The organism is Pseudomonas laurylsulfativorans (assembly GCF_002906155.1).
In the GTDB taxonomy this organism is placed as follows: Bacteria; Pseudomonadota; Gammaproteobacteria; order Pseudomonadales; family Pseudomonadaceae; genus Aquipseudomonas; species Aquipseudomonas laurylsulfativorans.
Genome location: NZ_MUJK01000010.1, coordinates 113,284 through 170,954, shown reverse-complemented (window position 1 = coordinate 170,954; position 57,671 = coordinate 113,284). Strand labels below are relative to the sequence as shown.

General features: G+C 59.8%; 49 protein-coding genes (1 of these 49 running past the window's edge). 36 read left to right on the top strand and 13 right to left on the bottom strand.

Annotation, left to right across the window (positions count from 1 at the left end; all coding sequences use genetic code 11):
* Window positions 1-104: 104 nt before the first annotated feature.
* From B0D71_RS24805 to araH, 6 genes are all read left to right on the top strand, one after another.
* The gene (locus B0D71_RS24805) at window positions 105-821 is read left to right on the top strand and encodes a FadR/GntR family transcriptional regulator (protein ID WP_103397055.1); all 717 of its coding nucleotides are present in this window, start codon (window positions 105-107) and stop codon (window positions 819-821) included.
* Between the two features lie 127 nt (window positions 822-948).
* Complete coding sequence (locus tag B0D71_RS24800) at window positions 949-1,824, top strand: SMP-30/gluconolactonase/LRE family protein (protein ID WP_103397054.1); 876 nt, start codon at window positions 949-951, stop codon at window positions 1,822-1,824.
* Window positions 1,825-2,097: 273 nt separating this feature from the next.
* Window positions 2,098-2,916 (top strand): SDR family oxidoreductase, encoded by an 819-nt coding sequence (locus B0D71_RS24795; protein ID WP_103397053.1) that lies wholly within the window; start codon window positions 2,098-2,100, stop codon window positions 2,914-2,916.
* Window positions 2,917-3,058: 142 nt separating this feature from the next.
* On the top strand, window positions 3,059-4,063 hold the full coding sequence (locus tag B0D71_RS24790; RefSeq protein ID WP_103397052.1) for a substrate-binding domain-containing protein: 1,005 nt from the start codon (window positions 3,059-3,061) through the stop codon (window positions 4,061-4,063).
* A 65-nt stretch (window positions 4,064-4,128) separates the two neighbouring features.
* A complete protein-coding gene (gene araG / locus B0D71_RS24785; RefSeq protein ID WP_103397051.1) occupies window positions 4,129-5,667 on the top strand; it encodes an L-arabinose ABC transporter ATP-binding protein AraG in 1,539 nt (512 codons plus the stop codon).
* A gap of 12 nt (window positions 5,668-5,679) precedes the next feature.
* Window positions 5,680-6,648, top strand: a complete 969-nt coding sequence (gene araH / locus B0D71_RS24780; protein WP_103397096.1) for an L-arabinose ABC transporter permease AraH — start codon at window positions 5,680-5,682, stop codon at window positions 6,646-6,648.
* Between the two features lie 272 nt (window positions 6,649-6,920).
* Here araH and B0D71_RS24775 read toward each other — a convergent pair whose 3' ends face one another.
* Both B0D71_RS24775 and B0D71_RS24770 read right to left on the bottom strand, forming a co-directional pair.
* Window positions 6,921-7,250 (bottom strand): hypothetical protein, encoded by a 330-nt coding sequence (locus B0D71_RS24775; RefSeq protein ID WP_103397050.1) that lies wholly within the window; start codon window positions 7,248-7,250, stop codon window positions 6,921-6,923.
* 81 nt (window positions 7,251-7,331) lie between these two features.
* Window positions 7,332-8,537 (bottom strand): MFS transporter, encoded by a 1,206-nt coding sequence (locus B0D71_RS24770; protein WP_103397049.1) that lies wholly within the window; start codon window positions 8,535-8,537, stop codon window positions 7,332-7,334.
* 323 nt (window positions 8,538-8,860) lie between these two features.
* On the opposite strand from B0D71_RS24770, the gene B0D71_RS24760 reads away from it, so the two are divergent.
* The 6 genes from B0D71_RS24760 (at window position 8,861) to B0D71_RS24735 (ending at window position 14,662) form a co-directional block, all read left to right on the top strand.
* Entirely contained in the window at window positions 8,861-9,343 is a 483-nt protein-coding gene (locus tag B0D71_RS24760; RefSeq protein WP_008047047.1) for a GNAT family N-acetyltransferase, read from the top strand.
* A gap of 143 nt (window positions 9,344-9,486) precedes the next feature.
* Window positions 9,487-10,479 (top strand): 2-dehydro-3-deoxygalactonokinase, encoded by a 993-nt coding sequence (locus B0D71_RS24755; protein WP_103397047.1) that lies wholly within the window; start codon window positions 9,487-9,489, stop codon window positions 10,477-10,479.
* 19 nt (window positions 10,480-10,498) lie between these two features.
* Window positions 10,499-11,119, top strand: coding sequence for a 2-dehydro-3-deoxy-6-phosphogalactonate aldolase (locus B0D71_RS24750; protein ID WP_103397046.1), 621 nt, complete (start codon window positions 10,499-10,501; stop codon window positions 11,117-11,119).
* Between the two features lie 48 nt (window positions 11,120-11,167).
* Window positions 11,168-12,316, top strand: a complete 1,149-nt coding sequence (gene dgoD / locus B0D71_RS24745; RefSeq protein ID WP_008047041.1) for a galactonate dehydratase — start codon at window positions 11,168-11,170, stop codon at window positions 12,314-12,316.
* 171 nt (window positions 12,317-12,487) lie between these two features.
* On the top strand, window positions 12,488-13,798 hold the full coding sequence (locus B0D71_RS24740; RefSeq protein ID WP_103397045.1) for an MFS transporter: 1,311 nt from the start codon (window positions 12,488-12,490) through the stop codon (window positions 13,796-13,798).
* A 60-nt stretch (window positions 13,799-13,858) separates the two neighbouring features.
* Window positions 13,859-14,662, top strand: coding sequence for an IclR family transcriptional regulator (locus B0D71_RS24735; RefSeq protein ID WP_103397044.1), 804 nt, complete (start codon window positions 13,859-13,861; stop codon window positions 14,660-14,662).
* Here B0D71_RS24735 and B0D71_RS24730 read toward each other — a convergent pair.
* A complete protein-coding gene (locus B0D71_RS24730) occupies window positions 14,659-15,711 on the bottom strand; it encodes an NAD(P)-dependent alcohol dehydrogenase (RefSeq protein WP_103397043.1) in 1,053 nt (350 codons plus the stop codon). The genes B0D71_RS24735 and B0D71_RS24730 overlap by 4 nt on opposite strands.
* A gap of 191 nt (window positions 15,712-15,902) precedes the next feature.
* On the opposite strand from B0D71_RS24730, the gene B0D71_RS24725 reads away from it, so the two are divergent.
* Entirely contained in the window at window positions 15,903-16,793 is an 891-nt protein-coding gene (locus B0D71_RS24725) for an AraC family transcriptional regulator (RefSeq protein ID WP_103397042.1), read from the top strand.
* A gap of 177 nt (window positions 16,794-16,970) precedes the next feature.
* On the opposite strand, the gene B0D71_RS24720 is transcribed toward B0D71_RS24725, so the two are convergent.
* Window positions 16,971-18,635: an electron transfer flavoprotein-ubiquinone oxidoreductase gene (locus tag B0D71_RS24720; protein ID WP_103397041.1), complete on the bottom strand. Its 1,665-nt coding sequence runs from the start codon at window positions 18,633-18,635 to the stop codon at window positions 16,971-16,973.
* A 548-nt stretch (window positions 18,636-19,183) separates the two neighbouring features.
* Here B0D71_RS24720 and B0D71_RS24715 point away from each other — a divergent pair.
* The 10 genes from B0D71_RS24715 (at window position 19,184) to B0D71_RS24670 (ending at window position 28,850) form a co-directional block, all read left to right on the top strand.
* Window positions 19,184-19,933 carry an electron transfer flavoprotein subunit beta/FixA family protein gene (locus B0D71_RS24715; RefSeq protein ID WP_103397040.1) on the top strand — a complete coding sequence of 250 codons (750 nt, stop codon included), beginning with the start codon at window positions 19,184-19,186 and terminating at the stop codon, window positions 19,931-19,933.
* Complete coding sequence (locus B0D71_RS24710) at window positions 19,934-20,863, top strand: electron transfer flavoprotein subunit alpha/FixB family protein (RefSeq protein ID WP_103397039.1); 930 nt, start codon at window positions 19,934-19,936, stop codon at window positions 20,861-20,863. It abuts the gene before it with no gap.
* Between the two features lie 220 nt (window positions 20,864-21,083).
* Window positions 21,084-21,920, top strand: a complete 837-nt coding sequence (locus tag B0D71_RS24705; protein WP_103397038.1) for a substrate-binding periplasmic protein — start codon at window positions 21,084-21,086, stop codon at window positions 21,918-21,920.
* A 9-nt stretch (window positions 21,921-21,929) separates the two neighbouring features.
* Window positions 21,930-22,286 carry a DUF4398 domain-containing protein gene (locus B0D71_RS24700; RefSeq protein WP_103397037.1) on the top strand — a complete coding sequence of 119 codons (357 nt, stop codon included), beginning with the start codon at window positions 21,930-21,932 and terminating at the stop codon, window positions 22,284-22,286.
* Window positions 22,283-23,095 (top strand): OmpA family protein, encoded by an 813-nt coding sequence (locus B0D71_RS24695; RefSeq protein WP_103397036.1) that lies wholly within the window; start codon window positions 22,283-22,285, stop codon window positions 23,093-23,095. The genes B0D71_RS24700 and B0D71_RS24695 overlap by 4 nt, the downstream gene beginning before the upstream one ends.
* Before the next feature lie 201 nt (window positions 23,096-23,296).
* Window positions 23,297-24,736 (top strand): aminotransferase-like domain-containing protein, encoded by a 1,440-nt coding sequence (locus tag B0D71_RS24690; RefSeq protein ID WP_008050371.1) that lies wholly within the window; start codon window positions 23,297-23,299, stop codon window positions 24,734-24,736.
* An 80-nt stretch (window positions 24,737-24,816) separates the two neighbouring features.
* Entirely contained in the window at window positions 24,817-25,296 is a 480-nt protein-coding gene (locus B0D71_RS24685; protein WP_103397035.1) for a translation initiation factor 2, read from the top strand.
* A 166-nt stretch (window positions 25,297-25,462) separates the two neighbouring features.
* Window positions 25,463-25,717: a YkgJ family cysteine cluster protein gene (locus B0D71_RS24680; protein WP_103397034.1), complete on the top strand. Its 255-nt coding sequence runs from the start codon at window positions 25,463-25,465 to the stop codon at window positions 25,715-25,717.
* A 96-nt stretch (window positions 25,718-25,813) separates the two neighbouring features.
* Entirely contained in the window at window positions 25,814-26,419 is a 606-nt protein-coding gene (locus B0D71_RS24675) for an START domain-containing protein (RefSeq protein WP_103397033.1), read from the top strand.
* 337 nt (window positions 26,420-26,756) lie between these two features.
* Window positions 26,757-28,850 (top strand): LTA synthase family protein, encoded by a 2,094-nt coding sequence (locus B0D71_RS24670; RefSeq protein ID WP_103397032.1) that lies wholly within the window; start codon window positions 26,757-26,759, stop codon window positions 28,848-28,850.
* 626 nt (window positions 28,851-29,476) lie between these two features.
* On the opposite strand, the gene B0D71_RS24660 is transcribed toward B0D71_RS24670, so the two are convergent.
* Window positions 29,477-29,635 (bottom strand): DUF3309 family protein, encoded by a 159-nt coding sequence (locus B0D71_RS24660; protein ID WP_205886039.1) that lies wholly within the window; start codon window positions 29,633-29,635, stop codon window positions 29,477-29,479.
* Between the two features lie 279 nt (window positions 29,636-29,914).
* On the opposite strand from B0D71_RS24660, the gene B0D71_RS24655 reads away from it, so the two are divergent.
* From B0D71_RS24655 to csrA, 3 genes are all read left to right on the top strand, one after another.
* Complete coding sequence (locus B0D71_RS24655) at window positions 29,915-30,730, top strand: SDR family oxidoreductase (RefSeq protein WP_008048965.1); 816 nt, start codon at window positions 29,915-29,917, stop codon at window positions 30,728-30,730.
* Between the two features lie 64 nt (window positions 30,731-30,794).
* On the top strand, window positions 30,795-31,127 hold the full coding sequence (locus B0D71_RS24650) for a YnfA family protein (protein ID WP_103397030.1): 333 nt from the start codon (window positions 30,795-30,797) through the stop codon (window positions 31,125-31,127).
* A gap of 153 nt (window positions 31,128-31,280) precedes the next feature.
* Window positions 31,281-31,466, top strand: a complete 186-nt coding sequence (gene csrA, locus B0D71_RS24645; RefSeq protein ID WP_103397029.1) for a carbon storage regulator CsrA — start codon at window positions 31,281-31,283, stop codon at window positions 31,464-31,466.
* A 4-nt stretch (window positions 31,467-31,470) separates the two neighbouring features.
* Here the strand turns inward: csrA and B0D71_RS24640 are convergent, their stop codons facing one another.
* The 5 genes from B0D71_RS24640 to mnmC form a co-directional block, all read right to left on the bottom strand.
* Entirely contained in the window at window positions 31,471-31,698 is a 228-nt protein-coding gene (locus B0D71_RS24640; protein WP_103397028.1) for a YheU family protein, read from the bottom strand.
* A 181-nt stretch (window positions 31,699-31,879) separates the two neighbouring features.
* Window positions 31,880-33,070, bottom strand: a complete 1,191-nt coding sequence (locus tag B0D71_RS24635) for an osmoprotectant NAGGN system M42 family peptidase (RefSeq protein WP_103397027.1) — start codon at window positions 33,068-33,070, stop codon at window positions 31,880-31,882.
* Between the two features lie 157 nt (window positions 33,071-33,227).
* Window positions 33,228-34,976, bottom strand: a complete 1,749-nt coding sequence (gene ngg, locus B0D71_RS24630) for an N-acetylglutaminylglutamine synthetase (RefSeq protein ID WP_103397026.1) — start codon at window positions 34,974-34,976, stop codon at window positions 33,228-33,230.
* A gap of 3 nt (window positions 34,977-34,979) precedes the next feature.
* Complete coding sequence (locus tag B0D71_RS24625; protein WP_103397025.1) at window positions 34,980-36,752, bottom strand: N-acetylglutaminylglutamine amidotransferase; 1,773 nt, start codon at window positions 36,750-36,752, stop codon at window positions 34,980-34,982.
* A gap of 170 nt (window positions 36,753-36,922) precedes the next feature.
* Window positions 36,923-38,902: a bifunctional tRNA (5-methylaminomethyl-2-thiouridine)(34)-methyltransferase MnmC2/FAD-dependent 5-carboxymethylaminomethyl-2-thiouridine(34) oxidoreductase MnmC1 gene (gene mnmC, locus B0D71_RS24620; RefSeq protein ID WP_103397024.1), complete on the bottom strand. Its 1,980-nt coding sequence runs from the start codon at window positions 38,900-38,902 to the stop codon at window positions 36,923-36,925.
* Between the two features lie 336 nt (window positions 38,903-39,238).
* Here mnmC and pap point away from each other — a divergent pair, with 336 nt between their 5' ends.
* From pap to B0D71_RS24600, 3 genes are all read left to right on the top strand, one after another.
* Window positions 39,239-40,762 (top strand): polyphosphate:AMP phosphotransferase, encoded by a 1,524-nt coding sequence (pap, locus tag B0D71_RS24610; RefSeq protein ID WP_103397023.1) that lies wholly within the window; start codon window positions 39,239-39,241, stop codon window positions 40,760-40,762.
* Between the two features lie 102 nt (window positions 40,763-40,864).
* The gene (locus B0D71_RS24605) at window positions 40,865-42,049 is read left to right on the top strand and encodes a thiolase family protein (RefSeq protein WP_103397022.1); all 1,185 of its coding nucleotides are present in this window, start codon (window positions 40,865-40,867) and stop codon (window positions 42,047-42,049) included.
* Between the two features lie 256 nt (window positions 42,050-42,305).
* Window positions 42,306-43,265, top strand: a complete 960-nt coding sequence (locus B0D71_RS24600; RefSeq protein WP_103397021.1) for a DMT family transporter — start codon at window positions 42,306-42,308, stop codon at window positions 43,263-43,265.
* A 115-nt stretch (window positions 43,266-43,380) separates the two neighbouring features.
* Here B0D71_RS24600 and B0D71_RS24595 read toward each other — a convergent pair whose 3' ends face one another.
* Window positions 43,381-44,775, bottom strand: coding sequence for a class II fumarate hydratase (locus B0D71_RS24595; RefSeq protein ID WP_103397020.1), 1,395 nt, complete (start codon window positions 44,773-44,775; stop codon window positions 43,381-43,383).
* A gap of 192 nt (window positions 44,776-44,967) precedes the next feature.
* Here B0D71_RS24595 and B0D71_RS24590 point away from each other — a divergent pair, with 192 nt between their 5' ends.
* The 5 genes from B0D71_RS24590 (at window position 44,968) to B0D71_RS24570 (ending at window position 49,373) form a co-directional block, all read left to right on the top strand.
* The gene (locus tag B0D71_RS24590) at window positions 44,968-45,492 is read left to right on the top strand and encodes a DUF2059 domain-containing protein (RefSeq protein ID WP_103397019.1); all 525 of its coding nucleotides are present in this window, start codon (window positions 44,968-44,970) and stop codon (window positions 45,490-45,492) included.
* A gap of 12 nt (window positions 45,493-45,504) precedes the next feature.
* On the top strand, window positions 45,505-45,804 hold the full coding sequence (locus B0D71_RS24585) for a BolA family protein (RefSeq protein ID WP_007973667.1): 300 nt from the start codon (window positions 45,505-45,507) through the stop codon (window positions 45,802-45,804).
* A 178-nt stretch (window positions 45,805-45,982) separates the two neighbouring features.
* Entirely contained in the window at window positions 45,983-46,924 is a 942-nt protein-coding gene (gene trhO, locus B0D71_RS24580) for an oxygen-dependent tRNA uridine(34) hydroxylase TrhO (RefSeq protein WP_103397018.1), read from the top strand.
* A gap of 3 nt (window positions 46,925-46,927) precedes the next feature.
* Window positions 46,928-47,563 (top strand): DsbA family protein, encoded by a 636-nt coding sequence (locus B0D71_RS24575; protein ID WP_103397017.1) that lies wholly within the window; start codon window positions 46,928-46,930, stop codon window positions 47,561-47,563.
* A complete protein-coding gene (locus tag B0D71_RS24570) occupies window positions 47,556-49,373 on the top strand; it encodes an ABC transporter ATP-binding protein (protein WP_103397016.1) in 1,818 nt (605 codons plus the stop codon). The genes B0D71_RS24575 and B0D71_RS24570 overlap by 8 nt, the downstream gene beginning before the upstream one ends.
* Window positions 49,374-49,375: 2 nt before the next feature.
* Here B0D71_RS24570 and B0D71_RS24565 read toward each other — a convergent pair whose 3' ends face one another.
* Window positions 49,376-54,019: a deaminase domain-containing protein gene (locus B0D71_RS24565; RefSeq protein WP_240635733.1), complete on the bottom strand. Its 4,644-nt coding sequence runs from the start codon at window positions 54,017-54,019 to the stop codon at window positions 49,376-49,378.
* Between the two features lie 181 nt (window positions 54,020-54,200).
* On the opposite strand from B0D71_RS24565, the gene B0D71_RS24560 reads away from it, so the two are divergent.
* Together B0D71_RS24560 and B0D71_RS24555 are read left to right on the top strand one after the other, a co-directional pair.
* Window positions 54,201-56,660, top strand: coding sequence for an EAL domain-containing protein (locus B0D71_RS24560; RefSeq protein ID WP_103397015.1), 2,460 nt, complete (start codon window positions 54,201-54,203; stop codon window positions 56,658-56,660).
* Window positions 56,661-56,736: 76 nt separating this feature from the next.
* Window positions 56,737-57,498 carry an iron-containing redox enzyme family protein gene (locus B0D71_RS24555; protein ID WP_420825148.1) on the top strand — a complete coding sequence of 254 codons (762 nt, stop codon included), beginning with the start codon at window positions 56,737-56,739 and terminating at the stop codon, window positions 57,496-57,498.
* Window positions 57,499-57,633: 135 nt separating this feature from the next.
* Here the strand turns inward: B0D71_RS24555 and B0D71_RS24550 are convergent, their stop codons facing one another.
* Window positions 57,634-57,671, bottom strand: partial view of a GGDEF domain-containing protein gene (locus tag B0D71_RS24550; protein WP_103397013.1) — the end only. Its footprint extends 889 nt past the window's final position; 38 of the gene's 927 nt are visible here — the last part of the coding sequence; the start codon falls outside the window, past its right edge — the gene reads right to left on this strand; it ends in the stop codon at window positions 57,634-57,636.

Genomic DNA, 57,671 nt, shown 5'->3' with positions numbered 1-57,671 from the left:
GGCTCGCTCCCACAGTAGTTTCTGTGTATTCAATAAAATCAAATTGACACTCAATCGTATGATGATTAGCGTGAGCTTCCATCGCGAACGGCTTTGAGGTGTCCATGTCCAGCAGCTTTCATGCTTCGACCGTCGACTGGCTGGGATGCTGGCTCGCCACGGGGCAGGTCAAACCGGGTGAGTCACTCAAGGTCGAAGCCGAGCTCGGTGAACAGCTCGGCGTGAGCCGCACGGTCATTCGTGAAGCGATCAAGACCCTCGTTGCCAAAGGCATGCTCGAGGTCGGGCCGAAAGTCGGCACGCGGGTGTTGCCGGTGCGACGCTGGAACCTCTTCGATCCACAAGTCGTCGGCTGGTTGTCACGCAGCGGCTTGCCGGAAAACTTCGTCGACGATCTGCTCGACCTGCGCCGCACCATCGAACCGATGGCCGTGCGCTGGGCCTGCGAGCGTGCAACCGGCGAACAGGTGGACGCGATCCTGCTGGCCTGCAACGCGCTGGAGCGGGCGGTGGACAGTGGCATCGATTACAACCGTGCTGACCAGTTCTTCCACGAGTGCATTCTCGCTGCCAGCCACAATCAATTCATCGAGCAAATGGTTCCCGCCCTCGGCGCGTTGCTGGCGGTGGCCTTTGAAGTGTCCGCCGCCGACCCGGATGAACTGCGTCGCACCTTGCCGATTCACCGGGACCTGGCCCAGGCAATCGCGGCCCGTGATACCGCCCGGGGTGTCTGGGCCTGCATGACCCTGATCGATAACGCCGACCTGGCGATCAAACGTTACTACCCGCAAGTCATGGCCGATAGAAAAGCCAGCTGACAACTCGAATCACTGTAGGAGCGAGCCTGCTCGCGATGGCGTATCAGCTGCCACGAGGTCCACTGGCACACCATCGCTAGCAAGCTAGCTCCTACACAATAAAAACAAGAACAATGCAGGAGGTTTCATGGCGTTGACGGCGGTTACCGGGCATCGGGCGGAACTGGGCGAAGGTCCGTTCTGGGATGCGCCGACCCAGGCATTGTATTGGGTGGATATCGCGGGTAAACAGGCGTTGCGCTTGATCGGCGCCAACGTACAGATCTGGCAGATGCCGGAGCATGTGTCGGCCTTCATCCCTTGTGAAAGCGGCGACGCGCTGGTGACATTGAGCAGCGGCGTGTATCGCCTAGATCTCGACTCTCCAGGCCTGGAACCGCGCCTGACTTTGCTCTGCGTGGCCGATCCGCAACCGGGCAACCGCCCCAACGAAGCCCGCTGCGATGCCCAGGGCCGGCTCTGGCTCGGCACCATGCAAAACAATATCGGAGAACACGGCGAAGACCTGCCCATCGTCCGACGCTCGGGTGGACTGTTTCGCATCGATCGCGGCGGACGGGTCGTGCCATTGCTGCGCAACCTGGGCATTCCCAACACGCTGTTGTGGAGCGATGACGCCACCAGCGTTTACTTCGGCGACAGCCTCGACGGTACCCTGTATCGACATTTCATCCGTACCGACGGAGCCCTCGATGCGCCGCAAGTCTGGTTGGGGCCGCACGGGCGTGGCGGCCCGGACGGTTCGGCAATGGATGCCGAAGGTTTTATTTGGAATGCCCGTTGGGATGGCAGCTGCCTGCTCAGGTTGAACCCGGATGGCAAAGTCGATCGGATCATTGAACTGCCGATCAGTCGTCCCACCAGTTGCGTGTTCGGCGGTGCAGACCTGAAAACCCTGTACATCACCAGTGCGGCAAGTCCACTGGGGCATCCGTTGGACGGGGCCGTGTTGTCGATTCCGGTGGATGTACCTGGAAAGCATTGCACGCGCTTCGTTGGATAAATCCCTAAATATGGGATGTAAATATATATATTGAGATTTGCCTCGGGCCGGGTTTATAGTCGGCCTCACCAGGTACATGCACTCACACTTAAAAAAACAAAACAGGTGAAGTGATGCAGCGAAGTTCCCCCATGCTCCCTTGCGGAGACAGTGCCTCAGACCGTTTCCGAGCTGAAACGTTTGCGCCTTCATCTGTTTCTTCCTCAACGCCTTTTGACCGGACATCGACAGATGCCCGGTTTTCGTCGTGTTTTCGAACAGGAGTCTTGATCCATGGCTGAACCACTGTCATTGCCACCCGTACCTGAGCCCCCGAAGGGCGAGCGTCTGAAAAACAAGGTCGTGTTGCTGACCGGTGCCGCCCAGGGCATTGGCGAAGCGATTGTGGCGGCCTTCGCGTCCCAGCAAGCCAAGTTGATCATCAGCGACATTCAGGTCGAGAAAGTCGAGAAAGTCGCAGCGCACTGGCGAGACAAAGGTGCCGATGTAGTGGCGATCAAGGCCGACGTGTCGCGTCAGCAGGATCTGCACGCCATGGCCAGGCTGGCAATCGACCTGCATGGCCGGATCGATGTGCTGGTCAACTGCGCCGGGGTCAACGTGTTCCGTGATCCCTTGGAAATGACCGAGGAAGACTGGCGTCGCTGTTTTGCCATTGACCTGGACGGTGCGTGGTACGGCTGCAAGGCAGTGCTGCCGCAGATGGTCGAGCAGGGCATCGGCAGCATCATCAATATCGCGTCCACCCATTCCAGCCACATCATTCCGGGTTGCTTCCCGTACCCGGTGGCCAAGCATGGCCTGCTCGGCCTGACCCGCGCGCTGGGCATCGAATATGCGGCCAAGGGTGTTCGGGTCAATGCCATCGCGCCGGGCTACATCGAAACCCAGATCAACATCGATTATTGGAACGGTTTCGCCGACCCTCACGCCGAACGCCAGCGCGCGTTTGACCTGCACCCGCCGCGCCGCATCGGCCAGCCGATCGAAGTGGCAATGACCGCCGTGTTCCTGGCCAGCGATGAAGCGCCGTTCATCAATGCCTCGTGCATCACTATCGATGGCGGGCGCTCGGTGATGTACCACGACTGAGTGATCGGGCTTTCAAGCGAATTACTACGTCTGAAATCCAATCATCATACGATATGACTATTGGTAGTAAGGCTTTACCGCCCGTTGGTTTACGAAGAACGCTTTCAAAGAACGCTCAAGAACAATAACAAGGAGTCAGCTTATGAATCGTCGTCATGCTATCCGTTCCCTGTGCTGTGCCGCGTTGGCGGTCTCGGCGGTCAGCCTGAGCAGCACGCTGCTGGCGGCCGAGGAAGTGAAAATCGGTTTCCTGGTCAAGCAAGCGGAAGAACCCTGGTTCCAGACCGAATGGGCCTTTGCCGAAAAGGCTGGGAAAGAGAAGGGCTTCACCCTGATCAAGATCGCCGTGCCGGACGGTGAGAAAACCCTTTCGGCCATCGACAGCCTCGCGGCCAACGGTGCCAAGGGTTTCGTGATCTGCCCGCCGGACGTGTCCCTCGGCCCGGCGATCATGGCCAAGGCCAAACTCAACGGGTTGAAAGTGATTGCGGTCGATGACCGTTTCGTCGATGCCAGCGGCAAGTTCATGGAAGACGTGCCGTACCTTGGCATGGCTGCTTTCGAAGTCGGCCAGAAGCAGGGCAACGCCATGGCCACCGAAGCGAAGAAGCGTGGCTGGGACTGGAAAGACACCTACGCGGTAATCAACACCTACAACGAACTCGACACCGGCAAGAAGCGCACCGACGGTTCGGTAAAAGCGCTGGAAGACGCCGGCATGCCTAAGGACCACATCCTGTTCTCGGCTCTGAAGACTCTCGACGTACCCGGCAGCATGGATGCCACCAACTCGGCCCTGGTGAAACTGCCGGGGGCGGCGAAGAACCTGATCATCGGCGGCATGAACGACAACACTGTGCTCGGCGGAGTGCGCGCCACCGAGAGCGCGGGTTTCGCTGCGGCCAATGTGATCGGCATCGGTATCAACGGTACCGACGCCATCGGCGAGCTGAAGAAACCCGATAGCGGTTTCTATGGCTCGATGCTGCCGAGCCCGCACATCGAGGGCTACAACACCGCCAGCATGATGTACGAGTGGGTCACCACCGGCAAAGAACCTGCGAAATTCACGGCTATGGACGACGTGACGCTGATCACCCGCGACAACTTCAAGCAGGAGCTGGAAAAGATCGGCCTGTGGAACTGACGGCCGTTTGATTTCAGCGGCGGCCCCACCGACGGGGCTGCCTGATCGGTGTGAAGAGGTGGGTTATGCACGCACAAACAAATACACAACAACACAGCGGCAGCTTGCGCTTCAACGGGATTGGCAAGACCTTTCCCGGGGTTAAGGCGCTGGACAACATCAGCTTCGTCGCCCATCCCGGGCAGGTTCATGCCTTGATGGGCGAGAACGGTGCGGGCAAGTCGACGCTGCTGAAGATCCTCGGTGGGGCCTACATACCCAGCAGCGGTGCCTTGCAGATCGGTGAGCAGACGATGGACTTCAAGTCCACCGCCGACAGCATCGGCAGTGGCGTCGCGGTGATCCACCAGGAGCTGCATCTGGTTCCGGAAATGACCGTGGCGGAGAACCTGTTTCTCGGGCATCTGCCGGCCAGTTTCGGCCTGATCAATCGCGGCACCTTGCGTCAGCAGGCACTGGCCTGTCTCAAGGGCCTGGCCGATGAAATCGATCCGCAAGAGAAAGTCGGGCGCCTGTCCCTCGGTCAGCGGCAACTGGTGGAAATCGCCAAGGCGTTGTCCCGTGGCGCCCATGTGATTGCCTTCGACGAACCCACCAGCAGCCTTTCGGCGCGAGAGATCGAGCGCTTGATGGCGATCATCGGCCGGCTGCGCGACGAGGGCAAAGTGGTGCTCTATGTCTCTCATCGCATGGAAGAAGTGTTCCGCATCTGCGACGCGGTGACGGTGTTCAAGGATGGGCGCTATGTGCGCACGTTCGACGACATGAGCCAGCTGACCCACGATCAACTGGTCACCTGCATGGTCGGGCGCGATATCCAGGACATCTACGATTACCGCCCGCGCCAGCGCGGTGCGGTGGCGCTCAAGGTCGATGGCCTGCTCGGGCCGGGGTTGCGAGAGCCGGTGAGTTTCGAGGTGCACAAAGGCGAAATCCTCGGGCTGTTCGGGCTGGTTGGGGCCGGTCGCACCGAGTTGTTGCGCTTGCTCAGTGGCCTGGCGCGCAACAGCGCCGGACAGCTGAAACTTCGTGGCCATGAACTGAAGCTGCGTTCACCCCGGGACGCGATTGCCGCTGGCATCCTGTTGTGCCCCGAGGACCGCAAGAAGGAAGGCATCCTGCCGCTGGCCAGCGTCGCCGAGAACATCAATATCAGCGCACGCGGCGCCCATTCCACCTTCGGCTGCCTGTTGCGTGGTCTGTGGGAGAAGGACAACGCCGACCAGCAGATCAAGGCGCTCAAGGTGAAAACGCCACACGCCGGGCAGCCGATCAAGTTTCTTTCCGGCGGTAATCAGCAGAAGGCCATTCTCGGCCGCTGGCTGTCGATGCCGATGAAGGTGCTGCTGCTTGACGAACCCACTCGCGGCATCGACATCGGTGCCAAGGCCGAGATCTACCAGATCATCCATAACCTGGCCGCCGAGGGGATCGCGGTGATTGTGGTGTCCAGCGACTTGATGGAAGTCATGGGTATTTCCGACCGCATCCTGGTGTTGTGTGAAGGCGCGATGCGCGGCGAATTGAGCCGCGACCAGGCCAACGAATCCAACCTGCTGCAACTGGCTTTGCCGCGCCAACGCGCCGACGGCGTGGCGAACTGAGAGGTGACTATGATGACAACGCAAAACAACACCCTGCCGACCACACGCAAGCCCCTGGATATGCGGCGTTTTCTCGATGATTGGGTCATGCTGCTGGCGGCCGTCGGAATCTTCGTGCTCTGTACCCTGATGATCGACAACTTTCTTTCGCCCCTGAACATGCGCGGGCTGGGCCTGGCGATTTCTACCACCGGGATCGCGGCGTGCACCATGTTGTATTGCCTGGCGTCCGGGCATTTCGACTTGTCGGTGGGCTCGGTGATTGCCTGCGCCGGGGTGGTCGCGGCAGTGGTGATGCGCGACACCGACAGCGTGTTTCTCGGCGTCTGTGCGGCGCTGGTGATGGGGCTGATCGTCGGCCTGATCAACGGCATCGTCATCGCCAAGTTGCGGGTCAACGCTTTGATCACCACGCTGGCGACCATGCAGATCGTGCGTGGCCTGGCCTATATTTTCGCCAACGGCAAAGCGGTGGGGGTGTCCCAGGAATCGTTCTTCGTGTTCGGTAATGGCCAACTGTTTGGCGTGCCGGTACCGATCCTGATCACCATCGTCTGCTTCCTGTTCTTCGGTTGGCTGCTGAACTACACCACCTACGGTCGCAACACCATGGCGATTGGCGGCAACCAGGAAGCGGCGTTGCTGGCGGGTGTGAATGTCGATCGGACCAAGATCATCATCTTCGCCGTGCATGGCGTGATCGGTGCACTGGCCGGGGTGATCCTGGCCTCGCGCATGACCTCCGGCCAGCCAATGATCGGCCAGGGTTTCGAGCTGACCGTGATCTCGGCCTGCGTGCTGGGCGGGGTGTCGTTGAGTGGCGGGATCGGCATGATCCGGCACGTGATTGCCGGGGTGCTGATTCTGGCGATCATCGAGAACGCGATGAACCTGAAGAACATCGATACGTTTTATCAGTATGTGATCCGCGGTTCGATTCTGTTGTTGGCGGTGGTCATTGACCGTCTGAAACAGCGCTGACACCCATTACACCTGTGGGAGCCTGCTCGCGATGGCGGACTGTCAGCCAACATTGATGTTGGATGTGCCGGCCTCATCGCGAGCAAGCTCCCACAGTTGACCGGGTTGGTCTGGCGAACGCGGTCCCCTGTAGGAGCGAGCCTGCTCGCGATTGGGCCCTGAAATTCAGCACAGGATCTGGCTTTAATCCACTCTGTGCAGGATCTCAGTCAGTTCCAGCCTGTGCATCCCGACAATATTCTTCGCCCGAGCTTCTGTCCTCAAACTGGCAACTATTGGCTGCCACCGTCGTCATCACCCGGGCTACCGCTGGTGGTCGAACCGAGGCCACCACTGCTGGGCGTTTTTTTGTCCGGCAGGTTCGTCCCGCCCTGACGCCCCATGTCATTGCCCTGGGTGCGTGGATCGGTGCCGGTGGAGGGAGGGAGGTTTTGATCAATCGTGGTGCCATCGGTGTTCATGCCCGGGGCACTCTGGATGGCCGGCGCCCGGGGTTTTTCCACTGGATTGGTCGGGCCGGTGCTCGAGCCGATGGCCCCGGCGAAGGAGGCAGAGGACAGCAGGGCAGTGAGGGCGAGGGCGGTCAACCTGGACAGGATCATGGTGTTGTCTCCAACGGGTAGAGTCCTTACCTGATTAGTACGCCCTCGAACCGGATGGGTGCATTGTCAGCGACGAACGGCTCAGGCTTGCTGCAGTGCCTTGGCCGTGGTCACCCGACGCCAGATCAACCGGCTCACGGTGATCAGCCAGTTGAGCGAGGCAACTACCAGCACGGTGAGCAACAGCGTGGCCATGCCTTGCTCGACGATGATTTTCCCAGCCAGCAACGGGAAGCCGAACACGCCGATGAAATACGACAGGCTGAACAGCAGCAAGGATTGCGCGGTGGTGCCTTGTGGCGCTTCATTGGCGGCCAGGCCGTTGATCACCGAGTAGGTCAGGCCGTAACCGATCCCGAGCATCACCGCCGCGAGTACGTAGGTGAAACCGCTATCGACGACAAAACCGAACATCACGATCGATGCCAGCATCAAGCCCGAGAGCAGGCAGGAGGCGCGAAACGGGTCGCGTTTGACCACGTAACCGGCGATCAACATGCGCGCACTGATCGCCGCGCTCATGAAACCGAGGAAGAACAACGAATAGTCCAGAGAGCGCGCCGCCGCGTAGCTGGTTTGAAAGCTCGACAGACCGCCGAACACACAGCCGCCGAGACCGACCATGATGATCGGGAAAACGGCCCGGGAGGACAGTACCTGACCTGCCGCACGCCAGGAAATCCGCGATACGCTGGTTGATTGGGTGTTTGCCTGTTTCAACTGCCGATCCAGGCGCCAGAACAGCAGCACACCGATCAGGCTGGCCAGCGCCGCCAGATAAAACGCAGCGGTCACCGGATAACCGAGGGCGCTCGCCGCGCGACCGAGCAACGGACCGCTGCCGATCCCGGTCATCATGCTGCCCGACAGCAGGGCGAAGTATTTGGCGCGTTGTGCAGGCGTCACCAGGCTCGCCACGATGATCGGTCCCAGGGTGTAGAACACGCCCCAGCCCAGGCCCAGCAGCAGGCCGAAAAACAACAGCAGATGACCGAAGCCCGGCGTCAGGGCGAAACCCAGGCTGGCTGCTACCAGCAAAACACCGAACAGCGCCACCGATCGGGCGGCACCGAGCAAGTCGGACAAATGACCTGAAACAATCACTGCCGCAAAGGTGCTGAGCATCGCCGCCGAAATCACGCTGCCGGCGTCGTGCTCGTTGCCACCGCGCGAGCTGATCAACAGTGACAGCAAAAAAGTCGAGCCATAGGACAACGACAACAGGTAACTGGCGAGGCAAAACAGGCCGAACAATTTGCTTGAAACAGGAGGTGTTGCGGTAGACATGACGCGGTTCCTTGACCGGATAAATGAGCAGCGCCGCTATCTAACCACGCAGTGCGCGAATGTTAGGTCCGAGGTTAGTGATTCCAGGGTTAGTGTTAGCCGGAGTAAAGCCGCTGAACAGGGGGAAGCGATCCTGCTTCTGTGGCGAGGGGGCTTGCCCCCGTTGGCCTGCGAAGCGGGCCCTTTCTCAGCGATTGCGTTACACCTGAAAGACTGCAGTGTTTTTAATGGGGTTGCTGCGCAACCCAACGGGGGCAAGCCCCCTCGCCACAAGTACCGCGCCGACTTAGTATGGCGTTTTCCACTTTTGACAAGGCACGTCCATGACGATCGAAATCCGCCCGGCGACCCCCAGTGACGCACCGCAAATCCTCGCGTTCATCACTGAACTGGCCGACTACGAACGTGCCCGCCATGAAGTCATCGCCAGCGTTGCCGATATCGAGCGCAGCCTCTTCAGCGAAGGCGCCACCGCCCATGGCCTGATCTGCCTGCGCGACGGTGCACCCATCGGTTTCGCGGTGTTCTTCTTCAGCTATTCCACTTGGCTGGGCAGCAATTGCCTGTACCTCGAAGACCTGTACATCACCCCGGAACAACGCGGCGGTGGTGCGGGCAAGACCCTGCTGCGGCATCTGGCGAAAATCGCCTGCGCCAACGACTGCGGCCGTTTCGAGTGGAGCGTGCTGGAGTGGAATACCCCGGCCATCGACTTCTACAAATCCCTGGGGGCGCAACCGCAGGAGGAGTGGGTTCGCTATCGGATGGATGGCGCCGTGCTGCGGGATTTCGCAGCGGGTAACTGATCGCTCTAAAAAGATCGCAGCCTTCGGGCTGCTTTTTTTGCCTTCTCTCACAATATGGGATTGATATTTATATATTGAGATTTTACCCGCCTCAGGTTTATAGTCCCGCTCACTCACTGCCAAAAACCAAAACAGGTGAAGCGATGCAGGCGCAATTGATCGCGCTCGACTGGGGGACAACCTCATTACGTGCTTACAAACTGGCTGAAGGCGGGCAAGTGCTCGAACAGCGTTCGCTGTCGTCGGGGATCATGCAGCTGCCGAAAACGCCGCGAATCATTGACGGCCGGGAATGCGCCGATGGTTTCGAACTGGCCTTCGATGAGGCTTGCGGCGACTGGCTCGATGCCCAGCCGCATTTGCCAGTGATTGCCTGTGGCATGGTCGGCAGCGCCCAGGGCTGGCGCGAAGCGGCCTACCGCGACACGCCGGCAAACGTCGCCACCCTCGGAACTTCCTTGCAAACCGTGCGCAGCCTGCGCGGGGTCGATGTACACATCGTGCCGGGGGTCATCCAGCGTTCGCGTTTGCCGAACGTGATGCGCGGTGAAGAAACCCAGGTGCTCGGTGTGCTGCAAAACCTGGCGGGCGGGGCGGGCTCTGATCTGCTGATCGGCCTGCCGGGCAGCCATTCGAAATGGGTGGAAGTGGCCGACGGCTGCATCGTGCATTTCGATACCTTCATGACCGGCGAAGTGTTTGCCGTGCTCAGCGAGCACAGCATTCTCGGACGCACCCAACAGCGTGGTGGGTCTTTCGATGGCAACGCCTTTGATCGCGGTGTGCAGGTGGCGCTGTCGGCGGACGGTGAAACCGGTCCGCTGTCGACCATGTTCAGCGCCCGCAGCCTGGGGCTGACCGGCGAATTGAGCGACACCGCCCAGGCGGATTACCTGTCCGGCCTGTTGATCGGTCACGAGTTGGCGGCCCTGGCCAATGTCCAGCGGCGTCGGCGCAACAGCGTGCATCTGCCATCGATCATCCTCATCGGTAATACCCAACTTTGTGCCCGCTACAGCCGCGCGCTTGATGCCTGCGGTTTTGCCCGGGTAACCCTGGCCGAACAGGCCACCGAGCGCGGACTGTGGCAACTGGCGCTCGCCGCCGGCCTGGTCACGTCCACCGCACCCCGTTAAACCTGCCTGGAGACCTGACATGCTCAAACAAGCGCTGGCGCAAAACGGCCTGATCGCGATCCTGCGCGGCCTGCGTCCACAGGAAGCCGCCGCCATTGGCGAAGTCCTGTACGCCGCCGGATTTCGCGTCATTGAAGTGCCGCTCAATTCCCCTGAGCCGTACGAAAGTATCCGCATCCTGCGCAGTAGCTTGCCTGCCGATTGCCTGATCGGTGCCGGCACGGTGTTGACACCGGAACAGGTCGAGCAAGTGAAAGCCGCGGGCGGCCAGGTGATCGTCATGCCCCACAGCGATCCGAAGGTCTTGCGCGCAGCGAAGGCAGCCGGGCTGTACCTGTCACCGGGTGTCGCTACACCGACCGAAGCCTTCGCGGCACTGGCTGAAGGCGCGGATGTGCTGAAAATGTTCCCGGCCGAGCAGATGGGACCCGCAGTCGTCAAAGCCTGGCTCGCGGTGTTGCCGGCCGGAACCCTTCTCGTGCCGGTCGGCGGGATCACGCCGGACAACATGCAGGTGTTTATCGACGCAGGCGTCAAAGGTTTCGGCCTCGGCTCCGGTCTGTTCAAACCGGGCATGACGCCTGCGCAAGTGGCGGCCAATGCCAAGGCCTACGTCACGGCCTGGAAAACCCTTCGCTAAGACTTCTTTGGGCGCCGAGCGCGCTGCATCTAATAAGAGAGCCAAAAGATGAAAATCACCAAACTGACCACCTTCATCGTTCCGCCGCGCTGGTGCTTCCTCAAGGTCGAAACCGACGAGGGCGTGACCGGTTGGGGCGAGCCCGTGGTCGAAGGTCGCGCCCACACCGTTGCCGCTGCCGTTGAAGAGTTGTCCGACTACCTGATCGGCAAGGACCCACGCAACATCGAAGACATCTGGACCGTGCTGTACCGAGGCGGCTTCTACCGTGGCGGCGCGATCCACATGAGCGCCCTGGCCGGTATCGACCAGGCCTTGTGGGACATCAAGGGCAAGGCGTTGGGCGTGTCGGTCAGCGATCTGCTGGGTGGTCAGGTGCGGGACAAGATTCGCGTGTATTCGTGGATCGGCGGCGACCGTCCGGCGGACACGGCGCGTGCGGCGAAAGAAGCGGTCGAGCGTGGTTTCACCGCGGTGAAAATGAACGGCACCGAGGAGCTGCAATTCCTCGACACCTTCGACAAGGTCGACCAAGCCCTGGCCAACGTCGCTGCCGTGCGTGATGCGGTCGGCCCGAACGTCGGCATCGGTGTGGACTTCCATGGCCGGGTGCACAAGCCCATGGCCAAGGTGCTGATGAAGGAGCTTGATCCGTACAAGCTGATGTTCATCGAGGAACCGGTGCTCAGTGAAAACTATGAAGCGCTGAAGGAGCTGGCACCGCTGACCAGCACGCCGATTGCTTTGGGTGAGCGGCTGTTCTCGCGTTGGGATTTCAAGCGCGTGCTCAGCGAAGGCTACGTCGACATCATCCAGCCGGATGCTTCCCACGCCGGCGGCATCACCGAAACCCGCAAGATCGCCAACATGGCCGAAGCCTACGACGTGGCGCTGGCGCTGCATTGCCCGCTGGGTCCGATTGCCCTGGCGGCCTGCCTGCAACTGGACGCCGCCTGCTACAACGCGTTCATTCAGGAGCAGAGCCTGGGCATTCATTACAACGAGAGCAACGACCTGCTCGACTACGTCAAAGACCCGCGGGTGTTCGACTACGACAAAGGCTTCGTGAAGATCCCGAACGGCCCGGGCCTGGGCATCGAGATCAACGAGGAATACGTGATCGAACGCGCCGCCATCGGCCACCGCTGGCGCAACCCGATCTGGCGCCATGCCGACGGCAGTTTTGCCGAGTGGTGAGTGATCTCTAACCCACCACAAATTCCCTGTAGGAGCCGGCTTGCTGGCGATAGAGGCACATCATTCAATATTGATGGTGTCTGACACACCGCTATCGCCAGCAAGCCGGCTCCTACAGGGTTAGCGCCAGTCTTAAAACGACCTCAATAACCATAAGAAGAGGCACCCCCCATGCAACCGCAAACCCTCACCGGGCAGGCGTCGTTGGTGACGCCCAGTCGCAAGCGATTTTTCATCATGGTGCTGTTGTTCATCACCGTGGTGATCAACTACCTGGACCGCAGCAACCTGTCGATTGCCGCCCCGGCGCTGACCAGTGACCTGGGTATCGATCCGATCCACGTCGGCCTGATTTTCTCCGCCTTCGGCTGGACCTACGCCGCCATGCAGATCCCCGGCGGCTGGCTGGTGGACCGCGTGCCGCCACGGATTCTGTACAGCGTCGCTTTGCTGCTGTGGTCGGTGGCCACGGTGATGCTCGGCTTCGCGGCCAGCTTCATCGCGCTGTTCGTGCTGCGCATGGCGGTCGGAGCGCTGGAGGCCCCGGCATACCCGATCAACAGTCGCGTGGTCACCACCTGGTTCCCTGAGCGCGAGCGCGCCACGGCCATCGGTTTCTACACCTCCGGGCAATTCGTCGGCCTGGCTTTCCTGACACCGGTGCTGGCCTGGTTGCAGCACGAATTCGGCTGGCACATGGTGTTCGTTGCCACGGGTTCGGTGGGCATTGTGTGGGCGGTGATCTGGTACGCGGTGTATCGCGAGCCGCGGGATTTCAAAGGCGCCAATGATGCGGAAATCGACTTGATTCGCGAGGGCGGCGGGTTGGTGGATATCCAGGCCGAGCAGGCCAAGGTCAAAGCCAAATTCAGCTGGACCGACCTGGGCATTGTCCTGACCAAGCGCAAGCTCTGGGGTATCTACCTCGGGCAGTTCTGCCTCAACTCGACGCTGTGGTTTTTCCTGACGTGGTTTCCGACCTACCTGGTGAAGTACCGCGGCATGGACTTCATCAAGTCCGGCCTGTTGGCGTCGCTGCCGTTTCTCGCCGCGTTTGTCGGTGTGCTGTGCTCCGGTTTCTTCTCGGACTTTTTGATCCGTCGCGGCTACACGGTAGGTTTTGCCCGCAAGTTGCCGATCATCAGTGGCTTGCTGATTTCCACCTCGATCATCGGTGCCAACTTTGTCGAGTCGACGCCGCTGGTGATTGCCTTCCTCGCGCTGGCGTTTTTCGGCAACGGCCTGGCTTCGATTACCTGGTCGCTGGTGTCGACCCTGGCTCCGGCGCGCTTGCTCGGGCTGACCGGCGGGGTGTTCAACTTCATCGGCAACCTGTCGGCGATCGCCACGCCTATCGTGATCGGTTTCCTCGCGACGGGTGATTCCTTTGCCCCGGCGATTACCTACATCTCGGTGTTGGCGTTGATTGGCGCGCTGTCCTACATCCTGCTGGTGGGCAAGGTCGAGCGTATCAAGTTGTAGTCGTGGCACGCGGGCGACCATAATGCCGCCCGTTCACTCGCTCAACGGTAAAGGCTGGATATGCAGGAAGACGCCCCAAAAATCGCCAAGGACGCCGCACCGACCGGTACCCAGACCCTGCTTCGCGGGTTGGGTGTGGTTCATGCCGTGGCCAGCGGTGCCCGCGATCTCAAGGAAATCGCCCGGCTGATTGGCACCACGCGCAGCACCACCCATCGCCTGGCCAGTTGCCTGGTGGACGAGCGATATCTGCGGGTGGTGCCGCAAATCGGTTATCTGCTGGGGCCCAAGCTGATTGAGCTGGGCTTTCAGGCCCGTGAAGAATTGCCCTTGGTGACCCTGGCCGGGCCGTATCTGGATGAGTTGTCGGCGTTGACCGGCGACACCATTCACCTGGCGATTCGTGAAGGCGACGAAGTGCTGTACCTGCACAAGAACCCGGGGCGCAATGGTCCGGAAATGCGTTCGCGGGTCGGCCATCGCATGCCGCTGGCGCGCACCGGGATCGGCAAGGCGCTGATGCTCGATGATTCGCCGCAAGAGTGGCAGCGCCTGTACGAAGTCAGCCTGCCGGTGGGTGGGAAAAACCAGTTCTGGCCGCAGCACCCCGAGCAATCCTGGGAGCAGTTCGAGCAGCGCATGGTCGAGTACGTGGCCGGCGGTTATGCCTTCGATCTGGAAGATAACGAGCCGTCGATTCGTTGCGTGGCGGCGCCGGTGCGCGATGCCAGCAAGCGCATCGTCGCCGGCATCAGCATCGCGAGCACCGTGCCGTACATGCCGCTGGAAAAAATGGCCGAGCTGATTCCCCTGATCAAAGGGGTCACGGCCCGGCTGTCGGCGGAGCTTGGCCTCAAGGTTTAAACCTTGAGGGTCGCCATGTCGATGACGAAGCGGTACTTCACGTCACCGGCGATCATTCGAGCGTAAGCCTCGTTGATCTGGCGGATGTCGAGCATTTCGATGTCGCAGGTGATGTTGTGCTCGGCGCAGAAATCCAGCACCTCCTGGGTTTCTGCAATGCCGCCGATCAGCGAGCCGGCGAGCACGCGACGCCCCAACACCAGTTTGGCGGCATGTACCGGCGGCTCCACCGGTTCGATCAAACCCACCAGAATATGCACGCCGTCGAAACGCAGCGTATCGAGGTATGGGTTGAGGTCGTGCTGTACCGGAATGGTGTCGAGCAGGAAGTCGAAATGCCCGGCGGCGGCCTGCATCTGGGCATCGTCGGTGGACACGATCACATGGTCCACGCCCTGGCGGCGAGCCTCTTCGGCCTTGCTTGCCGAGCGGGTGAACAGCGTCACTTCGGCGCCCATGGCCTTGGCGAATTTGATGCCCATGTGGCCCAGGCCACCCATGCCGAGAATCCCGACTTTGTCACCGGCCTTCACGCCGTAGTGCTTGAGCGGTGAGTAGGTGGTGATGCCGGCGCAGAGGATCGGCGCGGCACTGGCCGGGGCCAGTTTTTCCGGGATGCGCACCACGAAGTGCTCGCTGACCACGATGCTGTCGGAGTAGCCGCCCATGGTGTTGCTGCCGTCGACCCGGTCCGGGGTGGCGTAGGTCATGGTCGGGCCTTCGAGGCAGTATTGCTCCAGGTTGGCCCGGCAAGCCTCGCAGCTGCGGCACGAGTCGACCATGCAGCCGACACCGACCAGATCACCGATTTTGTGTTTAGTAACGTTTGCACCGACGGCGGTAACTTTGCCTACGATTTCGTGGCCAGGCATCAGCGGGTAAACGGCAATGCCCCACTCGTTGCGGGCCTGATGGATGTCGGAATGGCAGACGCCGCAGTAGAGAATCTCGATGGCAACGTCGTCAGGCCTTGGGCTACGACGTTCGAATTTCACGGGGGCGAGGGGAGTGGTGGCCGACTGGGCGGCGTATCCGATGGCGGTGTACATGGTGAACCTCGCAAAAGCAGTGACAGGTGAGGTGGCGCATTCTGGGCGCCGTCCCCCGTACCGGAAATGGCGATTCCTCCGGGTGTCATGCCTATTCCTCCGGCATGCGGGGGTGAGCCGTCGCATTGGCCAGCGGATCTGCGATGATGCTTTCATCCCTTTTTCCGTGACTTTTTTTGTGAAGAGCCCCGATGCTGTTGACCCGTCATCTTGATGCCAATGCCGCGCTGGTTTCGCTGATCGAACCGCTGTCCACCCGCGACGGTTTTGTCCCGACTGCCTTGCCGGGCGTGCAGGTTCTGCGGGCAAGTTGTGACGTGGCCCGTGGGCCGCAGATCTACGAGCCGAGCCTGGTGATCATCGCCCAGGGCAGCAAACTGGCGTACCTGGGGCCGCGCACCCTGGAATACGGGGCAGGGCACTATCTGATTCAGGCGCTGCCGGTGCCGTTCGAGTGTGAAACTTTTGCGGCGCCGAGCGGGCCGATGTTGGGCGTTTCCGTCGCGATCGACCGGGTGATGCTGGGCGAGCTGGTGTTGGCGATGGGCCTGGCACCGGGGCGGCATATTCCGGCTCAAACACCGGAGTCCATGACCTCGGCAGTGCTTGATGACGCCATGCGTGGTTGTGTCGAGCGGCTGTTGCGTTGCCTGCACGATCCGCTGGAATGCCAGATCATGGGGCAAGCGCGTTTGCGCGAATTGTTGTTCGTCGCATTGCGTGGTCCGCAAGCCGATGTATTGCGGGCGCTGGTTGAACAGCAGGGGCAGTTCGCCCGGATCGCGGCATCGCTCAGTCACCTGCATGCGCATTACACCGAACCATTGAACGTCGAGACCCTGGCCAGTTGCGCGAACATGAGTGCGTCGACCTTTCACGAGCATTTCAAGCGCAGCACCTTGTTGTCGCCGGTGCAGTATCTGAAGCGATTACGTCTGCTCAGGGCGCAGCAGCTGTTGCTGGGCGAGGGGCTGGGCGTGGCACAAGTGGCGCATCGGGTGGGGTATCAGAGTACGTCGCAGTTCAGTCGCGAGTACAAGCGGTACTTCGAGCGTAACCCGGGAGAAGAACGCGCCGCCTGACTCACCGCCAATCCCTTGTAGGAGCCGGCTTGCTGGCGATAGCGGTGTGACAGAGGGCATCTGTTTCGGCTGATACACCGCCATCGCCGGCAAGCCGGCTCCTACAATGGTTTGTGATCATAATTGCACGCAACAAAAAGGCCCCCATGTCGGGAGCCTTGATGTTTGCGGTTCGGCTTACATGTTCGGGTAAGTCGGGCCGCCAGCGCCTTCCGGCGTTACCCAGGTGATGTTCTGTGCAGGATCCTTGATGTCGCAGGTCTTGCAGTGAACACAGTTCTGGGCGTTGATCTGGAAGCGCTTCTCGCCGTCTTCCTTGGTGATCACTTCGTACACGCCGGCCGGGCAGTAACGCTGGGCAGGCTCATCGTACAGTGGCAGGTTCTTGCTGATCGGGATGCTTGGGTCGGTCAGCTTCAGGTGGCACGGTTGCTCTTCTTCATGGTTGGTACCGGAGATGAACACCGAGCTCAGTTTGTCGAAGCTGATCTTGCCGTCCGGCTTCGGGTAGTCGATCTTCTTGCAGTCGGCCGCCAGCTTCAGGCAGGCGTAATCCGGCTTGGTGTCGTGCAAGGTGAACGGCAGTTTGCCGCCGAAGATGTTCTGGTCCAGCCAGTTGAAACCGCCACCGACGATAGCGCCGAACTTGTGGATCGCCGGGCCGAAGTTGCGGCTGGCGAACAGTTCTTCGTAGAGCCAGCTCTTCTTGAACGCGTCGACGTAGGTGGTCAGTTCTTCGCTGCCGTCCTTCTCTGCGAACAGCGCGTCAGCCACGGATTCAGCGGCGAGCATGCCGGACTTCATCGCAGTGTGGCTGCCCTTGATCTTGGCGAAGTTCAGGGTGCCGAGGTCGCAACCGATCAGCGCGCCGCCCTTGAAGACCATTTTCGGCAGCGAGTTCAGGCCGCCCTTGCAGATGGCGCGGGCACCGTAGCTGATGCGCTTGCCGCCTTCCAGGTACTGCTTGAGCACCGGGTGATGCTTGAGGCGCTGGAACTCATCGAACGGCGACAGGTAGGTGTTGCTGTAGGACAGGTCGACGATCAGACCTACCACGACCTGGTTGTTTTCCAGGTGATAGAGGAACGAGCCACCGGTGTTCTCGGTGCCCATGATGTCCATCGGCCAGCCGGCGGTGTGTACCACCAGGCCAGGCTGGTGCTTGGCCGGGTCGACTTCCCAGATTTCTTTCAGGCCGATGCCGTAGTGCTGCGCGTCGGCATCGCTGTCGAGGTTGAAACGCTTGATCAACTGCTTGCCGATGTGGCCGCGGCAACCTTCGGCGAACAGCGTGTATTTGCCACGCAGTTCCATGCCCGGAGTGTACAGGCCTTCCTTTGGATGGCCTTCGCGGTCGACACCGAGGTCACCGGTGATGATCCCGCGCACTACGCCGTTTTCGTCGATCAGCGCTTCCTGGGCAGCGAAGCCCGGGTAGATTTCCACGCCCAGGTTCTCGGCCTGCTGGGCCAGCCAGCGGCACAGGTTGCCCAGGGAGATGATGTAGTTGCCTTCGTTGTGCATGGTCTTGGGCACAAAGAAATCAGGAATTTTCTGCGCGCTTTCAGCGTTCTTCAGAACAAAGATGTCGTCACGGGTGACGGGGGTGTTCAGCGGCGCGCCGAGTTCTTTCCAGTCCGGGAACAGTTCGTTCAGGGCGCGTGGTTCGAACACGGCGCCGGACAGAATGTGAGCACCGACTTCGGAGCCTTTTTCGACCACGCAGACGCTGATTTCCTTACCGGCTTCGGCGGCCTTCTGCTTCAAGCGGCAGGCGGCGGAAAGACCAGCGGGGCCGGCACCGACGATGACAACGTCGAATTCCATGTATTCGCGTTCCACAGGTTATCTCCTACTCAAGGCTCAACAGTTTTTTTTCTAATTTGGAGGTTGGGTGTCGCATCCATGAATCCCAGCGCAACGCCGGGAGCGGACAATCGATTGACCACCTTTCTCTTTGGGTGGCGCATTATATCTACACCACTCTCAGCGTCCAATACAAACGTTTGTTTGAATTGGCTCAAAGCCAGAGAAATCAAAGTCACGCGCCTTATGAACGGCTGTTTTGGCGTATTGACCGGAATAGGCGTTCCGGTCAAGATACGGTCGGTTTTGCGCTCGCCGTAGGCTGACTGTTGGTTTCAAGAGCACCTCTAAAGACAGGGCGATGGCAGTAGAGAGTGATGCGCTGCGCGGGTTTGATGCGCAGTTTACACGCCGCGATGTTGAATGACTCGTCAGTCACTACTGACGAACGGTCATCCAGATCATGAGTGATGGTCACTTGACACGTTTGCCGGCGTTTTTGGAGGTGCCCTTGCGCCCGATGAGCATCAACCGCCAGGTTCGCCTAGGCGACTTTCTTTTCACCGGAGAGTAACGAGGAATCCATGAAGGTTCTTGTAGCTGTCAAACGCGTTGTGGATTACAACGTCAAGGTTCGCGTCAAGGCGGACAATTCCGGCGTCGATCTTGCCAACGTCAAGATGTCGATGAACCCGTTCTGCGAAATCGCCGTGGAAGAAGCCGTACGCCTGAAAGAGAAAGGTGTTGCGACTGAAATCGTCGTCGTCTCCGTAGGCCCGTCCACTGCTCAAGAGCAACTGCGCACCGCGCTGGCTCTGGGTGCCGACCGCGCCATCCTCGTAGAAAACGCCGAAGACCTGACTTCCCTGGCTGTTGCCAAACTGTTGAAAGCTGTTGTCGACAAGGAACAGCCTCAGCTGGTGATCCTTGGCAAACAGGCCATCGACAGCGACAACAACCAGACTGGCCAGATGCTCGCTGCATTGAGCGGCTACGGTCAGGGCACTTTCGCTTCGAAAGTCGAAATCAGTGGCGACAGCGTTGCTGTAACCCGTGAAATCGACGGCGGCGCGCAGACAGTTTCCCTGAAACTGCCGGCCATCGTCACCACCGACCTGCGTTTGAACGAGCCGCGCTACGCGTCCCTGCCAAACATCATGAAAGCCAAGAAGAAGCCTCTCGAAGTGCTGACTCCGGATGCTTTGGGCGTTTCCACCGCCTCCACCAACAAGACCGTGAAAGTCGAAGCGCCTGCTGCACGCAGCGCGGGTATCAAGGTCAAGTCGGTGGCTGAACTGGTCGAGAAACTGAAAAACGAAGCGAAGGTAATCTAAATGACTATCTTGGTTATTGCTGAACACGACAACAAAGTGCTGGCCCCGGCCACGCTGAACACTGTTGCTGCTGCTGCCAAAATCGGTGGCGACATCCACGTTCTGGTTGCAGGCCAGGGCGCTGGCGCCGTGGCTGAAGCCGCTGCGAAAGTCGCTGGCGTGGCTAAAGTGCTGGTGGCCGACAACGCTGCCTACGCTCACCAGCTGCCGGAAAACGTTGCGCCTCTGGTTGCAGAATTGGGCAAGGGCTACAGCCACATCCTGGCTGCCGCTACTTCCAACGGCAAAAACATCCTGCCGCGCGTTGCCGCTGCCCTGGACGTTGACCAGATCTCCGAGATCATCTCGGTAGAAAGCGCTGACACCTTCAAGCGTCCGATCTATGCCGGTAACGCCATCGCTACCGTTCAATCGAGCGCTGCGGTCAAAGTGATCACCGTGCGTGCCACCGGTTTCGACCCGGTTGCCGCTGAAGGTGGCTCCGCTGCCGTTGAAGCGGTTGCTGCTGCCCACGATGCTGGCATCTCCAGCTTCGTTGGCGAAGAACTGGCCAAGTCCGATCGTCCGGAACTGACCGCTGCCAAGATCGTCGTTTCCGGCGGCCGTGGCATGCAGAACGGCGACAACTTCAAACACCTGTACGCCCTGGCCGACAAGCTGGGCGCTGCTGTCGGTGCTTCCCGCGCCGCGGTCGACGCAGGTTTTGTGCCGAACGACATGCAGGTCGGTCAGACTGGCAAGATCGTTGCTCCACAGCTGTACATCGCCGTCGGTATCTCCGGCGCGATCCAGCACCTGGCCGGCATGAAAGACTCCAAAGTGATCGTTGCGATCAACAAGGACGAAGAAGCGCCGATCTTCCAGGTGGCCGATTACGGCCTGGTGGCAGACCTGTTCGAAGCCATCCCTGAGCTGGAGAAGCTGGTCTAATCCGGCTGCTTCACTTATAAAGAGCCCGGCCTTATGGTCGGGCTTTTTTTTGCCCCCGTTTTACCTGATCGATACCGGCACCTGTAGGAGCGAGCTTGCTCGCGAAGGTCTCAATTGCACCACGGTGATCCAGAATGTGCGCGTCATCGTTAACGCCCTTCGCGAGCAAGCTCGCTCCTACAGGGGGGGGGCATAACTGGTTTGAGTGGAGTGAACGGCTATGGATCTGCGCTGTGTGTGGGGCTTGCTGGGGTTGGCGCTATTGCCGACGTTGACGGTCGCCGCAGGCAAATGCGAACGCCTGGTGGTCACCGGCAGCCCGGACGCGCCACCGTACCTGTGGCAAGACCCGCAGAATCCCAAACACCTGATCGGTGCCAGCGCCGATTTGCTGCAGCAAGTGGCGGGGGAGTTGGGGCTCAAGGTCGAACTGCTTTATGCCGGCAAGCGTTCCCAGGCCCTGGACGAAGTGCGCAGCGGACGCATGGACATGCTGGCGGACGCACCGTTGACGGTCAGCGAGCTGGAAACCCTGGATTACATCCACCCCCCCTTGCTGGAAAACGACTATCTGGTCTGGACCCGCAAGGACTCGGCTTTGGTCTACAACCAAGCGCAGGACTTGCACGGTCATTCCGGAGCCGTGTCGGAAAAAGCTCGAATGACTCAGGAGTTCAGCACGTTTGCCGGACAGCAACTGACCCTCGCACGCACGTCCAACCTGACCCTGGCCTTTCAGAAACTGCTGTTGGGCGAGGTCGAATTTGTACTGGCAGGACGTTACTCGGGCATGGCGATCGCACAGACACTGGGCATGGCCGGTGATCTGAGCCCGCGCTCGCAACCGGTCGACAAGCCTGGCCTGTACCTGGCGATTTCCCATGACTCGGCCTGCAACGATCCATGGTTGCGCGGACAGTTGGCCAAAAAGATGACAGAATTGCCCGCGTCCGGACTGACGGAGGCCGTGCTGATGCGCAATATTGAGCGTTGGAAGGCACAACGCTCACAACCGCAGCAACCCCCGCAACACCCCGTCAGTACCCCAAAACAGTAGGGATATTTAGTGAGTATTCGACCTCTTTTCGCTGCCGTGGCCATTGCCACCCTGGCCGGTTGTGCAACCGATCCTGCGCCGAATGAACAATTTCGCCTGACCGAACAGGCACTCGAACAAGCCAAGGCCGTGGGCGCCACCGCCGACGATGTGCCGGAAATGAAACTGGCCGAAGACAAGTTCAACCGCGCCAAGGGCAACATGACTGATCAATCCTTCAAAAACGCACGCATGCGGGCCGAACAGGCCGAACTCGATGCGCGCCTGGCTGAAGCCAAGGTGTTGACGGCCAAGAGCGAAGAACAGTTGAACGTGCTGAACAGCCGCATCGCCCGCCTGCGCAAGCAACTGGGAGATGCCGAATGAGCCTCAAGAGCAAAGTCCTTGGCGGTTTGATCCTGGCAGGTTGCGCAAGCCTGACTGGCTGCGTCAGCCAGCACAGCGAGACCGCGTTGCAGCAGGCCGGTGCCGACTTTCAGAAGGTCAAGGAAGATTCCAATGTGCTGCGCATCGCCCCCAAGGACGTGATTCGCGCCGGTGAGTCCCTGGCCCGTGCCGATCGCCTGTCCAGCTATTGGGGCAGCGGTTCGGACGTGGTGCATTACGCTTACCTGAGCCAACGTTACAGCGCCATTGCCCGGGAACACACCAATCAGGCGCTCAACGAAGAGCAAGTGGCAAAACTTGAACTGGAGCGGCAGCGCCTGCAACTGGCACTGCGCGAATCCAAACTGTTCAGTGTGCAGCAGCAAGGCAAATGGCTCGAAGAACAGATCCTGGCTTTGACCACTGCTCAGACCGACCGCGGTCTGGTGATGACCTTGGGCGACATGCTGTTCGACACGGGCGAAGCGGAATTGAAACCGTCGGCCAACCGTGTGGTGTTGAAGATCGTGCAGTTCCTGCAACTCAATCCCAAGCGTGTGGTGCGGATCGAAGGTTATACGGACAGCACCGGGGGCAAGCAGGAAAACCTCAAGCTGTCTCGCGACCGCGCGCAATCGGTGGCTGACGTGCTGATGGACCTGGGTATCGATGACAAGCGCATCCAGGTCGAGGGTTATGGCGACGAGTATCCGGTGGACGCGAATGCGTCGGAACGGGGCCGAGCGCAGAACCGTCGGGTAGAAATTGTGTTTTCCGACGAAAAGGGCCAGCTCGGCGCCGCCCGCTAAGGGTTGCGTCGCTGGAAAACCCGGTCTGCCATGCAGTGCCGGGTTTTTTTATGTCTGGCGATTGCCGCACAAAACAGTACAGATTTTGCTGACACTGCACTGTACGGTCGACTATTGTGGCAACTGTCCCCGTACACTTCTAAACTGTTCCGGTATTGTTTTACACAAGAATAAAATGCCCGTGAAATCGAGTGCTGCGTCATGACCAATCTTTTGCTCTATCAACGTATTGCTCAACAACTGGCCGAAGACATCCGCCGTGGGGTCTATCAGCCGGGAGAGCGCGTGCCTTCGGTGCGCAAGATGAGCTCGCAGCTCAATGTCAGCCACGCGACGGTGTTGCAGGCGTATGCCAATCTCGAAGATCAGGGGCTGATCCGCGCCCGGCCGCAGTCGGGCTACTACGTGCACCAGACGCCGGCACTCACGGCGCCGACGCCGGACATCGCCCGGGTCGAGCGCCCGGGCCTGGTCACCCGCAGCAGCATCATTCAACAAGTGCTGGTCGAATCCCGTCGTGAAGGTGTCTTCCCGCTGGGCGCTGCGGTGCCGAGTGTCGACTATTTGCCGGTGCGGGCACTGCACCAGCAATTGGCCAAGGTCACCCGTTTCCATAGCCCGCGGGCCTTCAGCTACATGTTCAGCCCCGGTTTCGAGCCGTTGCGCCGACAGGTGGCGATCCGCATGCGCGATGCCGGCGTGGTGGTCGATCCGTCGGAAGTGGTGATTACCCACGGCTGCGTCGATGCGCTGCAGATGTCCTTGCGCGTATTGACCCGTCCCGGTGATCTGATCGCCGCCGAATCGCCGACCTATTACGGGCTGCTGCAACTGGCCGATCTGTTGGGCCTCAAGGTCATCGAAATCCCCAGCGATCCCGCCACGGGCATGAGCCTGGAGGCCCTGCAACTGGCGGCCAACCAATGGTCGATCAAGGCGTTGGTGCTGACCACCCGTCTGAGTAACCCTTTGGGCGGCACCATGCCTGAAGAGCGACAGAAACAATTGCTGCGCCTGGCGTCGGACTTCGATATCCAGATTGTCGAAGACGATATCTACGGTGAACTGATGTTCGAGCAGGGGCGCACCAAGTCCCTCAAGGCCTACGATCGGCTGGACAGGGTGATCTATTGTTCAAGCTTCTCCAAGACTCTGTCGCCTGGCGTGCGGATCGGCTGGATGATTGCCGGCAAGTATCAGCAGGAAATCCAGCGCTTGCAGACCTTCAGCACGCATTCGGCGTGCAGCGTGACCCAGATGGGCATCGCCGCTTATCTGGAAAATGGCGGGTACGACCGGCATTTGCGTTTCATCCGTCAGGAATACCGGAAAAACCTCAGTGCCTTTCAACTGGCCGTGCAGCAGTATTTCCCGGAAGGTACGCAGATGACCCGGCCTACCGGTGGCTTCATTTTGTGGGTCAGTCTGCCGGGACGGGTCAATACGCAAGAATTGCATGTGCGGGCATTGCAGCAAGGCATCAGTATTGCGCCGGGACTTATCTTCAGTAACACCGAGCAGTTCAATCACTGCATTCGTCTCAATTGCGGCATACCCTGGAATCGTGAAGCCGAGCGTGCGTTGATGACTTTGGGCATGTTGGCCACCCAACTCTGCCAAGAGATGGCGGGCGGTTTGTAACAGGCGGCTACTTCGCTTGTCTTGTAGGCTGCAACAGGCGAGCATATGCACCTCTGCCGCTTGCACCCACCGTGGGATCCATGAAACCGATTTTTTCTGCCGCCTGGCTTTTGCTCTGTCTGTTTATGAGTATTCAGCCAGCATCCGTCGTTGCCGCCACCGAGCAGGAACAGACTACCGGCAGTTTCCACGTCGCACCGATAAAACCCGAACCCGTGAAAAAAACCTCGGCGGCCGAAAAATCGGCGACGCCTGTGAAAAAGCGTCCGCCCATTGCCTCCAAGTCGAAACCGGCCAGCGAGGTGGTAAAGACAGAGTTGCCATCCGCCAAGCTGGATCTGAGCCTGCCTCGGGACATGGTTCAGGAGCTCAAGCCGGTTGGAACAGTGCCGTTGTCCAGGCGCGAACCGCTGTTACCCCAGATGTTCGGGGACAAAAGCGGCAGCAGTCCGTTCCAGCTCAACGGGCGCCTGCTCAACAATGAAATGCAGCTGCAACTGCGAAATGAAGAACGCCGAGAGGTCGAAGGCGCGGCACTGGATTTCGAGTTCAAGCAGTAACCTGATCCCGATCCGCGAGCCGCAGACCAGACGCTTTGTCGGAGACTGGCCGGTCATGCTCGTTTGCACTGAAAAACCCGCTCGCAGGTAATTTAAAACAACTGTTTTAGCGGGTACTCTGTGCCCCGTCCTTTTACACATTGCTCGTCGCGAGGAGCTTGTCGTCATGAAATGCCGTGAGGGCTGTGGCGCTTGTTGCATTGCCCCGTCCATCAGTTCACCGATTCCCGGAATGCCCAATGGCAAAGCCGCGGGGCAGCGTTGCCTGCAACTTTCCTCCGATAACCTGTGCAATATTTTCGGCCAGCCGGAACGGCCGGCGGTGTGTTCTGCCTTCGAGGCTGACCCCGAGGTATGCGGAAGCAGCAGCGAAGAAGCCATCCGGTTGATTGGCTGGTGGGAGCAAATGACGGCGGCGTGATGTGTGGGCTTGCATCTCCGATCACCTCCGAAAAACCTGAAGGTGATCGGAGGTGCAAGCCCAACGAACGTAACTTCAACAATAAGGAATAAGACTATGGGTTCGCTGCATCGTATGGCTGTGCTGTGTGGTTTGACGGTTGTGCTGGCTACCTCGACGGCCCAGGCCGAAGACTGGAAAGTCAAAAAAGACGAAGACGGCATCAAGATCTCCCTGAGTGAAGTGGCCGGGTCCGACTACAAGGCCTATCAGGGCGTCACGCTGATGAAAACCACCATGGCCAAGCTGCGTGCGTTGCAGGATGACGTGTCCGGGGCCTGCGCCTGGATTCACGAATGCAAGACCCAGAAGCTGCTCAAGCACGAAGGTGACCAGAGCTGGACTTACACTCAGTTCAACACCCCATGGCCGGTCACTCCGCGTGATTCGGTGCTGCACATCACTACCACCGAAGGTGCCGATGGCAGCGTGACCCGCAAGCTCGAAGGCGTACCGAAATACCTTCCTGAAGAAAAAGGTTTCGTCCGGGTCGCCAAGGTCGAGGGTTTCTGGAAGTTCGTACCCAAGGGCGACCAGATCGAAGTGACCTATCAGGTGCACACCGAACCGGGCGGCAGCGTGCCGTCGATGGTGGCCAACAAGTTCGTGGTGGATGCCCCGTTCAATACCCTGAAAGCCCTCAAGGAACGCGCCGAGAAGTAAGGGTGTGGTGCTTTTAAGGTGACTTCGCAGCGCCCCGACCGGTTCGGGGCGTTTGCGTTTTTGACAGGGCAGCGCGCTTTAATTTGTTTCCGAATATGCGTTGCACGAAATTTTCACCCGATCTCCAAGACAATTCGCCGGCTTTCCCGCAACACGCTGCGTATTCCTGAATGCAGGATGAAACAGTCTGGATGAGGGTAGTAATCAATGGCAATGCTGCCGTCGATCGTGCAACATTTGCGCACCGCGCAAACCCCCAGGCCTTGTACGGGCCGAAAAGAGGGCAAGGCGCAGCTGTATTTTTGAAACTTCAACTTCCAATGGGTCCTAAAACGACATGGCAATCCCGGACGCCCTGAATCAGCAGCGAGCTTCTAGTCGCTTGCTGCAACCGACCGTCAAATCGCATCTGGCCTACACGCTGTTGTGTGCCCTGGTCATGATGGTCATGTTCAGCCTGCTGCGCGTCGCGCTGCTGGTTTACAACCGCTCGATGATCCTCGACACACCGGCCTCGACCTTCCTCGAGGCATTCGCCAACGGCCTGCGTTTCGACCTGCGCCTGGTGGTCTATCTCAGTATTCCGTTGCTGCTGGCATTGTTCAGCGCCCGGGCCATGGCGGCACGCGGACTGTTCCGCCTCTGGCTGACGATCGTCTCGAGCATTGCGCTGTTCCTGGGCCTGATGGAAATGGACTTCTATCGTGAGTTCCACCAGCGCCTCAACGGCCTGGTCTTCCAGTACGTCAAGGAAGATCCGAAGACCGTGATGAGCATGCTCTGGTACGGTTTCCCGGTGGTCCGTTACCTGCTGGCATGGGCCGTGGGCACCTGGGTCCTGAGTCTCGCCTTCAAGGGCGCGGATCGTGCGACCCGCCCTCGTGGCCCTTTCAGTGGCGGCAGTATCGGCACGCGCCAGATTGCCCCGTGGTATGCGCGCATCGCGGTATTCGTGGTGTGCTTGCTGATCTGCGTGGTCGCCGCGCGTGGCACCCTGCGCCAGGGCCCGCCGCTGCGTTGGGGTGACGTCTATACCACTGACTCGAACTTCGCCAACCAATTGGGCCTCAACGGCACCCTGTCACTGGTAGCGGCAGCCAAGAGCCGGATGTCCGAAGATCGCGACAATATCTGGAAAGCGACTCTGCCACAGCCACAAGCCCAGCAAGTAGTGCGTGACATGCTGGTGGTGCCGGCCGACAAACTGGTGGATACCGACACTGCAGCGGTACGCCGCGATTACACCCCGCCAGCCGACAAGACCCTGCCGATCAAGAACGTCGTTGTGATCCTCATGGAAAGCATGGCCGGTCACTCGGTGGGTGCGCTGGGCGGGCCGGGCAACATCACGCCGTACCTCGACAAATTGTCGAAGGAAGGCTTGCTGTTCGACCGCTTCTTCTCCAACGGCACCCATACCCATCAGGGCATGTTCGCCACCATGGCCTGCTTCCCGAACTTGCCGGGTTTCGAATACCTGATGCAGACCCCGGAAGGCAGCCACAAGCTGTCCGGTTTGCCGCAGTTGCTCAGTGCCCGTGACTTCGACGACGTGTATGTCTACAACGGCGATTTCGCCTGGGACAACCAGTCGGGTTTCTTCAGCAACCAGGGCATGACCAACTTCATCGGCCGTAACGATTTCGTGAATCCGGTGTTCTCCGATCCGACCTGGGGCGTGTCCGACCAGGACATGTTCGACCGTGGCCTGGTCGAGCTCAAGGCACGGGAAAACGGCAAGCCGTTCTATGCCTTGCTGCAAACCCTGTCCAACCACACGCCTTACGCCTTGCCGACGCCATTGCCGGTCGAGCGCGTGACCGATCGTGGCAGCCTGAACGAACACCTGACCGCCATGCGTTACTCGGACTGGGCACTGGGCCAGTTCTTTGAAAAGGCCCGCAAGGAGCCGTACTTCAAGGAAACCCTGTTTGTCATCGTCGGTGACCACGGCTTTGGTAACGAACAGCAGATTACCGAAATGGACTTGGGCCGCTTCAACGTGCCGATGCTAATGATCGCGCCGGGCATCCAGGAAAAGTTCGGCCAGCGTGACCACACGGTGGGCACTCAGATCGACATCGTGCCGACCATCATGGGCCGCATCGGTGGCGAAGTGCGTCATCAGTGCTGGGGACGCGACCTGCTCAACCTGCCGGAAGGCGACGCCGGTATTGGTGTTATCAAACCGTCGGGCAGCGAGCAGACCACGGCCATCCTCACCGCCGACCAGATTCTGGTCCTGCCGAAGGACAAGGACATGGCGCCGAAGTTGTATCAGTATGAATTGGGTGCCAAGCCTCGCGCCGAAATCATTGCTGATGCGCCGCGTACCGCCGAGTTGAAACTCAAGCTCGAAGCGTTCCTGCAAACAGCGACCAAGAGCCTGCTGGACAACACTGCCGGAGTGATCGACGGCAAGCCGGACTAAGTAACCCGTCAGGTCTTGCTGCCTGATCCCAGGCAACAAAAAACAGAATCCGATGCCTGCACTGGCATCGGATTTTTTTATGCCTGCCGGGTGGCGATTTACCGTCCCCGTGGGTCATACCTGTCAACTTTGACAGTAGACACTCTTGGGGGTTGGGGATTTCATACAGGTGCTTCAGGTATCTGATCCAACGTTTGCAACAGCGACGTTGAAAGTGGGCAGTGTTGCAAGGATGAATGTCTGTCTGTTCCTGTCTCTATGGCTTTCGTGCCATGTCTTGGTCATGCAGTGGAACCGCATTGGAAGACATTCCAATAGAAACGCCGGGGTTGGCTAGGGCTCTTTTTGGCCTGCCACTTCGGTTCAGGTGGTTCGCCACTTCAACGTTACGTCGCAGGCCGATCGTCAGCACCACACGGGGAACCCGGTGATCGGTAAGAACTTCGTCGACATGCAGCGTATCTGGGCAACCGTAGCCAAGGCCGCCGGAACTAGCGTGCCTTATGGCGGCAATATCGATCCCCTCAGCGGAATATTCACTAACGTATGAATCAAGGCAACGATGCCAGTCAGATTGAGTGACTGGCATCATCTTTTTCGCTGGTTTCTATCGGCTTGTCAGACTTTCATATCTTGCCGAGCAACAACAGGATCAGTATCACCACCAACACCACGCCGAGGATTCCGGACGGGCCGTAACCCCAACTTCTGGAGTGCGGGAAGACCGGTAAACCACCGATCAGTAACAGGATCAGAATGATGATCAGTATTGTGCCCATGTCTATTTCCTTGTCGAAAATGCAGTGGATTGACCATGCCAATCTAGGTCAGCGGGAATGAAGTAAATTCGAGCTGCTTAAAAAATCGGACTCTTGCGCGTGCAGGAAAATTCCAAGTTTTTTTGAAGTATTTCGCACGGGTTCTTATTTCTTTTGTGGTGGCCTTAGTTGCTTCGGGCGCGGCCGCGGTTTGCTTGGGCCATTCAGCAATTTGATGGAGCGTGGGTCGGGCAATTTCCTTCGCTACACTCGGTGCATCTTCCGAGAACAACAAGGCTGTTTGCTATGCAAAATCGCATGATGATCACTGGTGCAGGCTCTGGCCTGGGTCGCGAAATCGCGCTGCGCTGGGCGCGTGAAGGCTGGCAACTGGCCTTGTCGGATGTCAGCGAGCCCGGCTTGCAGGAAACTCTCAAGCTGGTCCGTGAAGCCGGTGGCGATGGTTTTATCCAACGCTGCGACGTACGCGATTACAGTCAGCTGACGGCGTTCGCCCAGGCTTGCGAAGTCAAACTTGGCGGCATCGATGTCATCGTCAATAACGCGGGTGTAGCGTCTGGCGGGTTCTTCAGTGAGTTGTCGCTGGAGGACTGGGACTGGCAGATCGCAATCAACCTGATGGGTGTGGTCAAGGGCTGCAAGGCTTTTCTGCCATTGCTGGAAAAAAGCAAAGGCAAGATCATCAACATCGCGTCCATGGCCGCGCTGATGCAAGGCCCGGCGATGAGCAACTACAACGTGGCCAAGGCGGGCGTGGTGGCGTTGTCCGAAAGCCTGCTGATCGAGCTGGCGCATCAGGAAGTTGGCGTGCATGTGGTGTGTCCGTCATTCTTCCAGACCAACCTGCTGGACTCCTTCCGTGGCCCGACCCCGGCCATGAAAGCCCAGGTCGGCAAGTTGCTGGAAAGCTCGCCGATCAGCGCCGCTGATATCGCCGACTATATCTACCGGCAGGTCGCCGCCGGGGAGTTCATGATCCTGCCCCACGAACAGGGCCGCATGGCCTGGGCGATCAAGCAGAAGAACCCGCAATTGCTCTACAACGAAATGACCGCCATGGCCGACAAAATGCGCGCCAAGGCCAGGCAATCCGCAAGCTGATCTTGCCCGCAGGCAACGCTGTGGTTAGGGTGGCCGCCATCGGCCATCCTCGCGAGACGCTTGCATGCTCAATTACCTGTGGTTTTTCCTCGCCGCGCTGTTCGAAATTGCCGGTTGCTTCGCGTTCTGGATGTGGCTGCGCCAGGGTAAAAGCATGTGGTGGGTGCTGCCGGCGCTCCTCAGCCTGACCCTGTTTGCCCTGTTGCTGACCCGTATCGAAGCCACCTATGCCGGCCGCGCCTACGCCGCTTACGGTGGCATCTACATCATTGCCTCAATCGGCTGGTTGGCCGTGGTCGAGCGGATTCGTCCGCTGGGTTCGGACTGGCTCGGCGTGGCGTTGTGTGTGGCGGGCGCGAGCATCATCCTGTTCGGACCGCGATTCTCCGCGTCCTGACAGATCAGCCCTACAATCAACCGGCCTGTCAGACTTTTCCGTAAGCGTGGGGTGTCATGGCTGTCAGTCCGGTCTGGTTTGCTGTCGGAGCATTGTAGGCATACCGGAGGCCGGGCATCTTCAAGGGCCCGTAACCCCTGAAGGACACTCCTCATGCTCGTACTCACTCGCATCGTGGGCGAAACCATTTCCATCGGTGACAACATTTCCGTGCGCGTACTCGCGATCAACGGAAGCAACATTCGTTTTGGCGTCGAAGCGCCGCAGGACGTCAATGTGCACCGCTCGGAAATCTACGAACGGATCCAGAAAAAACTGGCGAAAACCAAGGGTCGCTGAAGGCTCAGTCAAACAGATGCTTGGGCACGTCGTGCTTGAGCATCAGTTGGCATTGCTCGCTTTCCGGGTCGAAGACAATCAGTGCCTGCCCCTTGATCAATGCCTGGCGCACGCGCAGGACACGGGTTTCCAGTGTCGTGTCGTCACCATTGTCCGTGCCGTCGCGGGTCACGAAATCCTCGATCAGGCGGGTGAGGGTGTCGACTTGAAGTTGGTCGTGGGGGATCAGCATAGGCACCTCGGTTGGATCAATGGCGCGATGCTACGGCGAATGTGAGATTGCCGCTAGTTTGGTCGTTTTATGTTGTCTGATCCGCCGCCATCGCGAGCAAGCTCGCTCCCACAGGTGATCGCATTCCCCTGTGTGCGAGCTTGCTCGCGATGGCGATCTGTCCAGCAACAAAAAAATCGGATCAGTTCTCCGACCGCTGCCCCACCAGGCTATCCACCGACGGTACCCGCGTATCGCTTTCCATCTGTGTGTCATGTTCGAGCTGATGGCTGAAGCGGTCCAGTGAGCCCGTGGCCGGTTGTGCATCGCTGGCAAACACCGGCGGGCTGAGGATGTACGCACCGAGCAGGCGGCTCAGGGCGGCGAGGCTGTCGATGTGGGTGCGCTCGTAACCATGGGTGGCATCGCAGCCGAAGGCGAGCAGGGCGGTGCGAATGTCGTGGCCGGCGGTCACCGCCGAATGGGCGTCGCTGAAGTAATAGCGGAACAGGTCGCGGCGTGCCGGTAACTCGTTGTCGCTGGCCAGGCGCAGGAGGTGGCGCGACAGGTGATAGTCATACGGCCCGCCGGAATCCTGCATCGCGATGCTCACCGCATGTTCGCTGGAGTGTTGGCCTGGCGCGACCGGTGCGATGTCGATGCCGACGAATTCACTGACGTCCCAGGGCAACGCCGCCGCCGCGCCGCTGCCGGTTTCCTCGGTGATAGTGAACAGCGGATGGCAGTCGATCATCAGCTCTTCACCGCTGTCGACGATGGCTTTGAGCGCCGCCAGCAGCGCGGCCACCCCGGCCTTGTCGTCGAGGTGGCGGGCGCTGATGTGGCCGCTTTCGGTGAACTCCGGCAGCGGGTCGAAGGCGACGAAATCGCCGACGCTGATGCCCAGCGATTCGCAGTCGGCACGGGTGGCGCAGTAGGCGTCCAGGCGCAATTCGATGTGATCCCAACTGATCGGCATCTCATCCACAGCGGTGTTGAACGCGTGTCCGGACGCCATCAGCGGCAATACGCTGCCGCGGATCACGCCGTTGTCGGTAAACAGGCTGACCCGGCTGCCTTCGGCAAAACGGCTGGACCAGCAGCCGACCGGTGCGAGGGTCAGGCGGCCGTTGTCCTTCACCGCGCGCACCGCCGCGCCGATGGTGTCCAGGTGGGCGGAGACGGCGCGATCGGGGCTGTTTTTCCTGCCCTTGAGCGTGGCACGGATGGTGCCGCGACGGGTCATTTCGAAGGGAATGCCGAGTTCTTCCAGGCGCTCGGCGACGTAGCGCACGATGGTATCGGTGAACCCGGTGGGGCTGGGAATGGCGAGCATTTCCAGCAGCACTTTTTGCAGGTAAGCGAGGTCTGGTTCGGGGATTTTGCTGGTCATGGAAACTCCTGATGTATTGAGGCCATCGATGGTTTCGATGAGGGGGCTTATTTGTTGCCTGTCATGCCGCCTTCGCTGGCAAGCCAGCTCCTACAGGGACTCATTCCAATGTGGGAGTGGGCTTGCCAGCGATGGGGCCAGTCCAGGCACCGCATGACTAGGAGACCACCGACTGACTGTGCGGAAACAACAAATCCACAAACCGCTCCGCCGTGGGCTGCGGTTCATGATTGGCCAGCCCGGCCCGTTCATTGGCTTCGATAAACACGTAGTTCGGCTGGTCAGCGGCAGACACCATCAGGTCGAGGCCGACTACCGGAATATCCAGCGCCCGCGCGGCCCGCACCGCCGCTTCCAGCAGCGTCGGGTGCAGGATCGCCGTGACGTCCTCGAGAATGCCGCCAGTGTGCAAATTCGCCGTGCGTCGTACGAACAGGTGCTCGCCCGCCGGCAAGATGCTGCTGTAGTCATAACCGGCGGCAAGCAAGGTGCGCTGGGTTTCCGGGTCCAGCGGGATCTTGCTTTCGCCGCCCGTGGCCGCTTGTCGCCGCCGGCTCTGGGCTTCGATCAAGGCGCCGATGGCGTGTTGGCCGTCGCCGATCACCTCGGCCGGCCGGCGAATCGCGGCCGCGACCACTTCAAAACCGATCACCAGGATTCGCAGGTCCAGGCCTTGGTGAAAGCTTTCCAGCAGCACGCGGCTGTCAAATTGGCGGGCGGCGTCGATGGCTTGCTGCACCTCTTCGATGGTCTGCAAGTCGACCGCCACGCCTTGGCCCTGTTCACCGTCCAGTGGCTTGACCACCACGCGCTGGTGCTCATCGAGGAACGCCAGATTGTCATCGGCGTTACCCGCCAATTGCTGTGCCGGCAGGTTCAATCCGGCAGCCTTGAGCGCTTTGTGGGTCAGGCTTTTGTCCTGGCATAGGCTCATGCTGATGGCGCTGGTCAGGTCGCTCAGGGACTCGCGGCAGCGTACCCGGCGCCCGCCATGGCTGAGGGTGAACATCCCGGCGTCGGCGTCATCGACTTGCACATCGATACCGCGACGGTGAGCTTCCTCGACAATGATCCGCGCATAGGGGTTGAACGCGGCTTCTGGGCCTGGCCCGAGAAACAGCGGTTGATTGATGCCGTTCTTGCGCTTGATGGCAAAGGTCGACAGGTTGCGAAAACCGAGCTTGGCGTAAAGGCTTTTCGCCTGGCGGTTGTCGTGCAGCACCGACAGGTCGAGGCAGGCGAGCCCGCGACTCATGAAGTGTTCGATCAAATGCCGCACCAGCACTTCACCCACACCTGGCCGCGCACATTGCGGGTCGACCGCCAGGCACCACAGGCTGCTGCCGTGCTCCGGATCGTTGAAGGCTTTTTCATGATTGAGGCCCATGACGCTGCCGATGACCGCACCGCTGTCTTCGTCTTCGGCCAGCCAGTACACCGGGCCACCCAGATGACGCGCAGTGAGCAGGGTGGCATCGATCGGCAGCATGCCGCGCGCCTGATACAGATGATTGATGGCCTGCCAGTCGGCGTCGCTTTGCGCGCGCCGAATACGGAAACCGCGAAACACCCGGGTCGCCTGACGGTAATCGCTGAACCACAGGCGCAGGGTATCGGAAGGGTCGAGGAACAGCTGCGTCGGCTCCAGCCCCAGCACTTGCTGGGGCGCGGCGACGTACAGGGCGATGTCCCGCTCGCCGGGCTGTTCGTTGAGCAACTCCCCGGCGAGGCTCGCGGCATCGGCAAAGGTGTGGCCGATCAGCAAGCGGCCCCAACCGCAATGCACGGCAATCGGTGCCGCGCCGAGCGCACAGCCGTCTTCGGCCAGGCGTGCCTGCAAGCGTTCGTAGGAAGGCGACTGGCCGCGCAACAGGCGTTGGCTGTAAGCCGTGGCGTGAGGTTTCATCGGTCAGATTCCTTGTTCGCTGAGCCACAGGTTGAGGGCCGCCAGTTGCCACAGCTTTGAACCACGCAACGGTGTCAATTGTCCCTGCGGATCGGTCAGCAGGCGGTCGAGCATCGCCGGGTTGAACAGGCCGCGATCCTGACTGGGGTCAAGCAGCAACTCGCGCACCCAGTCCAGCGTGTCGCCCTGCAAATGCTTGAGGCCCGGCACCGGGAAGTAACCTTTCTTACGGTCGATCACTTCACTGGGAATCACTTGCCGCGCGGCTTCCTTCAACACTTGTTTACCGCCGTCCGGAAGTTTGAAACGCCCCGGAATCCGTGCCGACAGCTCCACCAGGCGGTAGTCGAGAAACGGCGTGCGCGCTTCCAGACCCCAGGCCATGGTCATGTTGTCGACGCGTTTGACCGGGTCATCCACCAGCATCACTGTGCTGTCCAGGCGCAAGGCCTTGTCCACCGCCGCATCGGCACCGGGCTGGGCGAAATGGGCTTTGACGAAGTCGCCAGCGGCGTCAGTCGCGGTCAGCCATTTCGGTTGGACCGTGGCAGCGTAGTCGTCGTAACTGCGGTCGAAAAACGCTTCGCGGTACGCGGCATACGGATCGCTCGCACCGTCCACCTGCGGATACCAGTGGTAACCGGCGAACAGTTCGTCGGCGCCCTGGCCGCTTTGCACCACCTTGCAATGCTTGGCCACCTCCCGGGACAACAGGTAGAAGGCGATGCAGTCGTGGCTGACCATCGGTTCGCTCATGGCGCGGAATGCGGCGGGCAGTTGTTCGATGATCTCCTTTTCGTCGATGCGCAGTTGGTGATGCTGGGTGCCGTAGTGTTGGGCGATCAGGTCGGAGTACTGGAATTCGTCACCGCGCTCGCCACCGGCATCCTGGAAACCGATGGAGAAGGTCGACAGATTGTCCACGCCGACTTCGCGCAACAAGCCCACCAGCAGGCTTGAATCGACCCCGCCCGACAGCAGCACTCCGACATCCACGGCCGCCCGCTGGCGGATGGCGACTGCTTCGCGGGTACTGTCGAGCACACGGTCGCGCCAGTCTTCGAGGGTCAGCTTTTTCTCATCGTCGTGTGGGCCATAGGGCAGGGTCCACCAGGTTTTCTGCTCGGTGCGGCCATCGGCTTCGATGCGCATCCAGGTGGCCGGCGGCAGCTTTTCGATGCCCGCCAGCAAGGTGCGTGGTGCCGGGACCACTGAATGGAAGTTCAGGTAGTGATTGAGCGCCACCGGATCGAGGATCGGGTTGATGTCGCCACCCTTGAGCAATGCCGGTAGCGCGGAAGCAAAGCGCAGGCGCTGGCCGGTGCGCGACAAGTACAACGGCTTCACACCCAGACGGTCGCGGGCGATGAACAGGCGTTGGGCGTCGCGCTCCCAAATGGCAAAGGCAAACATGCCGTTGAGTTTCGGTAGCAAGGCCTCGCCCCAGGCGTGATAGCCCTTGAGCAACACTTCGGTGTCGCCGTCGGAGTAAAAGGCGTAGCCCAGGCTTTCAAGCTCCGCGCGCAGTTCCGGGAAGTTGTAGATCGCCCCGTTGAAGGCCAGGGACAAGCCCAACTGCGGGTCGATCATCGGCTGCGCCGAGCCGTCCGAGAGGTCCATGATTTTCAGGCGCCGATGGCCCAGGGCAACCGGCCCCTGGCTATGAAAGCCCCAGGCGTCGGGGCCGCGAGGGGCCAGGTGATGGGTGATTCGTTCAATGGCTGCAAGGTCTGCAGGTTGATGATCAAAACGTAACTCGCCAGCTAATCCGCACATAAGTTCCTTACCGGTTTTTCCGTTGGGGAGGGTCAATCGTTACCGCACCGAAACGGCGGGTACTCAGAAAGTGACCTGTATCGGTAAGGGGAGTTTTAGATCGATGAGTTATAAGCGGGCCAGGCCCGGGCCGAGAGGCGCTGTGCGGGCGCTCTCGACGGCGGTATCGACTATTTGCCCCGGATCAGGCGCCGCAAGGCAAACCGATTGGGATGACAGGCTTCGGCCACGCTTCTGGGCAGCGGCAGGGGTTCGTTGTCCAGCCAGGCTGCCAGCAATTCACCGGACAGCGGCGCGGTGATCAGGCCGCGCGAGCCGTGGCCGCTGTTGATGTACAAACCCCCAAGCCATGGGCATTCGACGTCTGGCACCTGTCGGGCATCCTTGCCCAGCGCTGCATACGCCTGAGCGAACGCCTGGCTGTCGGCCAAAGGCCCGACGATTGGCAAATAGTCAGGGCTGGTGCAACGAAACGCAGCGCGACCCTGAAGGCTCTCGGGGTCCAGGTGTTCGATCTCCAGTCGCTCGACCAGATCGTGGGAAATCTCTTCGAGCATGGCCAGATTGCCCAGGTGTTCGGCCGTGGTCGGCGTCAGGTCATCGCTCTTGAAATCAAAACTGGCTCCCAGCGTGTGCTCGCCCAAGCGCGCTGGGGCGACATAGCCTTCGGCGCACACCACGGTGCCCAGGGCCTGGCTTTGCGGGGTTTGCGTCAGGCGGGTGATTTGCCCGCGAATGCGTTTGAGCGGCAACTCGGCACTTTCGGGGAAGCGCCGGATTTCGGCGGCACCGGCGAGTACCACCACCGGCGCGCTGGCGAGCAAACGTTCGCCGTTCCAGGCTTGCCACTGATCCCCAACCTTGCGCAGTTCCAGCGCATCGCGATGGGTGAGCAATTGAACTCGCGGGTGCCCGGCCTGCCACTGGCACAGCGCCGGGGGATGAACCCAGCCGCCTTCGGGATAGAACAGGCCTCCGCTTGCCAGCCCGATACCGGCCACGGCCTGCGCCTCGGGTTGATCCAGCAGGTGTAGCAAGTCCGCCGGAAACGCCGCCGCCAGCTGCGCCTGACGCTCGGCCTCCTTGGCATTGAAGGCCAGTTGCAACACGCCGCAGTCGTCCCAGTCGCGGCCCCTTTGCAAGTGTTCGAGCCGTCGCCGGGTATAGCCGAATCCGCTGACGATCATTTGCGACAGCGCTGTGCCATGGGCCGATAACTTCAGGTAGAGCACGCCCTGCGGATTGCCCGAAGCTTCCCGGGCGATGTCGTCGTGACGCTCCAGCACAGTCACTTGCCAGCCCCGCGCGGCGAGGCTGGCAGCGCTCGCACAGCCGGCCAGCCCGGCACCGATCACCAGCGCCCGGCGTTCGCCAGCCAGTGGGGCCGGGCGGGCAAACCAGGGTTTATCGGGCGCCGGGGCGGGCACGTCTTGGGGCCAGCCGAGGAACTCGCCGCGCAGGATCTCCCATTTGTGGCCGATGCCGGGGGTGCGTTTCATCTTGAAGCCGGCGGCGTTGAGCAGGCGCCGCACCCAGCCGGTGCTGGTGAAGGTGCTGATGGACGCACCGGGAGCGGCCAGCCGAGCCAGTTCAGCAAACAGCTCGGCGGTCCACATGTCGGGGTTTTTCGCCGGAGCGAAACCGTCGAGAAACCAGGCGTCGATCCGGGCATCGAGTTGCGGCAGTTGTTCCAGCGCGTCGCCGATCAGCAACGTCAGGGTCACGCGGCCGTTATCCAGCGTCAGGCGCTGAAAGCCCTGATGGATGGCCACGTATTGCTCAAGCAGTTGATCGGCAAACACCTTGAGTTCCGGCCACAGCGCCAGAGCCCGTTGCAAGTCGGCCGGGCTCAGCGGGTACTTCTCGACGCTGACAAAATGCAGCCGCGCTCCGGCCGCCGCGTGTTGCTCGAACACCTGCCAGGCACACAGAAAATTCAGCCCGGTGCCAAACCCCGTTTCACCGATAACCAGCCTTCCGCCCTCGGGCAAGGCGGCAAAGCGTTCGGCCAGGCGATTCTGCTCGATGAACACATAGCGGGTTTCATCCAGCCCTGACTGGTCGGAGAAGTACACGTCGTCGAACACTCGCGAATACGGGCGACCTTGGTCGTCCCAGTCGAGTTGGGCGTGGGGCAATACAGGTTTCATGGCAGGCTCTGCAACGGCAAGGCGGCCATTCTAGCCGATTGAAAGTGTGGTGCTTGATTCGTGGCAATGCATACAAACCTGGATCAGCGAAACTTCGAGGATGCGCGAAAGGCTTTTGTGGCGAGGGGGCTTGCCCCCGTTGGGTTGCGAAGCAGCCCCAAACCAGGCGACTACTTTGTGCCAGGAATCCCGAGTCTATCGATTTGACGACTGCTTCGCAGCCGAACGGGGGCAAGCCCCCTCGCCACAGGATTCGGGTCTGCTCCATGAATGTATTTCTTCCCCGCAGAAGAAGTCCATCCGCTAGTCTTGCTCACATCTGGAAGGGAGCCGCTCATGTTTGAATCTGCCGAAATCGATCACGCCATCGACAAAGACACCTACGACGCCGAAGTCCCGGCCCTGCGCGAAGCGTTGCTCGAAGCGCAATTCGAATTGCAGCAGCAACGCCGCTTTCCGGTGATCATTTTGATCAATGGCATTGAAGGTGCGGGCAAGGGCGAGACGATCAAGTTGCTCAACGAGTGGATGGACCCGCGCCTGATCGAGGTTCGCACGTTCGATCAGCAAACCGACGAAGAGCTGGCGCGGCCACCGGCCTGGCGTTACTGGCGGATGCTGCCGGCCAAGGGGCGCATGGGGATTTTTTTCGGCAACTGGTATAGCCAGATGCTGCAGGGGCGGGTCCATGGTGAGTTCAAGGATCCGCGGCTCGACCAGGCGATCAATGCCGCCGAACGCCTGGAAAAGATGCTGTGCGATGAAGGTGCGCTGATCTTCAAGTTCTGGTTTCACCTCTCCAAGAAGCAGATGAAGGCACGCCTCAAGTCGTTGGCTGACGACCCGCTGCACAGCTGGCGCATCAGCCCGCTGGACTGGCAGCAGTCGCAAACCTACGACAGGTTCGTGAAGTATGGCGAACGGGTGCTGCGCCGAACCAGCCGTGTCTATGCACCCTGGCATGTGATCGCCGGGGCGGATGCACATTATCGCAGTCTGGCCGTGGGGCGGATTCTGCTGGCGGGCCTGCAGGGCGCATTGACGCGGCCGACGATCCATCCGGAAAAGGTCAGCGCCGCGCCAGTGTTCCCCAGTGTCGATCAAGTGAACCTGCTCGACAGCCTGGACCTGACCCTGCAGTTGGACAAAGACGATTACGAAGAACAGCTGATCACCGAGCAGGCGCGGTTTTCCGGGTTGATGCGTGATAAACGCATGCGCCGCCACGCACTGGTGGCGGTGTTCGAGGGCAATGACGCGGCTGGCAAGGGCGGGGCGATCCGCCGGGTAGCGGCGGCGCTTGATCCGCGCCAGTACAACATTGTGCCGATTGCCGCGCCCACCGAGGAAGAACGGGCGCAACCGTACCTGTGGCGTTTCTGGCGGCATCTGCCGGCCCGGGGCAAGTTCACTGTGTTCGACCGCTCCTGGTATGGCCGGGTGTTGGTGGAGCGCATCGAAGGTTTTTGCAGCCCGGCAGACTGGTTGCGCGCGTACAGCGAGATCAACGATTTCGAGGAACAGTTGACCGATGCCGGGGTGATCGTGGTCAAGTTCTGGCTGTCCATCGACAAACAGACGCAACTGGAGCGCTTTGAAGCGCGCGAAAAGATCCCCTTCAAACGCTTCAAGATCACCGATGACGATTGGCGCAACCGTGACAAATGGGATGACTATCGCGCGGCGGTCGGCGACATGGTCGACCGTACCAGCACCGAGATCGCGCCATGGACCCTGGTGGAGGCCAATGACAAGCGCTGGGCGCGGGTCAAAGTCTTGCGCACGATCAACCGGGCCCTTGAAGAAGCGTTCGAAAAGTCTGACCGGCATGAGAGCAAGAAGCACAAGGAAAAGGACTGAAACGATGGTTACGCATACGCGAGGTGAATGATTGTCGCGGTCGGTGAAGAGCTGGACTTATGCTCGGTCCACTCTCAACCGATAACAACAATGAGGTATGCCATGCGTGAAGTGGTGATCGTCGACAGCGTGCGGACCGGCCTGGCCAAGTCCTTTCGCGGTAAATTCAACATGACCCGCCCGGACGACATGGCGGCACACTGTGTCGATGCGCTGTTGGCGCGCACCGGTATCGATCCGGCGAGTGTCGAGGACTGCATCGTTGGCGCCGGCTCAAACGAAGGCGCCCAGGGTTTTAACATCGGTCGCAACGTCGCGGTGTTGTCGCGCCTGGGCATCGGCACGGCCGGCATGACCCTCAACCGCTTCTGTTCCTCGGGCTTGCAGGCGATCGCTATCGCTGCCAACCAGATCGCTTCGGGGTGCAGCGACATCATCGTCGCTGGCGGCGTCGAGTCCATCAGCCTGACCATGAAAAGCGTCAACACCGACAACCTGATCAACCCGCTGCTCAAGGAGCAGGTGCCGGGCATCTACTTCCCGATGGGCCAGACGGCCGAAATCGTCGCGCGTCGCTACAGCGTCAGCCGTGAAGAGCAGGATGTGTACGCCCTGCAAAGCCAGCAACGTACCGCAGAGGCTCAGGCCGCCGGACTGTTCGCTGATGAAATCGTGCCGATGGCGGTGAAGTATCGCGTTGAAGACAAGGCGACCGGTCAGGCCCAGGTTCTCGATGGCATTGTCGACCGCGATGACTGCAACCGCCCGGACACCACCCTGGAAAGCCTGGCCGGGTTGAAGCCGGTGTTTGCCGAAGATGGCTCGGTCACGGCCGGCAACTCGTCGCAGCTGTCTGACGGCGCGTCCATGACCCTGGTGATGAGCCTGGAAAAAGCGCTGGAACTGGGGCTCAAGCCGAAAGCGTTCTTCCGCGGTTTTACCGTGGCCGGTTGCGCGCCGGACGAGATGGGTATCGGCCCGGTGTTTTCGGTACCGAAACTGCTCAAGGCCAAAGGCTTGCGAATTGATGACATCGACCTGTGGGAACTCAACGAAGCGTTCGCCTCGCAGTGCTTGTACGCGCGAAATCGCCTTGAAATCGATAACGACAAGTACAACGTCAACGGCGGCTCGATTTCCATCGGCCACCCGTTCGGCATGACTGGCTCGCGTCAGGTCGGGCATCTCGTTCGTGAGTTGCAGCGACGCAATCTGCGTTACGGCATCGTCACCATGTGCGTGGGTGGCGGGATGGGGGCTACGGGGTTGTTTGAGGCGGTGCGTTAAGCCTCGATATTTCCCGTTGTCAGTTAGATAGCCATCGTCGGAACGCCTCCCGGAGCAAGCTCTCTCCCACAGTGTTTAGCGGCGATCATAAATTTTGTGTACGCCACAAAACCTGTGGGAGCGAGCTTGCTCGCGATGCGGTCTTTCACATTACGACCTGCACAGTTTCGTTCGCGGCCAGCGCGAAACTGTGCCTGTGTACACCACAGCTCCCGGCCTAGAATGACGGCTCCTGTCAGTTGGCGTTGGGGTTCACATGCACATTTCATCGGGTCGCTGGGTTTACGGCTTGTTCCTGGCCTTGTTGACCGCGTTGTTGTGGGGAATCCTGCCGATCAAGCTCAAGCAAGTGCTGCTGGTAATGGACCCGGTGACGGTCACCTGGTTTCGCCTGATGGTCTCTGGTAGCTGTCTGTTCATCTATCTGGCGGCGACCAAGCGTCTGCCCAGCCGCAAAGTACTCGGGCCTCGCGGTGGCTGGCTGGTGCTGATGGCAGTGCTCGGCCTGGTCGGTAACTACGTGTTGTACTTGATGGGCCTGAACCTGCTCAGCCCCGGCACGGCGCAACTGGTGGTGCAGATGGGCCCGATCATGTTGCTGATCGCCAGCCTGTTTGTGTTCAAGGAGCGTTTCAGCCTGGGGCAGGGGATTGGCCTGCTCGTGCTGCTGATCGGCTTCGCACTGTTTTTCAACCAGCGCTTGAGTGAGTTGCTCACGTCGCTGACCGACTACACCGCCGGCGTGCTGCTGGTGCTGCTGGCGTCCACGGTCTGGACCTTTTATGCCCTGGGGCAAAAGCAATTGCTGACAGTGTGGAATTCGCTGCAGGTGATGATGGTGATCTACCTGTTTTGCGCGTTGCTGTTAACGCCGTGGGTGCATCCGCTTGAAGCGTTGCAGTTGAACCCGTTGCAGGGATGGTTGCTGCTGGCGTGCTGCCTCAATACCCTGATTGCCTACGGCGCATTTGCCGAGGCCCTGGCCCATTGGGAAGCCTCCCGGGTCAGCGCGACGCTGGCCATCACGCCGCTGGTGACCTTTGCGGCGGTAGCCATGGCGGCATGGTTGTGGCCCGACTATGTGCATGCCGAGACGATCAATGGTCTGGGTTATGGCGGCGCGGTGCTGGTGGTGTTGGGGTCGGCGCTGGTGGCATTGGGGCCTTCGTTGATTGCGGGGCTGAAAGCGCGGAAGGTGCGGACGGCAGCCAGTTAGACCGCGTCATCGTTCATCGCGGGCAAGCCCGCTCCTACAGGGATCTGATGTGCGACGAAGATCCAATGTGGGAGCGGGCTTGCCCGCGATGACGGACTATCAGGCGCTACAGCACTCAGCCCTTGGCCCCGGCCTCCAGCATATTCTCCGGCCTCACCCATGCATCGAACTCTTCGTCAGTCAGATACCCGAGCTGCAACGCCGCCTCGCGCAAGGTCAGGCCTTCGCTGTAGGCCTTCTTGGCGATCTCCGCTGATTTGTCATAGCCGATGTGCGGGTTGAGCGCGGTCACCAACATCAGGCCTCGTTCCAGGTGTTCAGCCATTTTTTCCGCATCCGGTTCCAGACCGGCCACGCAGTGCTGCTGGAAGTTGCTGCAGCCATCAGCCAGCAAACGGATCGATTGCAGCAGGTTATGGATGATCACCGGTTTGAACACGTTCAACTGCAAGTGGCCCTGACTGGCCGCAAAGCCGATGGCGACGTCGTTGCCCAACACCTGGCAGGCCAGCATTGACAGCGCTTCGCACTGGGTCGGGTTGACCTTGCCCGGCATGATCGAGCTGCCTGGTTCATTGGCCGGCAGCCTGACTTCGGCGAAACCGGCGCGCGGACCGGAGCCCAGCAGACGCAGGTCGTTGGCGATCTTCATCAGCGCCACGGCGAGGGTTTTCAGCGCGCCGGACAGCGTGGTCAGCGGCTCATGGCCGGCCAGTGCGGCGAATTTGTTCGGCGCGGTGATAAACGGCAATCCGGAGAGAGCGGCCAATTCCGCGGCGATGGCCTCACCGAAGCCGTGGGGTGAATTCAGCCCGGTGCCGACGGCCGTTCCGCCCTGGGCCAGCTCGCAGACCGCGGGCAGTGCGCTGCGGATCGCCCGCTCGGCGTAATCGAGTTGCGCGATGAAGGCCGAGATTTCCTGACCGAAGCTGATCGGTGTCGCGTCCATCATGTGGGTGCGACCGGTCTTGACCAGTTTCATATGGCGCGCGGCCAGCTCGGCCAGTCCGCCGGACAGTTCGCTGATCGCCGGCAGCAAATGCTGTTGCACCGCCTGGACGGCCGCGATGTGCATGGCGGTGGGGAAGCAGTCGTTGGAACTCTGGGAACGATTGACGTGATCGTTGGGGTGCACCGGGGATTTGCCGCCCCGCGGGTTGCCCGCCAGTTCGTTGGCGCGACCGGCGATCACTTCGTTGACGTTCATGTTGCTCTGGGTGCCGCTGCCGGTTTGCCAGACCACCAGCGGAAACTGGTCGTCGTGGTCACCGTCGAGCACTTCGTCGGCCGCCTGCTCGATCAGGCGGGCGATATCGGCGGGCACGTCGCCGTTGCGATCATTGACCCGCGCCGCGGCTTTCTTGATCAGCGCCAGGGCATGCAGCACCGCCAGCGGCATGCGTTCGTTGCCGATGGCGAAGTTGATCAGCGAGCGTTGTGTCTGAGCGCCCCAATAGGCTTCATCCGGGACTTCAACCTGGCCGAGGCTGTCGGTTTCGATACGGCTCATCTTGCTCACTCCTGTAGGTCCGATTGCGCAGTTTAGGCCGTGGTCGACGGCCGGGGTTCCATCTGTCTCGATTTGAACCATTGAAGCCCTCTAAATCAGGCGCGACAAGGCTTGGGGTTGAGCGACACACTTTTTTAGGCGCAGAATGGACGCCCTTGGGGTCTTACCTCGCCAGCTAGAAAAGGAAACTCGATGACTCGTCTTCGTGCCATCTGTACCGCCGTCGCTTTGGTCTGCGCCAGCGGCCAGGTTCTTGCCGACACCGCCAGCCATAACGCCAGTGCCGAGGCTTTCCTGACCATGGCACACGCTGACAAACTGGGCACCCCGGTGTACATGCAAGTACAGCAGATGTTTGCCCAACGGTTTGAACAGACCAAAGCCCCTGAGTCGAAAAAAGCCGTGCTGGAAACCTACCAGGCCAAGGCCAACGCCGCGCTGGACCAGGCCATCGGCTGGAACAAGCTGAAACCGGATATGGTCAAGCTCTACACCACCAACTTCACCGAATCCGAGCTCAAGGACCTGGTAGCGTTCTACCAGTCGCCACTGGGCAAGAAAGTCATGGAAAAAATGCCCCAGCTGACCCAGCAATCGGCCCAGATGACCCAGGCCAAGCTGGAAAGCGCAGTGCCGGTGGTCAACAAGCTGCTGGCTGACATGACCACCGAGCTGACGCCGAAAGACGCAGCTGCGCCAGCCAAGAAAAAGCCTTAAGCGGAGTTCGGTATGACCATGCAACAACGCATCGAATCGACGCTGGCCCTGCTTCAGCCCGAGCATCTGCAAGTGCTGGATGAGAGCCACATGCACAGCCGGGGTTTGCAGACCCACTTCAAGGCCGTGGTGGTCAGCGCGCAGTTCGATGGCCTGAATCGGGTCAAGCGTCACCAGAAGGTCTACGGCACGCTTGGCGAGCTGATGGGCGAGTTCCATGCGTTGGCGCTGCATACCTACACGCCAGAGGAATGGGCACAGATCGACGCGGCTCCGGCCTCGCCGACCTGTGCGGGCGGTAGCAAACACTGACGCTACCCCCTGTAGGAGCCGGCTTGCCGGCGATGGCGTCTTCGAAATCGCTATCGCCGGCAAGCCGGCTCCTACAGAGAAGGTTATTTTTGTTAGAATGCAGCGCGCCGCTAACCCGGCGCTTTTTTTTTCGCATCCGGTTCACCCCTTACGAGGGTAGCCACCTGGAGATTTACCCATGACACAACAGATTGTCGTGGCGGCACTGTATAAGTTCGTCACCCTGGAAGATTACGTCGCCCTGCGCGAGCCACTGCTGCAAGCGATGGTCGACAACGGCATCAAAGGCACCCTGCTGATTGCCGAAGAAGGCATCAATGGCACCGTGTCCGGCAGCCGCGAAGGCATCGACGGGTTGATGGCCTGGCTCAAGAACGACCCGCGCATGGACGATATCGACCATAAAGAGTCGTACTGTGACGAGCAGCCGTTCTACCGCACCAAAGTCAAACTCAAGAAAGAAATCGTCACCCTCGGCGTGGCAGGCGTGGACCCGAACAAAAAGGTCGGCAGCTACGTCGATCCGCAAGACTGGAACGCGTTGATCAGCGACCCGGAAGTACTGTTGATCGACACCCGTAACGATTACGAGGTCTCGATCGGTACCTTCGAAGGCGCCATTGACCCGAAAACCACGAGTTTTCGCGAATTTCCAGACTACATCAAAGCCAACTTCGATCCGGCCGTGCACAAGAAGGTCGCGATGTTCTGCACCGGCGGTATCCGCTGCGAGAAGGCCTCGAGCTACATGCTCAGCGAGGGTTTTGGTGAGGTTTACCACCTCAAGGGCGGCATCCTGAAGTACCTCGAAGAGGTGCCGCAGGAAGAAACCAAATGGCAGGGTGACTGCTTCGTGTTCGATAACCGCGTGACGGTTCGCCATGACCTGAGCGAGGGCGACTACGACCAATGTCATGCCTGCCGCACACCGGTCAGTGTGGAAGACCGCGCGTCCGAGCATTACGTGGCCGGCATCAGTTGCCCGCATTGCTGGGATAAGCTGAGCGAGAAGACCCGTCGCAGTGCCATCGACCGGCAGAAGCAGATCGAACTGGCCAAGGCTCGCAACCAGCCTCACCCGATCGGCTACAACTATAAGCAAGCATCCTCCGAGGCCTGAACCATGTCTGCGCGCCTGCTCTATGTAATGGACCCGATGTGTTCCTGGTGCTGGGGCTTTTCCCCGGTGGCCAACGCGCTGGTCGAGCAGGCGCAAGCCGCGGGTGTGGATGTGCATCTGATCGTGGGTGGTTTGCGCACCGGTAGCGGTGCGGCGCTGGAGCCGACCACCCGACGCTATATCCTGGAGCACTGGCAGGCGGTCACCGAGGCCACTGGCCAGCCCTTCAAGCTTGAAGGCGCGTTACCCGAAGGCTTTGTCTATGACACCGAGCCTGCCTGCCGGGCGCTGGTGACGGCGCGCGGATTGGCGCCGGATTGTGCCTGGAAACTGCTGGGGCTGATTCAGCACGCCTTTTACGCTGAAGGTCGCGATGTCACGCGCGCCAGTGTCCTGGTGGAGCTGGCAGAGCAGGCCGGTCTACCGCGAATTGAGTTCGCCGCAGCGTTCGACCGTGCCGATACGCACGCCGCGACATCTGCCGACTTCACCTGGGTCCAGGACCTGGGCATCGCCGGTTTCCCCACCCTGCTGGCTGAGCGTAACGGCCAAGTGGCGTTGTTGACCAATGGCTATCAGCCTTTGAGCGAGTTGTCCCCGCTGCTCGGCCGCTGGCTGGAGCGTGCTGCCTGTGCATGACCTGCCCGATGACGTCGCTACCGCCAAACATGTCGACCGTCTGAGCTGGGCGGAAATCCGTCGCCTGGCCCTGCATCACAAAAAGTCCCTGTGGATCGCCAACGGCGTGGCCGTACTGGCGACGTTATGCAGCGTACCGATTCCCTTGCTCCTGCCGTTGCTGGTGGACGAAGTGTTGCTGGGGCACGGTGATGCCGCGCTGAAGATCATGAACCACGCGCTGCCTGAAGATTGGCAGAAAGCCGCGGGCTACATCGGCCTGATGCTGCTGGTGACCTTGACCCTGCGGTGTACGGCGTTGCTGTTCAACGTGGTGCAGGCGAAATTGTTTGCCGGGTTGGCCAAGGACATCGTCTACCGCATTCGCATACGCCTGATCGAACGGCTCAAGCGTATCTCGCTGGGTGAATACGAAAGCCTGGGCAGCGGCACGGTGACCACGCATCTGGTCACCGATCTGGACACACTGGACAAATTCGTCGGTGAAACCCTCAGCCGTTTCCTCGTGGCCATGCTGACCCTGGTCGGCACGGCGGGCATTCTGATGTGGATGCACTGGAAACTGGCCTTGCTGATTCTGCTGTTCAACCCGCTGGTGATCTACGCCACGGTGCAGTTGGGCAAGCGGGTCAAGCATCTGAAGAAACTCGAGAACGACAGCACTTCGCGTTTTACCCAGGCGCTGACCGAAACGCTGGATGCCATCCAGGAAGTTCGCGCCGGCAACCGCCAGGGGTTCTTCCTCGGTCGCTTGGGGCATCGCGCCCGTGATGTGCGCGACTATGCGGTGAATTCGCAATGGAAAACCGATGCGTCGAACCGGGCCAGCGGTTTGCTGTTTCAGTTCGGCATCGATATTTTCCGGGCCGCGGCCATGCTCACGGTGTTGTTTTCCGACCTGTCCATCGGTCAGATGCTCGCGGTGTTCAGCTACCTGTGGTTCATGATCGGTCCGGTCGAACAGCTGCTGAACCTGCAATATGCCTACTACGCGGCCGGCGGTGCGCTGTCGCGGATCAATGAGCTGTTGTCCCGGGCCGATGAGCCCGAATACCCGGGTGGAGTCGACCCGTTCATCGGTCGCGAGACGGTTGGGCTGGAAGTACAAGGGTTGAGCTTCGGTTACGGCGATGAGCTGGTTCTGAACCAGATGAACCTGTCCATCGCCCCCGGCGAAAAGGTCGCGATCGTCGGCGCCAGTGGCGGTGGCAAGAGCACGCTGGTGCAACTGCTACTGGGCTTGTACACGCCGTTGGCCGGAACCATTCGCTTTGGCGGTTCGACCCAGCAAGAGATCGGCCTGGAAACCGTGCGGGAAAATGTTGCCGTGGTCCTGCAACATCCGGCGCTGTTCAACGACACCATTCGGGCCAACCTGACCATGGGCCGCGAGCGCAGTGACGAGGCTTGCTGGCATGCACTGGAAATCGCCCAATTGCACGGCACCGTCCGGGATTTGCCCAATGGCCTGGACAGCATCGTCGGGCGCTCCGGCGTGCGTTTGTCCGGTGGACAGCGTCAGCGCCTGGCCATCGCCCGAATGGTGCTGGCCGAACCCAAGGTCGTCATTCTGGACGAGGCCACCTCGGCACTGGACGCCGCCACCGAATACAACTTGCACCAGGCCTTGGCGCGGTTTCTGAGTAATCGCACCACGTTGATCATTGCCCACCGACTTTCGGCGGTAAAACAGGCTGACCGTGTGCTGGTGTTCGACGGCGGGCAGATCGCAGAGGATGGCGACCACCAACAGCTGATTGCCGATGGTGGTTTGTACGCCAAGCTTTATGGGCATTTGCAGCGGTTGTAGGTTTAACTCCACAGCACCTGGAGCGCGTTTTCCCCACCGTCGTAGCTGAATTGTTTCATCACGATCGAGCACGACTCGCAAGGGGGCATCGTCGTGGCGATATTGACGGACTTGATCGCCTTGGGGTCGGGGTACTTTTCCCGAATCACGTGGATCAACTTGCTTTCGCTGTCCAGTGACGTCGGTTTTATCGACTGCGCTGGCTTGTAAGTTCCGATGTCCTTGATGGTCGTCGGCACGGCCAGCAACTTGCCTTCAGCGGTCACATCGAGAGAGGTGTGGGGAAAGCTCTGATTCATGTCGATATTGAAGTAGGTTGATTCGCCGACCCGAACTGAATCCGCCCCAAGATGCTGTTTGAACAGCGGCAAGTAACCGGTCGCTTGCTGGGCACCGGAAACGCTGACGTAGATTTCCCGCTGCCCACTGCTGGTCATGACGTCGGCGTAGGCAATGTTCCTCGGGTTGAAGGCGCGTTGGCGCTTGGGGGTCAACTGGTGCAGCTTCTGCATGGTCTGGTTGATCCTTAGCGCGCTGTTGGCCTTACTGGCGTCGATCGTCGGCTCCATGAACAGCGAATCGAAAATATTGGCGGTGCTTTGACGCAAGTCCTCCGGAGCATCCTTGCTCCTGCTCCATGTCGTGGCGCCTTCAGGCAGTCGAGTGACGATCATTCGGGTTGAATGATCGAACATCAGCGCTTCTCCAGGGCTGGTGTCGACTTTCAGGAATTTCATGTTGCCCGGTGGGTTAGGGGCCGTTCCGATCGGAATGGCGATCTCGTCCATGGTTTTCATCGCGAGCTCAAGGGCTTCTTTGCTGTGGATGCGCGCGATGTTATTGGCGCTCAATGACCCGGTGTACACCGTTAGCAGTTCCTCACCCAGCGTGCCTTCAGTCATGTCAGCCTTGAACAAGCGTTTCAAGGTCAGCGGCTCGTTCAGGCTTTGTCCCTTGGGAACTGTCGCAACGTAATACTTGTCGGTGTTGATTCGGCTGAAGACATACGTACTCGACTCATCGATGGACGGCACCAGAATGGCCCCGGTCCGGTGCAGGTCCTCGGCGCCCTCGTAAACCCCCTTGACCTCGATACGGCCATAAATGCCTTTGCGGAACATCAGGGTGGCCGGCATCTCGCGGCGGGGCACCAGCCACTTCTTGGCAAAGCCAAGTTCGGTGATGTCATCTGGGTACAGCGTCGGGATGTTGTCGATGATCTGATAAAGATTTCCCTCATGGGTTACAAACTGACCGTCGTGACCTGGCCGCCTAACCGCTTCAGACACCCTGTCGCCAAACCAGGGCGCGTAACCCTTGGTTTCGTCGAGCGAGCCGATCTCCGGTGTCGGGGCAGGTGTCCCTGTCACAAAACTGTTGAGGCAATCGCTGCTGTTGTTTGGCGCGCGGCGTGGCCGACAGGGGACTAACGTCAATGCACTGCTGTCATCGATCATCTCGACACGGCGCAGTTCTTCGCCATCCAGCCGGTAGGGAATGTCGTCGATGAAGACTGTCGTGCGCCCATCGATATCGAACTGGTAGCGAACGTGCGCCTGTTCCGGGAGCTCGATGAAAACCAGATCGTCGGTTTTTTTCACGATGCTGTAGCGGGAGCGCCCGAGTGAAAGTTCATGATTCCGGGGGGTGAGCCGGGGGCCGTAGGGGCGAGTAGACAGTGGGTCAAACAAGTAATGGTGGCCGTCGATCTTGCGCACGGGAACATCTTCGATGCCTTTGACGATGCCCAGTTGGTCAGCATCCATCAACGGTTTCCAGCGTCCCGGTTCGATTGCCTGGGGCAGGCTGCTGACAAAGTCATAGCTATCGACCTTGCCGGCGAGTTTTTTCAATTGGAACATCGCCCGCTTCTCGAGATGGGCCACTGCGCGCCCCGCGCCTTTTACTCCTCGTCCGGTGAGCCGCAACAAGTCGGTCGCACCGTCCAGAGGGTTGAGGTTTTTCAAGCTCGACGTCACCAGTTTGCTGGATAAATTTGCCATCCGCGGCAACGTCGCACGAATGCCCACTCTGCCGGCTCGGGCGGCCAAACGGATGCTCCCGGCAGCGAACTTACCCAAGGGCGCAGCAAATGACACGACGTCGAGCGCCAGGCCGAGTACGCCGAGAATGCGATCTCCGAACTGGTCCGATTGAAGATCTTCGAGGCTGCCCCAGAAGGGTACGAAGCCCTTGAGGTTGTGAAGCCAGTGTTTTTCGTCGAGGTGGCGTTCGTATTGTGTGACTCCCCAGGCCTCGCGGCGCTGCTCCTGTTCATCAAGATAAAGCAGTTGGGTTGCAATCAAGGACGCGATTTGCAGCGTGCGGGGGGATGTCAGCGTGAGATTGGGAGAATAGTCGTGATGTGCCGGCGGAATTTGAGTAGGGGGGAGGGCGTCGCCGAGTGGGTCAAGAATCGCGAAACAGGTGGCTCCTGATTTCAGGGGCGTGCCGGTTGCATGGGCATCCCGGTCGAATGGCAAGCGGTGTGTGCGTATGGCGACGTAGTAGTCATAGTCCTCCTCAACAAGTCGGTTACGGAAAAAAAACTTGCCACGGACGCCACCGACATGGGCGGTTGTCACATCGGTGCGCGGTCTTATGACGCCGGCACGGGGCAGGCACTCATAGAAGCGCACGGCGTTCCCGTAACTGGCTTGCAGCACAAACCCCATGCGTGCCCTGAGCGGCAGAGTGTGTGCTGCAGTTTCTTCTTCGGCCTTGCGCCCGGTTTCACCCCTGAGGCTGAGTACCCTGACGTCACCATGCTCCAATGCCTTGCGATCGGCCCACGGCAGCGTGACCAACAGGCTTTTGATCAGGTTTTCGTAGGCTGTTTTTGTCTTGGCGAGGTAGCTTTTGAATTGCTCGTCGAACAGCGCCTCGATATCAGGCAGTGTGCGGTCGCGTGGAAGCATTAAGGTGCGGGAAGTAGAGTCGTCAGTATTTGCCAAACCCCATTCAAACTTGCGATCAGGGGACAATCTGATCCAAAAGTTCGCGGTCTTGCCGTCCTGGCTGATGTACCACTTGCTATCGGGGCTTAAACCACCTGAAGCATAAACCTCAAGCAGCGGCCAGGTTACCTGCGGCACAACCGGGGTATCCAGGATGTTGCGTTCAACCCGTCTGCCTGACCGATAAAGGTCGCGCATCACACGGATGCTCAAAGGATCGATCGAAATTTCGTTGGTCAATGCCACCTTCAGTTGCTGTTGCGCCAGCTTCAACCGTTGTGGGGGGGCGATATCGAGTTGGACGATCGCGTCATTCAATTGCAACTTGTGGTCTTCCAGCGCTTGCACGGCCTTCATTTTGTCTTCCCGAGAGTCGCTGGTTTGCACACTGGGTACCAACGCCCCAGTCGCCTGCGCCCAAGTCAACGCCGCTGGAATTCGCGTCAACGCGATCAATTGGAGCAGGGCGTCTGTGGCGCTCTCGCTTTTTTTCAACGGTAGGTCGGTCAATTGCTGGAAGGTCAGTCGTTGCAGAAGGGTCGGGTCCAGTGCATGAGCGAGAAGGGTGCCGTGAACGAAATTGACCCAGACGATAGAAGTGGCATAGGGCAAGTCGTGGGGAATGTCGCGCACCTGAAATTCAACTGGAAAACTGGCTTGACAGAGCCTTCCCAGCAGCGCTGTTTCGGTTGGTGTTGTCGTGCGAAGCGAGTCCTCCAAGTGTTGCCGGAAGTGATTGAGGATATCCGCGTAGCTTTTGCCGTGATTGGCGCGTTGTTGCAGTTGATAGCCGGCTATGCTCTGAGACGGATGGGAGTACGACAGTTCGTACCGCAGTCGCAGCGCTTCCAGCAGCAGTTTTGCGCCGATGTCTGGCACCGTTTCTTCGTCGGATCGGGTGCCGTACCAGTTGAGCGTCTCCAGCAGGCGTTGGGCCAGGTTGCGTGCCTTGGGAGTGTCGAGCAAGCGCTCAAGGCAGGCGGTGGGCTGGGTGGCCAGTTGTTGTGATGTCATCGGTGGTGCGACTTCGCTGGCCAGGACGTCGATGACGGAGTTGGCTTCATTTGTGAGGATTTCGCTGACGAGGTTGTGAATCGCAGTGTGATCGTGCGGTTCTATCAGTTCACTGATTTGCAGCCCCTGTTCCAGGTTCAATCGGTGAATAGCGCGTTTTTCTTCCACCGCCTCTATCAGTCGGGCCAGGGAGTCCGTGTTTTGTGTCGCCGGCAATGCGAGGCCGTAATACTTCAGAAACTGCGACAGAGGTAGCACCCTGTCGGTGCGTATGTGTCCACCTATGTTCACAAGCGCTTGTTGAAAGGTTCGAATCTGGCTGGCGGCACTTGTCACATCCTCAACCGCGTACGTAGCGAGGGAGCCATCGCGGCGCAGCGTCGTGAAAACACACTGATCGGCGATGGCGTCAACTTCTGTCAGCAGTCCTTTGAGTGGTCGAAGATGGTTAGTCAAAGCCCTTTCGCCGTCCCCTTCGAACAATGCGAGCATAAGAGTTTTCGCGTGCTCGAACTCAAAGGCCAGGGGTGAATCTGCAAGGGGTGACAGGTAGTATCCACGCAGGTCTGAGGCTGCCGCCTTAACGGCTCGTAACGCTGTCAGTATTGCCCCGTACTCGGCTTGTTGGCCGGCATGCCGTTGAATCAGGGTGGGTGCAGCAGTTGTAGTTGTCATGAGAAAGCGGCTCTTGGATGGATGAGAGTCGCCAGTCTCGAAGCTTTGTTCACGGAGCATGCGGTACATATGTGTTGCGCGCTGTACAGTGTCTGGCTTGCCGGAAGCGGGATCGCCTCCTAGTCTGACTAGAGCGATTTCGTCCGGAAGACGAGCAAGCAGTGCTAATGCAAGGGACCTCATGAATCAAACGCGGACTCTCGGTACGCCACGGTTGTTGGGCATCGTCTGGCCTTTTATCGCCGTTGTGCTGTTTCAAGCCCTGTTGGGCGGCGTTAGCCTTTACGTGCTGTCGGCGGTTCGCGGCTATGTTGCCGGCGAAAGTCTGTGGTCCAAGGGTCAGAAAGACGCCATCTATTACCTCAATCTCTACGCCGACAGCGGCGACGAAGCGATTTTTCGTAAATACCAGAACGCCATCTCCGTGCCTCAGGGCGGGCATGAATTACGTGTGGCGCTCGATCATCAACCGCCGAATATAGAGGCGGCACGTGTTGCGATCCTCAAGGGCGGTAACCATCCGGATGACATCACCAGCGTGATCTGGCTGTACCTGAATTTCCGGAACTTCAGGTACCACGAGAAAGCCATCGACCTTTGGAGGGTGGGCGACGCGTATCTGGTGCAACTCGATGCCACTGCGCGGGAGATGCATCAGCGCATCACCACCAGGCAGGCCACTGATGCCGATATCAAGCGCTGGAAGGATCAGATATTTGTCATCAACGAAAGTGTGACACCGGCCGCGAAGGCCTTCAGCGACGCCTTGGGCGAAGGCTCGCGGAACATCCTGCGACTGTTGCTGGTGACCAACCTTGCCACTGCCCTGGGCTTGATCGCATTGGCCTTGATGCGCACCCATAAACTGCTCAAACAGCGACACGCCTTCGCCGATGCGTTGGAGCTTGAGAAGGAGCGGGCGCAGATCACTCTGCAATCGATTGGCGACGGAGTGATCACCACGGATGTTTCCGGTGCGATTGCCTATATGAATCCGGCGGCCGAGGCGTTGACCCACTGGAAGGCCGAGCAAGCGACAGGGTTGCCGCTGGCGGCGCTGTTCAACCTGCTGGATGAAAACGCCCAGACCGATGGTTTCACCCTGATCGAGCATATTCTGAGCGGCCAACTCAGTGGCGGCAGTGAGCACTCCAAGCTGATTCAACGCCTGGATGGCAGCACGGTGTCGGTCACGCTGGTGGGGGCGCCAATCCGCAATGCTGGAAAAGTCAGCGGGACGGTGCTGGTGCTGCATGACATGACCCAGGAGCGGCAATACATCGCCAATCTGTCATGGCAGGCGACCCATGACGCCTTGACCGGCCTTGCCAACCGCCGCGAATTCGAATATCGCCTGGAACAGGCGCTGCACAACCTGACCCGCCATTCGGGTCGCCATGCCCTGATGTTCCTCGATCTGGATCAATTCAAACTGGTCAACGATACCTGCGGTCACGCGGCGGGTGACGAACTGTTGCGGCATATCTGTGCCTTGTTGCAATCGGGGCTGCGCGAAGGCGATACCCTGGCTCGTCTTGGCGGCGACGAGTTCGGCATCCTGCTGGAAAACTGTGCACTGGAATCTGCGGAGAAAATTGCCGAGAGCCTGCGCCAGACTGTGCAGAATCTGCACTTTGTCTGGAAGGGCCGGCCATTCGTGACCACTGTCAGTATCGGGTTGGTCCATGTCGCGCAGAATCCGACAACGCTCGAAGCGTCGCTGCGTGCTGCCGACATGGCGTGCTACATGGCCAAGGAAAAGGGCCGGAACCGGGTCCAGGTCTATCATCCAGATGACTCGGAGTTGTCCCTGCGCTTCGGCGAAATGGCCTGGGTGCAGCGTTTGCACATGGCGCTGGAGGAGGATCGTTTTTGCCTGTATGCCCAGGAAATTGCCCCCTTGGGCCATGTCGACAAGGACGGCGGGCACATTGAAATTCTGTTGCGATTGCATGATGAAGCCGGGCGGATGATCTTGCCCGACAGCTTCATTCCGGCTGCCGAGCGTTATGGCCTGATGAGCTCGCTTGATCGTTGGGTTGTGCAGAACGTGTTCAAGGTCATTGCCCAATGCCGGGCCGAGCAATACCGCGGGCCGCTGGCCATGTGTGCGATCAATCTGTCAGGCACGACGATCGGGGATGAGGCGTTCCTGGACTTCCTGCGCGAACAGTTTGTGACGTATTCGATTCCGCCTGAAATGATTTGTTTTGAAATTACTGAGACCAGTGCTATTTCAAATCTTGGCAGCGCCATTCGATTCATTAATGAACTCAAGGGCTTAGGATGCCATTTTTCACTGGATGACTTTTGTGCCGGAATGTCCTCATTCGCGTACCTGAAACATTTGCCTGTAGACTTCCTGAAGATCGACGGGAGTTTCGTAAAGGATATGCTGGACGACCCGATTAACCGCGCCATGGTCGAAGTGATCAATCACATCGGTCATGTCATGGGTAAGCGCACGATTGCCGAGTTTGTCGAAACGCCCCAGATCGAGCAGGCATTGCTGGAGATCGGGGTAGATTACGCTCAAGGGTATGTGATTGAACGCCCGCATCTGTTTACCTTTGATAGCCTGCTAAGTCGTCCCGCCAGGCCTCAGCCGCTGTTGTTCAAGGCCCCTGGCACGTTCCGTTGAAACTCCTGCCGGTCTTAAAATCACAATCAAAAGGAGCTCGACAGTGATCGACACATTCAACCGAACCGGACCGCTCATGGAAGCTGCAAGTTATCCTGCCTGGGCCCAGCGCCTGATCCAGGATTGCAGCGAGAGCAAGCGCCGGGTTGTCGAACACGAACTGTACCAACGCATGCGAGACAACAAACTCAGTGCGAAGACCATGCGCCAGTACCTGATCGGTGGCTGGCCGGTGGTCGAACAGTTCGCGTTGTATATGGCACAAAACCTGACCAAGACCCGTTTTGCCCGTCATCCCGGCGAAGACATGGCCCGTCGCTGGCTGATGCGTAATATCCGTGTCGAATTGAACCACGCCGATTATTGGGTGCACTGGAGTCGCGCACATGGTGTCAGCCTGGAGGACCTGCAGGCACAGCAGGTTGCACCGGAGCTTCACGCCTTGAGCCATTGGTGCTGGCACACCAGTTCCGCCGACTCGCTGATCGTTGCGATTGCCGCCACCAACTACGCCATCGAAGGGGCGACCGGGGAGTGGTCGGCGGTTGTTTGTTCCAATGGCAACTACGCCGCCTCGTTCCCCGAGGAAGATCGCAAGCGGGCGATGAAGTGGCTGAAGATGCATGCCCAGTACGACGATGCCCACCCATGGGAAGCCCTGGAAATCATCTGCACATTGGCGGGTACCAACCCGAGCAAATCCTTGCAGGTGGAGTTGCGTCAGGCTGTATGCAAGAGCTACGACTACATGTACCTGTTTCTCGAGCGTTGCATGCAATTGGAGCACACCGAGCGGGCGCCGGTGGTTCGTGAGCGGATGGCATTGGCCGAGAGCTGATTCAATCGCTACTTGAAATAACTGTGGGAGCGAGCCTGCTCGCGAATACGGACTGTCAGTCAACATCATCGTTGAAAGTCAGACCCCCTTCGCGAGCAGGCTCGCTCCCACATTGTTTGTGTCGTGGTTAAGGACTTAGCCCGCCATCTCCAGACGGTTACGACCTTCGCGCT

Excerpts from the sequence above, each read along its gene's own strand:
- B0D71_RS24655 (WP_008048965.1), top strand. The coding sequence starts at position 29,915 with ATGCAAAATCGCATGATGATCACTGGTGCAGGCTCTGGCCTGGGTCGC.
- dgoD (WP_008047041.1), top strand. The coding sequence starts at position 11,168 with ATGAAAATCACCAAACTGACCACCTTCATCGTTCCGCCGCGCTGGTGC.
- B0D71_RS24805 (WP_103397055.1), top strand. The coding sequence starts at position 105 with ATGTCCAGCAGCTTTCATGCTTCGACCGTCGACTGGCTGGGATGCTGG.
- B0D71_RS24725 (WP_103397042.1), top strand. The coding sequence starts at position 15,903 with ATGCTGTTGACCCGTCATCTTGATGCCAATGCCGCGCTGGTTTCGCTG.
- ngg (WP_103397026.1), bottom strand. The coding sequence starts at position 34,976 with ATGAAACCTCACGCCACGGCTTACAGCCAACGCCTGTTGCGCGGCCAG.
- B0D71_RS24600 (WP_103397021.1), top strand. The coding sequence starts at position 42,306 with ATGCACATTTCATCGGGTCGCTGGGTTTACGGCTTGTTCCTGGCCTTG.
- B0D71_RS24770 (WP_103397049.1), bottom strand. The coding sequence starts at position 8,537 with ATGTCTACCGCAACACCTCCTGTTTCAAGCAAATTGTTCGGCCTGTTT.
- B0D71_RS24730 (WP_103397043.1), bottom strand. The coding sequence starts at position 15,711 with ATGTACACCGCCATCGGATACGCCGCCCAGTCGGCCACCACTCCCCTC.
- csrA (WP_103397029.1), top strand. The coding sequence starts at position 31,281 with ATGCTCGTACTCACTCGCATCGTGGGCGAAACCATTTCCATCGGTGAC.
- B0D71_RS24710 (WP_103397039.1), top strand. The coding sequence starts at position 19,934 with ATGACTATCTTGGTTATTGCTGAACACGACAACAAAGTGCTGGCCCCG.
- B0D71_RS24560 (WP_103397015.1), top strand. The coding sequence starts at position 54,201 with ATGAATCAAACGCGGACTCTCGGTACGCCACGGTTGTTGGGCATCGTC.
- B0D71_RS24760 (WP_008047047.1), top strand. The coding sequence starts at position 8,861 with ATGACGATCGAAATCCGCCCGGCGACCCCCAGTGACGCACCGCAAATC.
- trhO (WP_103397018.1), top strand. The coding sequence starts at position 45,983 with ATGACACAACAGATTGTCGTGGCGGCACTGTATAAGTTCGTCACCCTG.
- araG (WP_103397051.1), top strand. The coding sequence starts at position 4,129 with ATGCACGCACAAACAAATACACAACAACACAGCGGCAGCTTGCGCTTC.
- B0D71_RS24715 (WP_103397040.1), top strand. The coding sequence starts at position 19,184 with ATGAAGGTTCTTGTAGCTGTCAAACGCGTTGTGGATTACAACGTCAAG.
- B0D71_RS24705 (WP_103397038.1), top strand. The coding sequence starts at position 21,084 with ATGGATCTGCGCTGTGTGTGGGGCTTGCTGGGGTTGGCGCTATTGCCG.
- B0D71_RS24585 (WP_007973667.1), top strand. The coding sequence starts at position 45,505 with ATGACCATGCAACAACGCATCGAATCGACGCTGGCCCTGCTTCAGCCC.
- B0D71_RS24800 (WP_103397054.1), top strand. The coding sequence starts at position 949 with ATGGCGTTGACGGCGGTTACCGGGCATCGGGCGGAACTGGGCGAAGGT.
- B0D71_RS24575 (WP_103397017.1), top strand. The coding sequence starts at position 46,928 with ATGTCTGCGCGCCTGCTCTATGTAATGGACCCGATGTGTTCCTGGTGC.
- B0D71_RS24690 (WP_008050371.1), top strand. The coding sequence starts at position 23,297 with ATGACCAATCTTTTGCTCTATCAACGTATTGCTCAACAACTGGCCGAA.
- B0D71_RS24640 (WP_103397028.1), bottom strand. The coding sequence starts at position 31,698 with ATGCTGATCCCCCACGACCAACTTCAAGTCGACACCCTCACCCGCCTG.
- B0D71_RS24590 (WP_103397019.1), top strand. The coding sequence starts at position 44,968 with ATGACTCGTCTTCGTGCCATCTGTACCGCCGTCGCTTTGGTCTGCGCC.
- B0D71_RS24735 (WP_103397044.1), top strand. The coding sequence starts at position 13,859 with ATGCAGGAAGACGCCCCAAAAATCGCCAAGGACGCCGCACCGACCGGT.
- araH (WP_103397096.1), top strand. The coding sequence starts at position 5,680 with ATGACAACGCAAAACAACACCCTGCCGACCACACGCAAGCCCCTGGAT.
- B0D71_RS24680 (WP_103397034.1), top strand. The coding sequence starts at position 25,463 with ATGAAATGCCGTGAGGGCTGTGGCGCTTGTTGCATTGCCCCGTCCATC.
- B0D71_RS24675 (WP_103397033.1), top strand. The coding sequence starts at position 25,814 with ATGGGTTCGCTGCATCGTATGGCTGTGCTGTGTGGTTTGACGGTTGTG.
- B0D71_RS24565 (WP_240635733.1), bottom strand. The coding sequence starts at position 54,019 with ATGACAACTACAACTGCTGCACCCACCCTGATTCAACGGCATGCCGGC.
- B0D71_RS24755 (WP_103397047.1), top strand. The coding sequence starts at position 9,487 with ATGCAGGCGCAATTGATCGCGCTCGACTGGGGGACAACCTCATTACGT.
- B0D71_RS24555 (WP_420825148.1), top strand. The coding sequence starts at position 56,737 with ATGGAAGCTGCAAGTTATCCTGCCTGGGCCCAGCGCCTGATCCAGGAT.
- B0D71_RS24740 (WP_103397045.1), top strand. The coding sequence starts at position 12,488 with ATGCAACCGCAAACCCTCACCGGGCAGGCGTCGTTGGTGACGCCCAGT.
- B0D71_RS24695 (WP_103397036.1), top strand. The coding sequence starts at position 22,283 with ATGAGCCTCAAGAGCAAAGTCCTTGGCGGTTTGATCCTGGCAGGTTGC.
- B0D71_RS24635 (WP_103397027.1), bottom strand. The coding sequence starts at position 33,070 with ATGACCAGCAAAATCCCCGAACCAGACCTCGCTTACCTGCAAAAAGTG.
- B0D71_RS24750 (WP_103397046.1), top strand. The coding sequence starts at position 10,499 with ATGCTCAAACAAGCGCTGGCGCAAAACGGCCTGATCGCGATCCTGCGC.
- B0D71_RS24775 (WP_103397050.1), bottom strand. The coding sequence starts at position 7,250 with ATGATCCTGTCCAGGTTGACCGCCCTCGCCCTCACTGCCCTGCTGTCC.
- B0D71_RS24670 (WP_103397032.1), top strand. The coding sequence starts at position 26,757 with ATGGCAATCCCGGACGCCCTGAATCAGCAGCGAGCTTCTAGTCGCTTG.
- B0D71_RS24685 (WP_103397035.1), top strand. The coding sequence starts at position 24,817 with ATGAAACCGATTTTTTCTGCCGCCTGGCTTTTGCTCTGTCTGTTTATG.
- B0D71_RS24795 (WP_103397053.1), top strand. The coding sequence starts at position 2,098 with ATGGCTGAACCACTGTCATTGCCACCCGTACCTGAGCCCCCGAAGGGC.
- pap (WP_103397023.1), top strand. The coding sequence starts at position 39,239 with ATGTTTGAATCTGCCGAAATCGATCACGCCATCGACAAAGACACCTAC.
- B0D71_RS24650 (WP_103397030.1), top strand. The coding sequence starts at position 30,795 with ATGCTCAATTACCTGTGGTTTTTCCTCGCCGCGCTGTTCGAAATTGCC.
- B0D71_RS24790 (WP_103397052.1), top strand. The coding sequence starts at position 3,059 with ATGAATCGTCGTCATGCTATCCGTTCCCTGTGCTGTGCCGCGTTGGCG.
- B0D71_RS24625 (WP_103397025.1), bottom strand. The coding sequence starts at position 36,752 with ATGTGCGGATTAGCTGGCGAGTTACGTTTTGATCATCAACCTGCAGAC.
- B0D71_RS24605 (WP_103397022.1), top strand. The coding sequence starts at position 40,865 with ATGCGTGAAGTGGTGATCGTCGACAGCGTGCGGACCGGCCTGGCCAAG.
- B0D71_RS24595 (WP_103397020.1), bottom strand. The coding sequence starts at position 44,775 with ATGAGCCGTATCGAAACCGACAGCCTCGGCCAGGTTGAAGTCCCGGAT.
- mnmC (WP_103397024.1), bottom strand. The coding sequence starts at position 38,902 with ATGAAACCTGTATTGCCCCACGCCCAACTCGACTGGGACGACCAAGGT.